General features: G+C 38.5%; 52 protein-coding genes, 1 tRNA gene, 1 other RNA gene and 2 pseudogenes (2 of these 56 cut by a window edge). 49 read left to right on the top strand and 7 right to left on the bottom strand.

Features of this window, described 5'->3' with window-relative positions; genetic code table 11:
* The 17 genes from glgD to HMPREF2963_RS01150 form a co-directional block, all read left to right on the top strand.
* Positions 1 to 169, top strand: the end of a protein-coding gene (glgD, locus tag HMPREF2963_RS01225; protein WP_003069762.1) for a glucose-1-phosphate adenylyltransferase subunit GlgD. Its footprint begins 971 nt before the window's first position; the window shows 169 of its 1,140 coding nt (coding positions 972-1,140); the start codon falls outside the window, past its left edge; the stop codon is at positions 167 to 169.
* Positions 166 to 1,596 (top strand): glycogen synthase GlgA, encoded by a 1,431-nt coding sequence (glgA, locus tag HMPREF2963_RS01220; RefSeq protein ID WP_070668109.1) that lies wholly within the window; start codon positions 166 to 168, stop codon positions 1,594 to 1,596. Before glgD ends, glgA begins: the two co-directional genes overlap by 4 nt.
* Positions 1,597 to 1,620: 24 nt before the next feature.
* On the top strand, positions 1,621 to 4,020 hold the full coding sequence (locus HMPREF2963_RS01215) for a glycogen/starch/alpha-glucan phosphorylase (protein ID WP_039676884.1): 2,400 nt from the start codon (positions 1,621 to 1,623) through the stop codon (positions 4,018 to 4,020).
* Between the two features lie 313 nt (positions 4,021 to 4,333).
* The gene (locus HMPREF2963_RS01210) at positions 4,334 to 4,534 is read left to right on the top strand and encodes a F0F1 ATP synthase subunit C (protein ID WP_003025282.1); all 201 of its coding nucleotides are present in this window, start codon (positions 4,334 to 4,336) and stop codon (positions 4,532 to 4,534) included.
* Positions 4,535 to 4,573: 39 nt separating this feature from the next.
* Positions 4,574 to 5,287, top strand: a complete 714-nt coding sequence (gene atpB, locus HMPREF2963_RS01205; RefSeq protein ID WP_003025280.1) for a F0F1 ATP synthase subunit A — start codon at positions 4,574 to 4,576, stop codon at positions 5,285 to 5,287.
* 14 nt (positions 5,288 to 5,301) lie between these two features.
* On the top strand, positions 5,302 to 5,796 hold the full coding sequence (atpF, locus tag HMPREF2963_RS01200) for a F0F1 ATP synthase subunit B (protein ID WP_003037243.1): 495 nt from the start codon (positions 5,302 to 5,304) through the stop codon (positions 5,794 to 5,796).
* A complete protein-coding gene (locus tag HMPREF2963_RS01195) occupies positions 5,796 to 6,332 on the top strand; it encodes a F0F1 ATP synthase subunit delta (RefSeq protein WP_003069754.1) in 537 nt (178 codons plus the stop codon). Before atpF ends, HMPREF2963_RS01195 begins: the two co-directional genes overlap by 1 nt.
* 15 nt (positions 6,333 to 6,347) lie before the next feature.
* Complete coding sequence (gene atpA / locus HMPREF2963_RS01190) at positions 6,348 to 7,853, top strand: F0F1 ATP synthase subunit alpha (RefSeq protein ID WP_003069752.1); 1,506 nt, start codon at positions 6,348 to 6,350, stop codon at positions 7,851 to 7,853.
* A 15-nt stretch (positions 7,854 to 7,868) separates the two neighbouring features.
* The gene (locus HMPREF2963_RS01185; RefSeq protein WP_003069751.1) at positions 7,869 to 8,747 is read left to right on the top strand and encodes a F0F1 ATP synthase subunit gamma; all 879 of its coding nucleotides are present in this window, start codon (positions 7,869 to 7,871) and stop codon (positions 8,745 to 8,747) included.
* A 34-nt stretch (positions 8,748 to 8,781) separates the two neighbouring features.
* Positions 8,782 to 10,188, top strand: a complete 1,407-nt coding sequence (gene atpD / locus HMPREF2963_RS01180) for a F0F1 ATP synthase subunit beta (protein WP_037597319.1) — start codon at positions 8,782 to 8,784, stop codon at positions 10,186 to 10,188.
* A gap of 10 nt (positions 10,189 to 10,198) precedes the next feature.
* A complete protein-coding gene (locus HMPREF2963_RS01175) occupies positions 10,199 to 10,618 on the top strand; it encodes a F0F1 ATP synthase subunit epsilon (RefSeq protein WP_003069748.1) in 420 nt (139 codons plus the stop codon).
* A gap of 103 nt (positions 10,619 to 10,721) precedes the next feature.
* Positions 10,722 to 10,952, top strand: coding sequence for a DUF1146 family protein (locus tag HMPREF2963_RS08940; protein WP_080983109.1), 231 nt, complete (start codon positions 10,722 to 10,724; stop codon positions 10,950 to 10,952).
* A 37-nt stretch (positions 10,953 to 10,989) separates the two neighbouring features.
* Positions 10,990 to 12,270: a UDP-N-acetylglucosamine 1-carboxyvinyltransferase gene (gene murA / locus HMPREF2963_RS01170; RefSeq protein ID WP_070668107.1), complete on the top strand. Its 1,281-nt coding sequence runs from the start codon at positions 10,990 to 10,992 to the stop codon at positions 12,268 to 12,270.
* On the top strand, positions 12,263 to 12,439 hold the full coding sequence (locus tag HMPREF2963_RS01165; protein ID WP_049481332.1) for a DNA-directed RNA polymerase subunit beta: 177 nt from the start codon (positions 12,263 to 12,265) through the stop codon (positions 12,437 to 12,439). Before murA ends, HMPREF2963_RS01165 begins: the two co-directional genes overlap by 8 nt.
* A 207-nt stretch (positions 12,440 to 12,646) precedes the next feature.
* Positions 12,647 to 13,498: a DNA/RNA non-specific endonuclease gene (locus HMPREF2963_RS01160; protein WP_070668105.1), complete on the top strand. Its 852-nt coding sequence runs from the start codon at positions 12,647 to 12,649 to the stop codon at positions 13,496 to 13,498.
* A gap of 153 nt (positions 13,499 to 13,651) precedes the next feature.
* Positions 13,652 to 15,388 (top strand): ABC transporter ATP-binding protein, encoded by a 1,737-nt coding sequence (locus HMPREF2963_RS01155; RefSeq protein WP_070668103.1) that lies wholly within the window; start codon positions 13,652 to 13,654, stop codon positions 15,386 to 15,388.
* Between the two features lie 9 nt (positions 15,389 to 15,397).
* The gene (locus HMPREF2963_RS01150; protein WP_037597314.1) at positions 15,398 to 17,167 is read left to right on the top strand and encodes an ABC transporter ATP-binding protein; all 1,770 of its coding nucleotides are present in this window, start codon (positions 15,398 to 15,400) and stop codon (positions 17,165 to 17,167) included.
* A 373-nt stretch (positions 17,168 to 17,540) separates the two neighbouring features.
* Here the strand turns inward: HMPREF2963_RS01150 and HMPREF2963_RS01145 are convergent, their stop codons facing one another.
* Positions 17,541 to 18,542 carry a YdcF family protein gene (locus HMPREF2963_RS01145; protein WP_070668101.1) on the bottom strand — a complete coding sequence of 334 codons (1,002 nt, stop codon included), beginning with the start codon at positions 18,540 to 18,542 and terminating at the stop codon, positions 17,541 to 17,543.
* A gap of 136 nt (positions 18,543 to 18,678) precedes the next feature.
* On the opposite strand from HMPREF2963_RS01145, the gene ssrA reads away from it, so the two are divergent.
* The 8 genes and pseudogenes from ssrA (at position 18,679) to HMPREF2963_RS01110 (ending at position 24,066) form a co-directional block, all read left to right on the top strand.
* Positions 18,679 to 19,028, top strand: a transfer-messenger RNA (tmRNA) gene (gene ssrA, locus HMPREF2963_RS01140).
* An 8-nt stretch (positions 19,029 to 19,036) separates the two neighbouring features.
* Positions 19,037 to 19,124: transfer RNA gene (locus HMPREF2963_RS01135), tRNA-Ser, on the top strand.
* A gap of 144 nt (positions 19,125 to 19,268) precedes the next feature.
* Positions 19,269 to 19,649: a CidA/LrgA family protein gene (locus HMPREF2963_RS01130; protein WP_003069732.1), complete on the top strand. Its 381-nt coding sequence runs from the start codon at positions 19,269 to 19,271 to the stop codon at positions 19,647 to 19,649.
* The gene (locus tag HMPREF2963_RS01125) at positions 19,642 to 20,337 is read left to right on the top strand and encodes an LrgB family protein (RefSeq protein WP_037597311.1); all 696 of its coding nucleotides are present in this window, start codon (positions 19,642 to 19,644) and stop codon (positions 20,335 to 20,337) included. The genes HMPREF2963_RS01130 and HMPREF2963_RS01125 overlap by 8 nt, the downstream gene beginning before the upstream one ends.
* A gap of 125 nt (positions 20,338 to 20,462) precedes the next feature.
* Entirely contained in the window at positions 20,463 to 20,975 is a 513-nt protein-coding gene (locus HMPREF2963_RS01120; protein ID WP_006267445.1) for an adenine phosphoribosyltransferase, read from the top strand.
* A 35-nt stretch (positions 20,976 to 21,010) separates the two neighbouring features.
* Positions 21,011 to 21,121: pseudogene (locus HMPREF2963_RS09695) on the top strand (homoserine O-succinyltransferase); the annotation flags it as partial.
* A 169-nt stretch (positions 21,122 to 21,290) separates the two neighbouring features.
* Positions 21,291 to 21,965 (top strand): DnaD domain-containing protein, encoded by a 675-nt coding sequence (locus HMPREF2963_RS01115; protein WP_070668099.1) that lies wholly within the window; start codon positions 21,291 to 21,293, stop codon positions 21,963 to 21,965.
* A 409-nt stretch (positions 21,966 to 22,374) separates the two neighbouring features.
* The gene (locus HMPREF2963_RS01110; protein ID WP_070668097.1) at positions 22,375 to 24,066 is read left to right on the top strand and encodes a phospho-sugar mutase; all 1,692 of its coding nucleotides are present in this window, start codon (positions 22,375 to 22,377) and stop codon (positions 24,064 to 24,066) included.
* A 53-nt stretch (positions 24,067 to 24,119) separates the two neighbouring features.
* Here the strand turns inward: HMPREF2963_RS01110 and HMPREF2963_RS01105 are convergent, their stop codons facing one another.
* Entirely contained in the window at positions 24,120 to 25,088 is a 969-nt protein-coding gene (locus tag HMPREF2963_RS01105) for an NAD(P)/FAD-dependent oxidoreductase (RefSeq protein ID WP_070668095.1), read from the bottom strand.
* Positions 25,089 to 25,219: 131 nt separating this feature from the next.
* Here HMPREF2963_RS01105 and HMPREF2963_RS01100 point away from each other — a divergent pair, with 131 nt between their 5' ends.
* From HMPREF2963_RS01100 to HMPREF2963_RS01045, 12 genes are all read left to right on the top strand, one after another.
* Positions 25,220 to 27,763, top strand: a complete 2,544-nt coding sequence (locus tag HMPREF2963_RS01100) for a M1 family metallopeptidase (protein WP_070668093.1) — start codon at positions 25,220 to 25,222, stop codon at positions 27,761 to 27,763.
* A 151-nt stretch (positions 27,764 to 27,914) separates the two neighbouring features.
* Positions 27,915 to 28,658 carry a DeoR/GlpR family DNA-binding transcription regulator gene (locus tag HMPREF2963_RS01095; RefSeq protein ID WP_037566155.1) on the top strand — a complete coding sequence of 248 codons (744 nt, stop codon included), beginning with the start codon at positions 27,915 to 27,917 and terminating at the stop codon, positions 28,656 to 28,658.
* Positions 28,655 to 29,566 carry a 1-phosphofructokinase gene (gene pfkB / locus HMPREF2963_RS01090; RefSeq protein WP_070668091.1) on the top strand — a complete coding sequence of 304 codons (912 nt, stop codon included), beginning with the start codon at positions 28,655 to 28,657 and terminating at the stop codon, positions 29,564 to 29,566. The genes HMPREF2963_RS01095 and pfkB overlap by 4 nt, the downstream gene beginning before the upstream one ends.
* Entirely contained in the window at positions 29,563 to 31,512 is a 1,950-nt protein-coding gene (locus HMPREF2963_RS01085; RefSeq protein WP_070668089.1) for a PTS fructose transporter subunit IIABC, read from the top strand. Before pfkB ends, HMPREF2963_RS01085 begins: the two co-directional genes overlap by 4 nt.
* 160 nt (positions 31,513 to 31,672) lie before the next feature.
* Positions 31,673 to 32,047, top strand: a complete 375-nt coding sequence (locus HMPREF2963_RS01080) for a DUF1149 family protein (RefSeq protein WP_003069715.1) — start codon at positions 31,673 to 31,675, stop codon at positions 32,045 to 32,047.
* A 3-nt stretch (positions 32,048 to 32,050) separates the two neighbouring features.
* Complete coding sequence (locus tag HMPREF2963_RS01075) at positions 32,051 to 32,899, top strand: DegV family protein (protein ID WP_070668087.1); 849 nt, start codon at positions 32,051 to 32,053, stop codon at positions 32,897 to 32,899.
* 280 nt (positions 32,900 to 33,179) lie between these two features.
* Positions 33,180 to 34,379, top strand: coding sequence for a CCA tRNA nucleotidyltransferase (locus HMPREF2963_RS01070; RefSeq protein ID WP_048800073.1), 1,200 nt, complete (start codon positions 33,180 to 33,182; stop codon positions 34,377 to 34,379).
* Positions 34,376 to 36,241 (top strand): ABC-F family ATP-binding cassette domain-containing protein, encoded by a 1,866-nt coding sequence (locus tag HMPREF2963_RS01065; protein WP_070668085.1) that lies wholly within the window; start codon positions 34,376 to 34,378, stop codon positions 36,239 to 36,241. Before HMPREF2963_RS01070 ends, HMPREF2963_RS01065 begins: the two co-directional genes overlap by 4 nt.
* Positions 36,242 to 36,546: 305 nt before the next feature.
* Positions 36,547 to 37,593 carry a phenylalanine--tRNA ligase subunit alpha gene (gene pheS, locus HMPREF2963_RS01060; RefSeq protein WP_003069711.1) on the top strand — a complete coding sequence of 349 codons (1,047 nt, stop codon included), beginning with the start codon at positions 36,547 to 36,549 and terminating at the stop codon, positions 37,591 to 37,593.
* 4 nt (positions 37,594 to 37,597) lie between these two features.
* On the top strand, positions 37,598 to 38,125 hold the full coding sequence (locus HMPREF2963_RS01055; RefSeq protein WP_048800071.1) for a GNAT family N-acetyltransferase: 528 nt from the start codon (positions 37,598 to 37,600) through the stop codon (positions 38,123 to 38,125).
* 136 nt (positions 38,126 to 38,261) lie between these two features.
* Entirely contained in the window at positions 38,262 to 40,667 is a 2,406-nt protein-coding gene (gene pheT / locus HMPREF2963_RS01050; protein ID WP_070668083.1) for a phenylalanine--tRNA ligase subunit beta, read from the top strand.
* 145 nt (positions 40,668 to 40,812) lie between these two features.
* Positions 40,813 to 41,595: a nucleotidyltransferase domain-containing protein gene (locus HMPREF2963_RS01045; protein ID WP_070668082.1), complete on the top strand. Its 783-nt coding sequence runs from the start codon at positions 40,813 to 40,815 to the stop codon at positions 41,593 to 41,595.
* Between the two features lie 205 nt (positions 41,596 to 41,800).
* On the opposite strand, the gene HMPREF2963_RS01035 is transcribed toward HMPREF2963_RS01045, so the two are convergent.
* The 3 genes from HMPREF2963_RS01035 to gorA form a co-directional block, all read right to left on the bottom strand.
* Complete coding sequence (locus tag HMPREF2963_RS01035) at positions 41,801 to 42,274, bottom strand: GNAT family N-acetyltransferase (RefSeq protein ID WP_003069702.1); 474 nt, start codon at positions 42,272 to 42,274, stop codon at positions 41,801 to 41,803.
* A gap of 95 nt (positions 42,275 to 42,369) precedes the next feature.
* The gene (locus HMPREF2963_RS01030; protein ID WP_070668078.1) at positions 42,370 to 42,912 is read right to left on the bottom strand and encodes a biotin transporter BioY; all 543 of its coding nucleotides are present in this window, start codon (positions 42,910 to 42,912) and stop codon (positions 42,370 to 42,372) included.
* Positions 42,913 to 43,555: 643 nt separating this feature from the next.
* Positions 43,556 to 44,905 carry a glutathione-disulfide reductase gene (gene gorA, locus HMPREF2963_RS01025; protein ID WP_070668076.1) on the bottom strand — a complete coding sequence of 450 codons (1,350 nt, stop codon included), beginning with the start codon at positions 44,903 to 44,905 and terminating at the stop codon, positions 43,556 to 43,558.
* Between the two features lie 262 nt (positions 44,906 to 45,167).
* On the opposite strand from gorA, the gene HMPREF2963_RS01020 reads away from it, so the two are divergent.
* From HMPREF2963_RS01020 to HMPREF2963_RS01010, 3 genes are read left to right on the top strand one after another with little or no spacing between them, the layout of a single operon-like run.
* Positions 45,168 to 46,316, top strand: a complete 1,149-nt coding sequence (locus HMPREF2963_RS01020) for an efflux RND transporter periplasmic adaptor subunit (RefSeq protein ID WP_070668073.1) — start codon at positions 45,168 to 45,170, stop codon at positions 46,314 to 46,316.
* Positions 46,300 to 46,992, top strand: coding sequence for an ABC transporter ATP-binding protein (locus HMPREF2963_RS01015; protein ID WP_070668071.1), 693 nt, complete (start codon positions 46,300 to 46,302; stop codon positions 46,990 to 46,992). Before HMPREF2963_RS01020 ends, HMPREF2963_RS01015 begins: the two co-directional genes overlap by 17 nt.
* The gene (locus HMPREF2963_RS01010; protein WP_003069692.1) at positions 46,992 to 48,269 is read left to right on the top strand and encodes an ABC transporter permease; all 1,278 of its coding nucleotides are present in this window, start codon (positions 46,992 to 46,994) and stop codon (positions 48,267 to 48,269) included. Before HMPREF2963_RS01015 ends, HMPREF2963_RS01010 begins: the two co-directional genes overlap by 1 nt.
* 106 nt (positions 48,270 to 48,375) lie before the next feature.
* On the opposite strand, the gene HMPREF2963_RS01005 is transcribed toward HMPREF2963_RS01010, so the two are convergent.
* Positions 48,376 to 48,546: a DUF3042 family protein gene (locus tag HMPREF2963_RS01005; RefSeq protein ID WP_003024081.1), complete on the bottom strand. Its 171-nt coding sequence runs from the start codon at positions 48,544 to 48,546 to the stop codon at positions 48,376 to 48,378.
* A 77-nt stretch (positions 48,547 to 48,623) separates the two neighbouring features.
* Here HMPREF2963_RS01005 and miaA point away from each other — a divergent pair, with 77 nt between their 5' ends.
* The 9 genes and pseudogenes from miaA (at position 48,624) to recJ (ending at position 57,172) form a co-directional block, all read left to right on the top strand.
* Positions 48,624 to 49,508 (top strand): tRNA (adenosine(37)-N6)-dimethylallyltransferase MiaA, encoded by an 885-nt coding sequence (gene miaA / locus HMPREF2963_RS01000; protein WP_070668068.1) that lies wholly within the window; start codon positions 48,624 to 48,626, stop codon positions 49,506 to 49,508.
* A complete protein-coding gene (gene hflX / locus HMPREF2963_RS00995) occupies positions 49,501 to 50,739 on the top strand; it encodes a GTPase HflX (protein WP_037597225.1) in 1,239 nt (412 codons plus the stop codon). The genes miaA and hflX overlap by 8 nt, the downstream gene beginning before the upstream one ends.
* The gene (locus tag HMPREF2963_RS00990; protein WP_037597223.1) at positions 50,732 to 51,361 is read left to right on the top strand and encodes a cystathionine beta-lyase; all 630 of its coding nucleotides are present in this window, start codon (positions 50,732 to 50,734) and stop codon (positions 51,359 to 51,361) included. Before hflX ends, HMPREF2963_RS00990 begins: the two co-directional genes overlap by 8 nt.
* Positions 51,362 to 51,371: 10 nt before the next feature.
* Complete coding sequence (gene rnz, locus HMPREF2963_RS00985; RefSeq protein WP_070668066.1) at positions 51,372 to 52,301, top strand: ribonuclease Z; 930 nt, start codon at positions 51,372 to 51,374, stop codon at positions 52,299 to 52,301.
* 32 nt (positions 52,302 to 52,333) lie between these two features.
* Positions 52,334 to 52,942: pseudogene (locus HMPREF2963_RS00980) on the top strand (histidine phosphatase family protein).
* A gap of 9 nt (positions 52,943 to 52,951) precedes the next feature.
* Entirely contained in the window at positions 52,952 to 53,707 is a 756-nt protein-coding gene (locus HMPREF2963_RS00975) for an SDR family NAD(P)-dependent oxidoreductase (protein WP_070668064.1), read from the top strand.
* 9 nt (positions 53,708 to 53,716) lie between these two features.
* Positions 53,717 to 54,448: a class I SAM-dependent methyltransferase gene (locus HMPREF2963_RS00970; RefSeq protein WP_070668062.1), complete on the top strand. Its 732-nt coding sequence runs from the start codon at positions 53,717 to 53,719 to the stop codon at positions 54,446 to 54,448.
* Positions 54,432 to 54,779 carry a GNAT family N-acetyltransferase gene (locus tag HMPREF2963_RS00965; protein WP_070668212.1) on the top strand — a complete coding sequence of 116 codons (348 nt, stop codon included), beginning with the start codon at positions 54,432 to 54,434 and terminating at the stop codon, positions 54,777 to 54,779. Before HMPREF2963_RS00970 ends, HMPREF2963_RS00965 begins: the two co-directional genes overlap by 17 nt.
* 158 nt (positions 54,780 to 54,937) lie before the next feature.
* On the top strand, positions 54,938 to 57,172 hold the full coding sequence (gene recJ, locus HMPREF2963_RS00960) for a single-stranded-DNA-specific exonuclease RecJ (protein ID WP_070668060.1): 2,235 nt from the start codon (positions 54,938 to 54,940) through the stop codon (positions 57,170 to 57,172).
* A gap of 146 nt (positions 57,173 to 57,318) precedes the next feature.
* On the opposite strand, the gene HMPREF2963_RS00955 is transcribed toward recJ, so the two are convergent.
* Positions 57,319 to 57,671, bottom strand: the 3' end of a protein-coding gene (locus HMPREF2963_RS00955) for an ABC transporter ATP-binding protein (protein ID WP_070668058.1). The gene runs 442 nt beyond the window's last position; only the last 353 of its 795 coding nucleotides appear in the window; its start codon lies beyond the right edge, outside the window; it ends in the stop codon at positions 57,319 to 57,321.

Below are 57,671 nucleotides of genomic sequence, written 5' to 3'. Positions count from 1 at the left end.
AAACAGTATTCTTTTCCCACGTGTCCTTATTGGCGAAAATGCTGTTGTAGAATATGCAATCTTAGATAAGGGTGTTGAGGTTGCTGAGAATGTGACCGTTCGAGGAACAGTTGATAACCCAGTTGTTCTTAAAAAAGGCGAAAAAGTGACAGAGGATAGAATTCAATGAAAATTTTATTTGTAGCAGCAGAAGGTGCACCTTTTTCTAAAACAGGAGGATTGGGAGACGTCATTGGCGCTCTCCCTAAATCTCTTGTGAAAGCTGGTCATGAAGTGGGAGTGGTGTTGCCTTATTACGATATGGTAGAGACTAAATTCGGCGACCAAATGGAAGACTTGTTCCATTTTGAAGTAAAGGTCGGCTGGCGCGGTCAATATGTCGGTGTGAAACGTACAGTTTTAAATGGTGTAACCTTCTATTTTATAGACAATCAATACTATTTCTTTCGTGGTCATGTTTATGGTGATTTTGATGATGGTGAGCGTTTTGCTTATTTCCAAATGGCTGCTGTTGAGTTGATGGAAAGAGTAGATTTCATTCCAGATGTATTGCATGTGCATGATTATCATACCGCGATGATTCCATTTTTAGTGAAAGAAAAATACCATTGGATTCAAGCTTATCATGGAATTCGGACTGTTTTAACCATTCATAATTTAGAATTTCAAGGGCAATTTTCCGATGGCATGCTCTGGGATTTATTCGGAGTGGGTTATGAGCGCTATGCAGATGGAACATTGCGTTGGAATGACTGCCTCAACTGGATGAAAGCAGGGATTTTATATGCAGATCGTGTAACAACTGTATCACCAAGTTATGCACATGAAATTATGACACCAGAGTTCGGTTGCGGTTTGGATCAAATTTTGCGGATGGAGTCGGGTAAAGTCTCAGGTATTGTCAATGGAATCGATACAGATATTTATAATCCAGAAACAGATGCGTTACTGGATCATCATTTTAATAAAGATGATTTATCTGGCAAACTTGCTAATAAGCGTGCGTTGCAGGAAAAAGTTGGTCTACCTGTTCGAGATGATGTACCTCTAGTAGGGATTGTATCACGTTTGACTCGGCAAAAAGGTTTTGATTTAGTTGTGGATCAATTACACAATTTACTACAAGATGATGTACAAATTATCCTTTTAGGAACAGGAGATCCATCTTTTGAGCAATCATTTGCTTGGTTTGGTCAAGCTTATCCAGAAAAATTATCTGCCAATATCACTTTTGATGTGAAATTAGCCCAAGAAATTTATGCAGCTTGTGATATGTTCTTGATGCCGAGTCGCTTTGAGCCGTGTGGATTGTCCCAAATGATGGCAATGCGTTATGGAACATTGCCACTTGTACATGAAGTTGGTGGTCTTCGTGACACCGTTCAACCCTACAATGCTTACGAAGGAACAGGAACTGGATTTAGCTTTAATAATTTCTCAGGTTACTGGCTGAAATGGACATTTGACATGGCTATCGACTTATATTGCAATGATAAAGAAGCATGGTATAACCTTCAAATACAAGCTATGGAACGTGATTTTTCATGGGATACAGCTAGCCAAGCTTACAGTCATTTGTACCAATCTCTTTATTGATAGAAAGGAGTTTGCCGTTAAGAAATGGAACTAACAAAAGAGCAGTTTCTTCATGATTTTAAGGACATTTTGCATGAAGAACAATTGATTAAAGTAGAAGATGCCACTTCGGCAGAACTGTTTCAAACCTTAGCACGTACAATTCGTAAATACATCACTCCTATGTGGTTGGAGCGACGAAACAAATTAGTAGAAGACAAGCAAAAAATTGCTTATTACTTTTCTATTGAATTTTTGCCTGGGCGAATGCTGGAAACCAATTTACTAAATCTTGGAATCCTCGATGTTGTCAAAGAAGGATTTGATGAATTAGGTGTTGATTTTACAGCTGTCAAACAGGCTGAGTACGATATGGCGCTAGGGAATGGCGGTTTGGGTCGCTTAGCAGCAGCTTTTATGGATTCATTGGCAACCACAGGTTATCCTGGATTTGGTAATGGAATTCGCTATCGCTATGGATTATTCAAACAAAAAATTGTAGATGGCTATCAAGTCGAGTTGCCTGATGATTGGTTTGGTAGTCTCGGAAATGTTTGGGAAACACGTAAGGATCACGATGTTGTAGATGTTAAAATCTTTGGAAATGTCTATCTGCAAGCCAACAAAGAAGGGCGAATGCTTCCCATTTATGAAAATTCGCAAACTCTCCGTGCAGTACCTTACGATGTACCACAAATTGGTTTTGGAAATGACGTTGTTAACAATCTTCGTCTTTGGGATGTCGAAATTCCTGAAGAATATGAATTAGACTATCCAACGATTGAAGCGCGTCGCAAGGTACAGGATATTACGGCCATTCTTTACCCAGATGATTCAAGTTATGAAGGAAAAGAGCTACGCTTGATTCAAGAATATTTCATGACCAGTGCCGGTTTGCAGACCATTATCAAATCCTATCGGAAACAAGGTCTGCCTTTAGAGCAAATTCATGAAAAGGTATCGGTTCATATTAACGATACACACCCAGCAGTTGCACCAGCAGAATTTATGCGACTTCTGTTAGATGATTGCGGTCTTGAATGGGCAGACGCTTGGAATGCGACAGTTCAGACGATGAGCTATACCAATCATACCATCCTTTCAGAAGCCCTAGAAAGATGGGATGCGGAACTCTTTAAAAATGTTCTTCCTCGTGTTTATCAAATTATTCTTGAAATTGACAATCGTTATATTGCTGATATGGCTGCGCGTGGCATTGACCCACAAGTGATTGAACATACTCGGATTGTCAAAGATAATCAAATCCACATGGCACATTTGGCGATTATTGGCGGTCATTCGGTCAATGGAGTGGCCAAACTTCACACAGAACTTCTCAAAGAAGATACGTTGCGTGATTTTTATGCTATTTATCCTGAAAAATTCAATAATAAAACGAATGGCATCATTCAACGTCGTTGGTTGCAAATTGCAGATGAACCATTGTCAAATGAAATTGATCGTTTGATTGGTAAGGGCTGGCGGACGGATATTCATGAACTTCGTAGACTCTTAGACTACAAAGATGATCAGCATGTTTTGAGCGAATTTTATAATGTTAAGCAGGAAGCTAAAGCACGTTTAGCAGCTTTCATCAAAGAATCTACAGGAGTGGAAGTGTCAACGGAAGCTATCTTTGATGTGCAAGTGAAACGGCTTCACGCCTATAAGCGTCAATTGCTCAATTTGCTCCATATTCTTAAGCTATATTGGGATTTGAAAGATAATCCTGATAAAGATATGGTGCCGCGAGTTTTCATTTTTGGTGCTAAAGCAGCACCAGGTTATCATTTTGCAAAATCTGTTATTAAATTAATCAACGAAGTAGCAAATCTTGTGAATAATGATGAAAGTTTACAAGGCAAATTAAAAGTTGTTTTCCTTGAAAATTATCGTGTCAGTTTAGCTGAACTCATCATTCCTGCGGCAGATGTGTCTGAACAAATCTCTCTTGCTTCCAAAGAGGCTTCAGGAACATCCAATATGAAATTCATGATGACAGGAGCTATTACCTTGGCAACTCTTGACGGAGCTAATATTGAAATCAAAGATGAAGTTGGAGATGACAATATTGTGATTTTCGGTATGAACAAAAACGAAGTCTACGACCATTACGCACGTCATGATTATGATTCACGCGGTGTCTACGAAGACAATCCAGTCATTCGGCGTGTAGTTGATAGTTTCGTAAACGGAACCATTCCAAATGTCCGGAATGAAGGCGCTGAGATTTATGAAGCTTTGATTACACACAATGATGAATACTTCCTTCTAGAAGACTTTGCTTCGTACGTAGCTGCACAAGAAAAGATTGATCAACTCTATCGCGACAAAGAAAAATGGGCGCGTATGAGTCTTGTTAATATTGCAACGTCTGATAAATTCACATCAGATGATACGATTGAACAATACGCCAAAGAAATTTGGAACCTGAAAAAGGATTAAGCTAGGGGCTGGGACCTATCCAGCCTCTTTGTTGAAAAGTTAGTTTATTTCATTTGATAGAGGAAGATTTTGTGAAGTATCAGATTTCAATAAATAAGAACAAGATTACTATTTTTTTATAAAGGTAGATTTATAGTGAAACAAACTTCGTATTTTCGCTATCTAGGTTTATCATTATTGCAGAAATACCTTGCTTTTTTGGAAAATGAAGTAAATCCTTATAAAACGTTTCCAAAAGACAAAAACATTTGACAAAAAGAATTTTTAGGACTAAACTAAGTAAGTAAATTTTAAACATAAAGGAGAATTCATCATGAATTTAACATTTTTTGGATTATGTCTTGCCTGTATGGGTGTTTCGCTCGCTGAAGGTTTTTTAATGGCAAATCTATTTAAATCAGCATCACGTCAACCAGAAATCATTGGTCAGTTGAGAACGCTCATGATCATGGGGATTGCCTTTATCGAAGGTACTTTCTTCGTAACACTTGCGATGTCATTCATCATTAAATAAGAAAAGAAAGTTATCCTTTAGAAAAGGGGGTGGAGTTCGTTGGAAGAAAGTATAAATCCAACTATCACTTTAGGTCCTGTGACTTTTGATTTGACTCTACTTGCTATGTCTCTTCTAACTGTATTTATCGTATTTGCCTTTGTTTATTGGGCTAGTCGGAAAATGACGCTGAAGCCTTCTGGCAAACAAAATGTCTTAGAATACCTCTATGATTTTGTTATTGGCTTTACAAAGGGAAATATTGGCGATAAATATATAAAGAATTATTCTCTATTTATCTTTTCCTTATTCCTTTTTGTTGCAGTAGCTAACAATCTTGGTTTGATGGCAAAAGTGCAGACAACCAATGGTTATAATTTGTGGACATCTCCAACGGCCAATCTTGCCTTTGACTTAGGATTTTCATTTTTGATTACCTTAATTTGTCATGTTGAAGGAATTCGCCGACGGGGAGTGAAAGCTTATCTCAAGGCATTTGCGACACCTGCTGGAATGACTCCAATGAATATTTTGGAAGAATTCACTAATTTTGCCTCTCTGGCTCTGCGTATCTATGGTAATATTTATGCGGGTGAAGTTCTGTCTGGTTTGTTGTTAACTTTATCACAACAAGCTGCTGGTTGGTATCCAATTGCTTTTGTCTTGAATCTTGTTTGGACTGCTTTTTCAGTCTTTATTTCATGTATTCAAGCATATGTATTTACCATGTTGACATCTATGTATCTAGGTAAGAAAATTAACAGTGAGGAATAGAAGGGAGATAAGAGATGAATATTACTTTAGGTAGTCTTATTGGGGATTTTATCCTTGTAGCAGGCTCATTTCTTCTGTTAATCATTTTAATCAAGAAATTTGCCTGGGAGAATATCACAAGTACTTTTGAGCAACGTGCTAAAAAGATTTCAGACGATATTGATGGTGCAGAATCAGCTCGTCAAAAAGCAGAAGATTTAGCGCAAAAAAGAGAAACAGAATTAGCAGGTAGTCGTCAGGAAGCGACAACCATTATTGAGAATGCTAAAGAAACTGCTGAGAAAAATAAGGCAGGAATCTTGGCAGATGCAGCTGATGAAGCTGGACGTTTAAAAGAGAAAGCAAATCAAGAAATTGCTCAAACCAAAGCAGAAGCCTTGAACAGTATTAAAGGTGATGTAGCTGATTTGACTGTAAATCTTGCTAGTAAAATTTTAGGCCAACAGTTGGATCAAGAAGCTCACAAAGAGTTGATTGACCGCTACATTGACAAGCTAGGAGATGCTTAATGGACAAAAAAAGATTTGCGGTAATTGAAAAATATACCACACCTTTTGTCCAGCTTGTGATTGAAAAAGGGCAACAAAAAGATGTCTTTGAACAGCTTCATCAAATGAAAGACATTTTGGATGATACAAACTTAGTTGCCTTTCTATCGCACATTGGTGTTGATGATACAGAAAAAGAAAAAAGCCTTCGCTATTTTCAAGGATCTGATTCGCTTTTGATTGACAACTTCATTGAAGTTATTATTCACAATCATCGTGAAGATCTTTTTTATGATATTTTAGTAGAAAGTCTTCATCAGCTTGAAATGATTAGTAATGAATTTGAAGTGACGATTAAATCCGTTCAGACTTTATCTGAGACTCAAAAATCCAAAATTATTCCAATTGTTGAGCGAAAATTTGGATTGCAAGTTCGTTCCTTAAAAGAAGAACTTGATGCGAGCCTTATTGGTGGCTTTATCATCACTGCTAATAATAAGACAATTGATGCAAGTATTAAACGTCAATTACAAACAGTAAAAGAAAAATTGAAATAGAAAGTGGTGTGAATTTTGGCGATTAACGCACAAGAAATCAGCGCTTTGATTAAGCAACAAATTGAAAATTTCCAGCCAAATTTTGACGTCACGGAAACAGGGGTCGTCACTTATATTGGTGATGGAATTGCGCGTGCCCATGGTCTTGATAATGCAATGAGCGGTGAGTTGTTGATTTTTGAAAATGGCTCATATGGTATGGCACAAAACTTAGAATCAACAGATGTTGGGATTATCATTCTAGGTGATTTTACTGATATTCGCGAAGGTGATACAATCCGTCGCACTGGTAAAATCATGGAAGTACCTGTTGGAGATGCTTTGATTGGGCGGGTTGTTGATCCACTTGGTCGTCCGGTTGATGGACTTGGTGAAGTTAAGACAGACAAGACACGCCCAGTTGAAACGCCTGCTCCAGGAGTTATGCAACGGAAATCTGTATCAGAACCTCTTCAAACGGGGTTGAAAGCGATTGATGCTTTGGTACCAATTGGTCGTGGTCAACGGGAATTGATTATCGGAGATCGCCAAACTGGTAAAACAAGTATTGCAATTGATGCGATTTTGAACCAAAAGGGACAAGATATGATTTGTATCTACGTTGCTATTGGACAGAAAGAGTCAACGGTTCGTACGCAAGTAGAAACGCTTCGTCAGTATGGAGCGCTTGATTATACAATCGTTGTGACGGCGTCAGCCTCTCAACCGTCACCATTGCTGTTTTTGGCTCCTTATGCTGGTGTGGCAATGGCAGAAGAATTTATGTATAATGGTAAGCACGTTTTGATTGTTTATGATGATTTATCCAAACAAGCGGTTGCCTATCGTGAACTGTCACTTTTACTTCGTCGTCCACCAGGTCGTGAAGCTTTCCCTGGAGATGTGTTCTATCTTCACAGCCGTCTTTTGGAACGGTCTGCAAAAGTTTCAGATGAACTAGGCGGTGGCTCTATCACAGCGTTGCCGTTTATTGAAACACAAGCAGGAGACATTTCAGCTTATATTGCAACTAATGTGATTTCCATTACAGACGGTCAAATCTTCTTGAGCGATAGCCTCTTTAATGGGGGGGTTCGACCAGCTATTGATGCCGGCTCATCTGTATCGCGTGTAGGTGGTTCTGCTCAGATAAAAGCTATGAAGAAGGTAGCTGGTACACTCCGTATTGACCTTGCTTCTTATCGTGAACTAGAAGCCTTTACCAAGTTTGGTAGTGATTTGGATGCTGCGACACAAGCAAAGTTAAACCGTGGTCGTCGAACAGTAGAAGTATTGAAACAGCCTGTTCATGAACCACTACCAGTTGAAAAACAAGTGGTTATCTTGTATGCATTGACACATGGCTTCTTGGATAGTGTACCTGTTGATGATATTCTTCGTTTTGAAGCAGAATTGTTTGATTACTTTGATGCTCATCATGAAGGCATCTATGAAACTATTCGTCGGACAAAAGATCTTCCAGAAGAAGCTGCTTTAGATGCTGCAATTACTGAATTTATCAATCAGTCGAGCTTCAAGTAAGAAGAGAGGTGTCAGATGGCAGTTTCATTAAATGATATAAAAAATAAAATTGCATCCACAAAAAACACCAGTCAAATCACAAATGCTATGCAGATGGTGTCTGCTGCAAAGTTGGGAAAATCTGAAGAAGCAGCCAAAAATTTTCAAATCTATGCTTCTAAAGTCAGAAAATTATTGACGGATTTACTTCACGGACATGAAGCTCAAAATTCCAAATACCATCCTATGCTTGTTAGTCGTCCGGTTAAGAAAACGGCTTATATTGTTATCACATCGGATCGTGGCTTGGTAGGTGGTTATAATGCGACCATTCTCAAATCCATGATGGAACTTTTTGCGGAATACCATGATAAAGATGATTTTGTCATTATTTCAATCGGAAGTATGGGTTCGGATTTCTTTCGTGCTCGTGGTCTTCAACCAATTTATGAACTGCGTGGTTTAGCAGATCAACCAAGCTTTGATGAAGTCCGTAAAATCATTAACAAAACGGTTGAAATGTATCAAAACGAATTATTTGATGAATTGTATGTTTGTTATAATCATCACGTCAATAGTTTAACAAGCCAAATGCGTGTTGAACAAATGCTTCCAATTGTGGATTTGGATCCAAATGAAGCAGATGAAGACTACGTTTTGAATTTGGAATTGGAATCAAGTCGAGATGTCATTTTGGATCAATTGTTGCCTCAATTTGCTGAGAGTATGATTTATGGGGCAATTATTGATGCGAAAACTGCTGAAAATGCAGCAGGAATGACCGCCATGCAGACAGCAACAGATAACGCAAAGAAAGTTATCAGTGATTTAACGATTCAGTATAACCGTGCTAGACAAGCTGCTATCACGCAAGAAATTACTGAAATTGTGGCGGGTGCAAGTGCACTAGAATAGTGTCACATAAAATAAATAGATAGAGGAGAAAAGAATGAGCTCAGGCAAAATTGCTCAGGTTATCGGACCAGTCGTTGACGTTTCGTTTGCAGCTGGTGATAAATTACCTGAGATAAATAATGCACTTGTAGTCTATAAAAATGACGAAAATAAATCAAAAATCGTCCTTGAAGTAGCTCTTGAGCTTGGTGATGGAGTGGTTCGAACTATTGCCATGGAATCCACTGATGGGTTGACTCGTGGTATGGAAGTTCTAGATACTGGTCGACCAATTTCTGTTCCAGTTGGGAAAGAAACACTTGGTCGTGTCTTTAACGTTTTAGGCGATACCATTGATTTGGATACTCCATTTGGCGAAGATGCAGAACGTCAACCAATCCATAAAAAAGCTCCAACTTTTGATGAGTTATCTACTTCATCAGAAATCTTAGAAACAGGAATAAAGGTTATTGACCTTTTAGCCCCCTACCTCAAAGGTGGGAAAGTCGGCCTCTTCGGTGGTGCTGGCGTTGGGAAAACTGTCTTGATTCAAGAATTGATTCATAATATCGCCCAAGAACACGGTGGGATTTCAGTCTTTACTGGTGTTGGGGAACGAACTCGTGAAGGGAATGACCTGTACTGGGAAATGAAAGAATCTGGTGTTATCGAAAAGACAGCTATGGTCTTTGGGCAAATGAATGAACCGCCTGGAGCACGTATGCGTGTAGCTTTGACTGGGTTAACGATTGCAGAGTATTTCCGTGATGTGGAAGGTCAAGATGTTCTCTTATTCATTGACAATATCTTCCGTTTCACTCAAGCAGGTTCTGAAGTGTCAGCCCTTCTTGGTCGTATGCCATCAGCTGTGGGTTACCAACCAACCTTGGCTACTGAAATGGGGCAATTACAAGAACGTATTACATCAACGAAAAAAGGTTCTGTTACCTCAATTCAGGCTATCTATGTGCCAGCTGATGACTATACTGACCCTGCGCCAGCTACAGCTTTTGCTCACTTAGATTCAACAACTAACCTTGAACGAAAATTGGTACAATTAGGTATTTATCCAGCAGTAGATCCGCTTGCTTCTAGCTCACGTGCGCTTGCTCCTGAAATTGTTGGTGAAGAGCATTATGCTGTTGCAGCAGAAGTAAAACGCGTCCTTCAACGTTACCATGAATTGCAAGATATTATTGCTATTTTGGGTATGGATGAATTGTCAGACGAAGAAAAGACCTTGGTTGCTCGTGCACGTCGGATTCAGTTCTTCTTATCACAAAACTTTAATGTGGCGGAACAATTCACCGGTCAACCAGGCTCTTATGTGCCAGTTGCTGATACGGTTCGTGGCTTTAAAGAAATTCTTGAAGGTAAATATGATCATCTTCCTGAAGATGCCTTTCGCGGCGTTGGTTCTATTGAAGATGTGGTTGCTAAAGCTGAAAAAATGGGATTCTAAGAGGTGACTTATGGCTCAAATGACAGTACAAATCGTTACACCTGATGGTCTTGTTTTTGATCATCATGCAACGTTTGTTTCCGTTAAAACTCTTGATGGAGAAATGGGGATTTTGCCGCATCATGAAAACATGATTGCTGTTTTGGCTGTCGATGAGGTCAAAGTGAAGCGGATTGATGAAGAAGATCATGTCAATTGGATTGCGGTGAATGGTGGAATTGTCGAAGTTGCTGATAATTTGATTACCATCGTTGCAGACTCTGCTGAACGCGCTCGTGATATTGACATCAGTCGTGCTGAAAGAGCAAAATTGCGTGCCGAGCGTGCCATTGAAGAAGCACAGGAAAAGCATTTAATTGACCAAGAACGTCGTGCCAGAATTGCCCTTCAACGTGCCATTAATCGAATTAACGTTGGAACAAGATTATAATACGAAAAGGCCAATTGGCCTTTTTATAATGGCTTTTTTGCTATCAGTACCTGATTTGTGTCCGATAGTTTGCTCTCATCTATTTTTTTGGTATAATGGGGATATGATTCAGTTAATTTTTACGCTTAGTAGCCACATGATTTTTATTTTTCTTTCATTTCACTTGCTTTCTACTGTTGTGAATTGGGAAAAACTATTAAAGGTGAATGCTGACAATGCTCTTAAGATTCGATTTCTAATTTTATTGTTTAGTATTGCGTTAGGGTTTTTGCTCAGTTCTTTCTTCCTCAGTCTCTATACATTGGGACGAGATGTGTTTAATAGTAATTTATAGGATAAGAAAAGAAATATAATAGGTGTTTTGGAGAAATATGGATAAAATTATTATACAAGGCAGTTCGAATCCATTAGTCGGTTCGGTTAAAATTGAAGGTGCCAAAAATGCTGTTTTGCCTTTGCTTGCAGCAACTATTCTAGCGACGACAGAGAAAACAACTCTAACCAATGTTCCGGTTCTATCTGATGTATTTACGATGAACAATGTGGTTCGTGGATTGAATACAAAAGTGACTTTTGAACAAGAAGAGAACAGGATTACGGTAGATGCTACACAGCCGTTGAGTGAAGAAGCGCCTTATAAATATGTGAGTAAAATGCGTGCTTCTATCGTGGTATTAGGTCCGATTTTGGCAAGAAATGGTTATGCCAAAGTTTCTATGCCTGGTGGCTGTACGATTGGAAGTCGTCCTATTGACCTTCATTTGAAAGGATTGGAGGCAATGGGGGCTGAAATTAAGCAGACGGCTGGATTTATTGAGGCCAAAGCTAACCGATTGCATGGTGCTCATATTTACATGGATTTTCCAAGCGTGGGTGCAACGCAAAATATCATGATGGCAGCAACTTTAGCGGATGGTGTAACTGTGATTGAAAATGCAGCGCGCGAACCGGAGATTGTTGATTTAGCTGTTTTATTGAACAAAATGGGGGCGAAAGTTCGTGGTGCTGGTACAGAAACATTAACCATTACTGGAGTTGAGGAGCTGATGGGGACAAGCCACAGTGTAGTACAAGACCGCATTGAAGCCGGGACTTTTATGGTAGCCGCTGCTATGACTGGCGGTAATGTCCTTGTGCAAGATGCTATTTGGGAGCATAATCGTCCACTTATTGCGAAATTGCTAGAAATGGGTGTGTCTGTTACGGAGGAAGATGAGGGTATCCGTATTCAATCTGACATTTCTAAACTAAGAGCAGTCAATGTCAAAACTCTTCCTCATCCTGGTTTCCCAACAGATATGCAGGCACAATTTACAGCTTTGATGACGGTTGCTAAGGGTGAATCCACTATGATTGAGACTGTTTTTGAGAATCGTTTCCAACATCTGGAAGAAATGCGTCGAATGGGTCTACACTCGGAAATTATGCGAGATACAGCTCGTATCGTTGGTGGTCAAGCTTTGCAAGGAGCTGAAGTGATGTCAACAGACTTGCGTGCGAGTGCCGCGCTAATTTTGACAGGTTTGGTTGCAGACGGTGAAACAAAAGTAGGTCAACTAACTCATTTGGATAGAGGTTATTATCAATTTCATAAAAAACTAGCTAATTTGGGTGCAAATATTAAGCGAGTGAAGGAAGAAGACGATGAATAATAATTTGAAATACGTTAAAAAACAAGTCGGAATTGTTTTGACAGTCTTATTGTTTGGTTTAATTTTGTTTGCAGTTGGATTAGTGGTAGGATATGGTGGTAAGGATCCGTGGTCAATTTTATCACTAGATAAATGGCATACCATTATCAGCAAATTTACAGGACGATAATCTTAATAGCAAAAAGAGGCAAAATAAAAACTAACTTCTTATTCAAAAATGTTCGATTACAAGACGCAGTAATTGCGTGACTTCTAGTTGTTGAGTGTATCAGTTTTTAGAGGGCAATAACTTTGAGGGAGTGAGACAAAAGTCGTGATTTCGTAGAAATTGACTTTGTAGTCCCACCCCCTCCTATTTATTTAAAGGGGAGTGGAAATGGCGAGAAAGAAATCCAACCAGAAAGTAGCGCAAAGTGTAGCAGGCGTATTTCTTGCACTTGTTCTTGCGCTGGGAGGTTATTCTTTTAGCAATTATCATAATCATAGCAGTACGAAGCATTCTGACAGCACTGCTATTAACAGGAGTATTCGTAAGAATCATGCAGCACCCAGTCAAGAATTAGCACAGAGCGTTTTAACAGAATCTGTCAAACGACAGCTCAAAGGGAAAATCGAGTGGAATGGCGCAGGAGCTTTTATTATTAATGAGAATAAAAATGATTTAGATGCTAAAGTGGGAAGTATTCCTTATGCGGATAATAAGACAAAATTGGTTAGAGGTCGAACTGTTCCGACGGTAGCAAATGCTCTTTTGTCTAAAGCTACTCGTCAGTATAGGAATCGTGAAGAAACAGGTAATGGTTCAACAACTTGGACACCTGCTGGCTGGCATCAGGTGAAGCATTTATCGGGTGAATATCATCATGCAGTTGACCGTGGACATCTGCTAGGTTATGCCTTGATTGGTAACTTGAAAGGCTTTGATGCTTCGACTAGCAATCCTAAAAATATTGCGGTGCAAACGGCATGGGCGAATCAAGCAAATGCTAGCCATTCTACAGGTCAAAATTTTTATGAAACGAAAGTACGTAAAGCTCTTGATAAAAATAAACGAGTTCGGTATCGAGTGACCTTGATTTACGCAAGTGAGCAGGATTTAGTACCGGTTGGTTCACATATTGAAGCCAAGTCTAGCGACGGTAGTTTGGAAATAAATGTCTTTGTGCCAAACGTACAGACAGGAATTCGATTAAATTATCAGACAGGAGAAGTGACGGTCACCAACTAAATTTGGAGTTAATAGCCCATATGCTTTTGCATTTTTATCATCTTTTTGTTATACTGTTTTTGCATAGGCGTGCTTTGGCACGCTCTATTTTGTCTAAAAAGTGTATAAGTGCTTTTTTATTGCGGATTATTTTATGATGTAGGGAGGAGAAACATGAAGTATATTTGGTCTTATTTGAAAAAATATCCAAAATGGTTGCTATTGGATTTCTTTGGTGCTGTCTTATTTGTTGTGGTGAATCTCGGTTTACCGACTGTTTTAGCACGGATGATTGATGAAGGGATTAACCAAGAAGACAGCAACCGCTTGTATTATTGGGCGCTTGTGATGCTTATTGTGATTTTGTTGGGAATTTTGGGGCGCATCGTGCTTTCTTATGCAGCTGGTAAGTTGACAACGAGTATGGTGCGTGATATGCGTAATGACATCTACGACAAATTGCAAGAGTATTCCCATCATGAATACGAGCAGATTGGTGTTTCATCCTTAGTGACACGGATTACCAGTGATGCTTTTGTTTTGATGCAGTTCGCAGAACAATCCCTAAAAATGGGTGTCATCACACCAATGATGATGATGTCTAGTGTGATGATGATTTTTTTCACTAGTCCTTCCTTGGCTTGGATTGTTGCAATTTCTGTTCCTTTCCTCGGCATTGTCGTTTGGTATATAGCAGTCAAGACTCGTCCTTTATCAGAAAAACAACAAAAAACTTTAGATAAAATCAATCAATACGCACGTGAGAATTTAATGGGGTTGCGCGTTATTCGTGCTTTTGCTCGAGAAGAATTTCAAGAAGAGCGTTTTGCTTCACAAAATGACATTTATGCGAATAATTCGAATCGTCTGTTCAAGTTAACTGGTTTGACAGAACCTCTTTTTGTTCAAATTATCATCGCGATGATTGTTGCCATTGTCTGCTTTGCTTTAAAACCACTAGGTACAGGAGATTTGCAAATTGGCGATTTAGTTGCTTTTATCGAATACAGTTTTCATGCATTGCTGTCATTTCTGTTGCTGTCTAGCTTGTTTACTATGTATCCTAGAACTGCTGTTTCGAGTGAACGGTTGAAAGAAGTAATGGAAATGCCCATTTCAATCAATCCAAACGAAGATGGTGTGACTGAGACAGACAGTCATGGTTATTTAGAGTTTGACAATGTTACCTTTGCATATCCTGGTGAAACAGAGAGTCCAGTCTTGCATAATATTTCCTTCAAAGCAAAACCTGGTGAAACAATTGCCTTTATTGGTTCAACAGGTTCAGGGAAATCATCTCTGGTGCAGTTAATTCCACGCTTCTATGATGTAACTTTAGGAAAAATTTTAGTGGATGGGGTAGATGTGCGCTCCTATAATCTAAAAGCATTGCGGCAGAAGATAGGCTTCATTCCACAAAAGGCTTTGCTGTTTACGGGAACAATCGCAGAAAATCTGCGGTATGGGAAAGAACATGCCAGTTATGAAGAATTGACACAAGCGGCAGATGTAGCACAAGCTAGAGATTTTATCGAAAGTAAGGAAGAACGCTTTGAAACCCATTTAGCTGAAGGGGGAAGCAATCTCTCAGGTGGGCAAAAGCAACGCCTTTCTATCGCACGTGCTGTCGTGAAAGAACCAGATATTTATATCTTTGATGATTCATTTTCTGCGTTGGACTATAAGACCGATGCCATTCTTCGAAGTCGACTCAAAGAAGTTACGCAAAATGCTACTGTATTGATTGTAGCACAACGTGTGGGAACCATAATGGATGCAGATCAGATTATTGTTCTGGATAAGGGAGAAATCGTCGGGCGCGGAACACATGAAGAATTGTTGCGACAAAACGATATCTATCGCGAAATTGCTAATTCTCAGCTTAATAGTCAATCACTAACAGAAGAATAGGAGGGAAAGATGAAACAACATAGTTTTATGCGCTTGTGGAGTTACTTAAAAGTTTATAAACTCTCAGTAATCTTTGCTATCTTTTTGAAGGTGGTGAGTATTGTGATGAGCGTGCTAGAGCCTTTTGTACTTGGTCTTGCTATTACAGAATTGACACGAAATGTGCTGGACATAGCAAAAGGAGTCGAAGGCGCCAGCATAAACACAACATATGTCTTTGGGGTAATGGCACTTTACCTTTTGCGTGGTTTATTCTATGAAATTGGGGCTTACTATTCTAATTATTTTATGACCAATGCAGTGCAAAATACAGTACGTGACATGCGCAATGAGTTGAGTTCTAAAATTAATCAAATTCCAGTTTCTTACTTTGATAAGCATCAATTTGGAGATTTGCTAGGGCGCTTTACCAGTGATGTAGAGACTGTCTCAAATGCGCTTCAACAATCATTCTTACAAGTTGTAAATGCGGTTTTGACCATTACCTTAGTTATCGGAATGGTCTTGTATCTTAATTTTCAACTGGCTTTGATAGTGATTGCTAGCATTCCGTTGACCTATTTTGGGGCGAACTTTATTTTGAAAAAATCACAACCGTATTTTAAAAAGCAAGCAGATACGCTAGGTGTCATGAATGGATTTGTTCAAGAAAATCTAACTGGTTTTAATGTGCTGAAACTCTATGGTCGTGAAGAAACATCTTCAGACGATTTTCGAGAAATCACGGAAAACCTCCAAGAAGTCGGGTTCAAAGCTAGTTTTATTTCTGGCTTGATGATGCCAATTTTGAACGCAATTTCAGATTTGACTTATCTGCTTGTAGCGGTCGTTGGTGGTTTGCAAGTCATTTCTGGACAATTAACAATTGGGAACATGCAAGCTTTTGTACAATATGTATGGCAAGTAAACCAACCAATTCAAAATTTAACGCAGTTAGCTGGGCAATTACAAAGTGCTAAGTCTTCGCTGGATCGTGTTTTCCAAGTATTAGATGAACCAGACGAAGTAACGGATATAAAAGAGCAATTAGAACATGATTTGACAGGACAGGTTAGTTTTCAACATGTTGATTTTCAATATGTAGAAAGCAAACCGCTCATTCGCGACTTCAATTTGGAGGTAAAGCCGGGTGAAATGGTAGCAATTGTCGGTCCGACCGGTGCTGGAAAGACCACCCTCATCAATCTACTTATGCGCTTTTACGATGTAACAGCAGGTTCAATTTCTGTTGATGGTCACGATATTCGTAACTTATCGCGCCAAGATTACCGCAAGCAATTTGGCATGGTCTTGCAAGACGCTTGGCTCTATGAAGGGACAGTCAAGGATAACTTGCGTTTTGGAAATCTGAGTGCAACAGATGAAGAAATTGTGGACGCTGCCAAAGCTGCTAATGTAGATCATTTCATTCGGACACTTCCAGGTGGTTATAATATGGAAATGAATCAGGAGTCTAGCAATATCTCGCTGGGGCAAAAACAATTATTGACCATTGCGCGCGCACTATTGGCAAATCCCAAAATCTTAATTTTGGATGAAGCAACCTCGTCGGTTGATACGCGCTTAGAGCTCTTGATTCAAAAAGCGATGAAGAACCTCATGCAAGGACGGACAAGCTTTGTCATTGCTCACCGCTTATCGACAATTCAAGAAGCTGATAAAATTTTAGTGCTTAAAGACGGACAAATTATTGAACAAGGAACTCATGAATCACTTCTAGCTGATAGAGGCTTCTATTATGATTTATATACGAGCCAATTTGCTAAGAAAGAAGCTTAATAAGTAAGAGAATAGACAAAACCTCTCAAAGTAATGAAAACACGACCTCAGTCTGGACTAGCAGTTAGCTAATTTGGACGAGTTCGTGTTTTTTATTTTTGATCGTACTAAGATTGAACGGCAATAATTCTGTATCGCGACTATTTTTCACAACATCTTTGAGGAGAAAGTCCATTTCTTCGATCAGTTTGGGAGATGTAGGGAATAGGTTTCGTTTTGCATGTCAGCTAGGCTGATAGCAAGAACGGGTTTTATACATAATTGTCCTAGTCGATAGCAAGCATTCATTTTAGTTTGCCCGTTATCCTAGTTGATAGTTTTTAATCATGGCTTGTGAATGGTTCCATTAAGGCAAATAGCTGCAAAGATTACATTATCGAAAGAGATTAATCAGCCAAATAATGAAATAAAATCCAAGAAAAATAGCGTGCCATTTCCAATAGAGTACAATCAGTCCGATTGTTTCGCGAATCCAAGCTGATGGGAGAAAATAAAGAGCAGTCCTAGATCCGATGCTTCGCCCTTTTAAGCCAAGTTTTCGCATGTAAATACCAGCTCGCAAAGAGTGGAAAGAATTGGTGATGACCAAGCAATAGTAATTTTCCTTACTTTTTTCGTCTAAAATAGTTTTGCTAAACTGCAAATTTTCTAAGGTATTGGTTGACTGCCGTTCAATTATAATATCCTCTTGTGGAATACCTACTTGCCTTAAATATTGCGCCATTGCTTCTGCTTCTGCTATTGGTTCATCGACACCTTGTCCTCCAGAAACGACAATTTTGGGATGGTTATGAAATTTTTCATACATCGTCTTCCCCTTTTCGAGTCGTTGAGCGAGAAGAGGCGGTATTCGGTCACCAATCAATCCTGAACCTAAGATGATAAGATAGTCCGGACGTTTTATGACGGGGAATATATTATAAACAAAACCGTAAAGGATATAGGACGCATAAAGATAGCTACCATAAATTAGAAGTCCATTTGTAAGAGATAGAATCTTATGAAGAAAGATAAAATGAGGGAAGAAAAAAGTAAGCACTAGGGAAAGAGCAATGGTGATACCATAAAAGAGGGAGAGGAGATTAGCTATATGCCTACCTTCATAAATCATCATCTGCCGACCATTAAAAATGAGATAACTAGATGAAGCTATGACACTCAATGGAATGAAAAAGGCTAGGATGAGTAAAATAAGCATTGTTAGATTTCTATTGGCAAGTTGCTCAATATGGACTACAAAACGACCAGAAATAATTAGGGCGAATAAAATAAGAATGATACTAAGGAAATATGCATGGAAGAGTCGCCTTGGCTCTATATAAAATAAAATGAAAAAAAGCAGAGCAGGAAGAAACCAAACAAGATGCAATACCATATCTAGATAACAAACCTTTCAAACAAATTCCATTTTAGTATAGCATAAAAGTTCTTATAAAAAGTAGATTTCAAAAACAATGGACGCAAAAAATTGAAATTTTTAGTAAAAGTGTGGTATAATATTTTCATGTCTTGGGGTCGTTACGGATTCGACAGGCATTATGAGGCACATTTTGCGACTCATCAAGCGGATGTAAAGCGCCAGTTAAATATAACTGCAAAAAATAATAATTCTTACGCTTTAGCTGCCTAAAAAACAGCCAGCGTGACCAGATTTGGATCGCTCGTGTTCGATGACAGGTCTTAATAATAGCGAGATACGATTAAGTCTTGTCTAGGGACTTGATAAGAGATTAATAGACTCGCTTGGCTTTGGCTTGAGTTATGTGTCAAAGCGAAGTTAAATCCAATACATAACCTATGGTTGTAGACAAATGTGTTGGCAGGTGTTTGGACGTGGGTTCGATTCCCACCGGCTCCATTTATAAACGTGGAAGATTACTCAAGAGGTTTAAGAGGCTGTGTTGGAAACGCAGTAGGCGTGTAAAAGCGTGCGTGGGTTCGAATCCCATGTCTTCCGTTTTGGTACAAAACGCTCATTGGTGGCGTTTTTTTACTAAAAGATAAAATGAGTGAGAAACGAATTCACTCATTTATTTTTTGAAAAATATTGAAATTTTTCTGAAAAGTAGTAGACTGTTACTAGAAAGTTTGGAGGTTTCTTGTGAAATTATATGTACAATTGATGATTATTTTTTCGATTTCTTTGATAGGAGAAGGGATTTCCTATCTTTTTCATTTGCCGATTCCAGGAAGTATTATCGGTTTAATTTTTCTTTTTTTGGCTTTGCAATTTAAGATTTTACGATTGCGGCATGTGAGCATGGTGGGAAACTTTTTATTAGCCAATATGACGATTCTATTTTTGCCGCCGGCTGTAGGAATTATGGATAAATTTCATGTCATTGCTCCTTATTTATTGCCGATTGTTTTGATTATTGTCGGAGCGATTGTCATTAATGTGATTGTCATTGCTGTGGTTGTTCATTTGATTAAAAATCGCTTTGAAGGCGACTACGGAGAAGGAGAAACAAGAAATGTCTAATTTGTGGGGCAATCCCTTATTTGGTTTGGCTTTATCGATCTTTGCTTATTTAGTAGGAATGCTGATATTTCGCAGATTTCCTCATCCATTGACAACTCCTTTGTTGCTCGCCACCATATTTGTTATTGTATTTTTAAAATTGACAGGAATTTCCTACAAGAATTACTATGTTGGTGGGACCTATTTAAATAATCTCATTGTGCCATCAACGGTTGCGTTAGGAATTCCTTTGTATAAAACATTTCATCTCATGAAACACCACGCCAGAAGCATTTTGCTTGGTACTTTTGTAGCAGTAGTGGTTAATACCAGTTTTACAGCTTTGGTCGCAAAGGCTTTTGGAATGGATTTTTTCTTAGCCATTTCACTCTTTCCAAAATCAGTCACAACAGCTATGGCGGTTGGAATTACGGATAAAATGCAAGGGCTAACGACAGTGACTTTGGTGGTCGTAGTAGCAACAGGAATCTTGACAAGTGTGATAGGCCCGACTGTTTTAAGAATTTTAAAAATCAAAGATCCAGTTGCAGTGGGTTTAGCTCTTGGAGGAACGGGTCACGCTGTTGGCACTGGAACAGCCTTTAAATACGGACAAGTTGCAGGAGCTATGGCTGGTCTGGCTATTGGAGTGACAGGGATTATGTATGTCATTGTCAGTCCGATTGTCGCAAGTATTATTTTGAAATAGAAAGAGTTAGAACGACTTGTCATTTTTAATAGAATAAAAAATCTTGTACTAAGAAACTTTTCTGCCCTATTTCCTAAAAAACATGGTATAATAGGGAGTAAAAACTTTTTGATAGAAAGACAGTTATGGATTTAAAAGATTATATTGCAACCATTGAAAATTATCCACAAGAAGGAATTTTATTTCGTGATATTAGCCCATTGATGGCAGATGGAAATGCATACAGCTATGCCATTCGAGAAATTGTTCAATATGCTACAGACAAGAAAATTGACATGATTGTTGGTCCAGAAGCGCGTGGTTTTATTGTTGGATGTCCAGTAGCTTATGAGCTTGGTGTTGGTTTTGCTCCAGTACGTAAGCCTGGGAAGTTACCCCGTGAGGTTATCTCAGCTAGTTATGAAAAAGAGTACGGTATAGATACCTTAACAATGCATGCAGACTCCATCAAATCTGGACAACGTGTACTGATTGTTGACGACCTCCTTGCAACGGGCGGAACGGTTAAGGCAACGATTGAGATGGTTGAACGACTAGGTGGTATCGTTGCAGGCTGTGCTTTCCTTATTGAATTAGATGAGCTTAAAGGTCGCGAAGCAATTGGCGACTACGATTATAAGGTTCTCATGCACTATTAAGATATAAGTGAAAGCCAGATCCTCTTTAAGCGAAAATGTCATTTAAAATTAAGAAATTATTAGCTGTCGACATTTTAAGATCTGAGAATATCTTGATTTTGAATTTAATGCCGCAAAAAATAGTGACAGAAACGCAGTTGTTGCGCTAGATCCCCATATCCCAGAAAATTATTTCAACTCTATGTTTGCGGTGGAATCTAGCTGAGGCACTGTTCTTCAACAATTGTATCAACTATGCCGTTTACCAAGAAACGCCATTGACTGGAAAAATGCAGCTAATGTCGCTTTCTTGTTTGCTTATTTATAAGAGGTGTTATGACTTATTTATCAGCGTATAAGACGGGCAATTTAGTATTGCCAACAGAGCTTCTTTTTCATTTTCATGAGATATTTGATAATAGTGACGACTTTTTGGTTTGGCAATTTTTCTATTTGCAAAATACAACGTCATTAGAAGAGATTTCCCCTAATCGGATTGCGGAAAGTATTGGGAAGTCAGTCACAGAGGTCAATCGTTCTATGTCAAATTTGACAGAAAAAGGGTTGTTGCAGTACAAAACGATTGTACTTAATGGTGAGATTGAGGCTGTTTTTGATGCACTGCCAGCACTTGAACGATTGGATGAAATTGTAGAAAGTCACTCAACGGTCGCACAGCCTATTTCTCAAAATAGTTTAAAAGACTTGGTTGAGACTTTCCAAAGAGAATTAGGTCGTCTCTTGACACCATTTGAAATAGAAGATTTAACAAAAACAATTCAAGATGATAAGACCAGCCCAGAACTCGTCACAGCTGCTCTTCGAGAAGCTGTTTTTAACGGCAAAGCAAATTGGAAGTATATCCAAGCCATCTTACGAAATTGGCGTCGTGAAGGTATTACAACAGTAAGCCAAGTCGAAGCGAAGCGAGAGGAACGTGAAACGACCAATCCGCAAAATATCACCGTTTCAGATGATTTTTTGAATGCTATGGATTTGTGGCGTGATTAAGATGTCGAAGTTTATTTTTCATGAAAAATTGAGCATGAAATAAGTAATAGTAAAAAAATGATAATGAAGGCTCTATAATTTCTGTAGTGATAAAATCCACTTCAGAGATGATAGGGCTCATTTTTGATGCTGATTTACCCAAAGTTGAGTCTCTAGCCAATGATTGAAATAGTAGGAGAATATAGAAAACTGAGTATAAAAATGCCAATGCCTAATCATTTGGATAAGAGAAATTTTTTAATTTTTCAGAAAAATATTTAGTTATTCCTTCTAAAAGCATTTTAGATTTTTCCATTAAAACTAAAAAATGCAAGCGTTTTAAATAAAAATCAGAAAAAGGATTGCTAAAAATGAAAAGGTAGTATAGAATGGAATTAGTGAGAAATAATATAATAAAAGGAGTCGTTATATGAACTATAAAGAAGTTTATGAACAATGGCTAAATAATGAATTTTTCGATGAAGAAACAAAAGTTGATTTGTTATCTATTAAAGATGATGAAGCTGAAATTGAAGATCGATTTTATAAGGGGCTTGAATTTGGGACAGCTGGTCTTCGTGGGAAATTGGGTGCTGGTACCAACCGCATGAATAAATATATGGTAGGAAAAGCAGCACAAGCATTGGCTGAAACACTAAAAGATCATGGTGAAGAGGCTGTTAAAAGAGGTGTTGCAATCAGCTATGATGTTAGATACAAATCAAAAGAATTTGCTGAACTAACATGCTCTATTATGGCTGCACACGGAATCAAAACATATATTTACAATGGAATTCATCCCACACCAATGTGCTCATATGCGATTAGAAAATTGCACTGTAAGGCTGGCGTGATGGTGACAGCTAGTCATAATCCACAAGAATACAATGGCTATAAAGCATATTGGGAAGAAGGGTCACAAATTTTGGATGACATTGCAGGCCAAATTGCAGGTCACATGGATGAAATTGTCAACTTTGAAGACATCAAATCTATTCCTTTTGAAGAAGCTTTGGAAAGTGGTCTTGCAAATTATATTGATGCATCTGTCGAAGAAGATTACTACAAAGAAGTTCTTAACTTGACCATCAATGAAGATGTTGATAAATCTATCAAAGTTGGCTATACGCCTTTGAATGGTACAGGAAACATTCCGGTTAGAGAAATTTTAAAAAGAAGAGGTTTTGAAAATATCTATGTCGTGAAGGAACAAGAATTTCCTGATCCAGATTTTACAACAGTTGGTTATCCCAATCCAGAATTTCCAAAAGCATTTGCCTATTCTGAAAAACTTGGAAAAGAAAATGATTGTGATATTTTGATTGCCAATGATCCAGACTGCGATCGTGTTGCGCTGGAAGTAAGAAATGCAAACGGTGATTATGTCTTTTTAAATGGAAATAAGATTGGTGCTTTGCTTTCTTATTATATTTTCTCACAACGTTCTGCTCTCAATAATTTACCTGAAAATCCTGTCATGGTGAAATCTATTGTTACAGGTGATTTATCTAGAGCGATTGCGAAGAAATATGGTATTGAAACAGTAGAAACCCTGACTGGATTTAAAAATATTTGTGGCAAAGCCAACGAGTATGATCGTACTAAAGAAAAAACGTATGTTTTCGGTTACGAAGAAAGTATCGGTTTCTGTTATGGAACATTTGTTAGAGATAAAGATGCTGTCAGTGCTTCTATGATGATCGTGGAGATGGCTGCTTACTTTAAGAAACAGGGTAAGACTCTGTTAGATATTTTAAATGATATCTATGCAGAATTTGGTTTCTATAATGAAAGACAAGTTTCTCTTGAGTTAGAAGGTGTAGAAGGTCAAGAGAGAATCGCTCGCATGATGGAAGAATTTAGAGAACATCCTTTGACAACAGTTGGAGCAATGGAACTTGAAAAAGTGATTGACTTTAAAGATGGCTATCTTGATTTTCCAAAACAAAACTGCTTGAAATATTACTTTAAAGATGGTTCATGGTATGCACTCAGACCGTCAGGGACCGAACCTAAAATCAAACTATACATCTATTCAATTGGTAAAGACGAAAAGGAAAGTGTTAAAAAACTCGATCTCATCGAAAAGGCTTGCCGAGAAAAAATGGATAGCGTGAAATAAGTGCATAAAAAAACTTGAAGTTCTCTTTTGAGAACTTCAAGTTTTTTTGCGTTTTAAAGACTAGTCGAATGTTTTGGTTGTACTTTTTGTTCTGGATAGATATAGTTCATAGCATTGTTGATGGCTGTAGGAGCTTCCCCAAGACCAGTTGCAATCAAATCAATTTTACCATCATAGCTACAGCAATCTCCAGCAGCATAGATACCTGCGACAGAAGTTTCTTGTTTGCTATTCACAATAATCTTGTGACGATTGAGCTCTAGTCCCCATTTTTTTAAGTTTCCAACAGATGATTTGAAGCCATAATTGACAAAAAGTTGGTCAAGTGGCAATATTTCTGTCTTATCGCTTTTTACTTTAGTGATTTCAAGATGAGTAAGTTTGTTTCCTTCACCGATAAGCTTGCTTGGAATAAATGGTGTTTTAATCGTGACAGTAGAAGCTTTTAGTTCATTGACACTGTGCTCTAAAGCACGGAAATTATCCCTGCGGTGAATGATGCTGGTCGGTGCAATCTTATCAAAAGCCATTGCCCAATCAACAGCAGAATCACCACCTCCTAGAACCACAATGTTTTGTCCAGCGTATTGATTGATATTGGAAACGTGATAATGAATGTTTTCAAATTGTTCTACATTGTCCAAATCAAGTGAGCGAGGTTTAAAAGCTCCACCTCCCATGGCAATTAAAATTGCTCTTGAAATGTGTTTTCCTTTACTTGTCGTCAAGGAAAACAATCCATCATTTTTTTCAATATCTAATACTGTCTCATCAAGGTGAATGCTTGTTTCAAACGTTTTCAGTTGCTCAATTAAACGTTCAGTCAGTTCTTCACCAGTTAAATCAGTAAAACCAGGAACATCCAGAATTTTCTTTTCAGGATAGAGAATGGCGGGCTGTCCACCGAGCTGAGGAAGTGAATCAATCACATTCACCTTTGCTTGACGCATGTGTGCATAAAAAGCAGCAAAAAGTCCCACGGGACCTCCACCAATGATCGTAATATCAAAAATTTCAGACATGATTTCTCCTTAAAATGATAACGTATTTCTATTTTATCACAAAATGTAGGAAAACTATAAAGAATACGTGTTAGCAGGCATGAATTATGATACAATAGTTACAGATTATATTATTAATTAAGGAGAAATACATGCAAGCAGTTGCACATTTTATTGAAACATTTGTTCCAAATCACTATACGATTTTTTTAGATTTGAATCGGGAGCAAAAAACATTTACAGGTAAGGTAACTATTAGCGGAGAAGCAAAAGGTGAAAAAATCTCACTTCATCAGAAAGATTTAGTGATTCAATCTGTCGAAGTAGCTGGTCAATCACGCCCATTCTCTGTAGATAATGAAAATGAAGCAGTTTATATTGAGCTTGGTCATTCAGGAACTGTTGAAGTAACTCTCTCTTATACAGGTAAAATTACAGATAATATGACAGGAATTTATCCTTCTTACTATACTGTTGATGGAGTTAAAAAAGAAGTGCTTTCTACTCAGTTTGAAAGTCATTTTGCGCGTGAAGCTTTTCCAAGCGTAGATGAGCCAGAAGCAAAAGCAACTTTTGATCTTTCTTTGAAATTCGACCAAGTAGCAGGAGAAATAGCGCTTTCAAATATGCCGGAAATTGATGTAGAAAATCGGAAAGCAACGGGTATCTGGACATTTGCAACAACGCCTCGTATGTCTTCTTACCTCTTAGCATTTGCAGCTGGCGATTTGCAAGGTGTTACAGCTAAGACAAAGAATGGCACTTTGGTGGGTGTATACTCTACTAAAGCCCACCCTGCTTCAAACTTAGAGTTTGCCCTAGATATTGCAGTTCGCTCTATTGACTTTTATGAAGAATATTATGGGGTGAAGTATCCAATTCCTCAATCCTTACATGTAGCTTTACCAGATTTCTCTGCAGGTGCTATGGAAAATTGGGGCTTGGTCACTTATCGTGAGGTTTACCTCTTAGTAGACGAAAATTCAACTGTTACTAGTCGTCAGCAAGTAGCTCTTGTGATTGCTCACGAATTGGCGCACCAATGGTTTGGTAACTTGGTCACAATGAAATGGTGGGATGATCTTTGGCTCAATGAAAGCTTTGCTAACATGATGGAATATGTCTGTGTGAATGCCATTGAACCAACTTGGAACATCTTTGAGGATTTCCAAACAAGTGGCGTTCCTCTGGCTCTAAAACGGGATGCGACTGACGGTGTTCAATCTGTCCATGTGGAAGTAAAACATCCAGACGAAATCAATACCTTATTTGATCCTGCGATTGTTTACGCTAAAGGAAGTCGTCTCATGCACATGCTTCGTCGTTGGCTAGGAGATGAAGCTTTTGCAAAAGGCTTGAATGCTTATTTTGCAAAACATCAATATGGTAATACAATTGGTCGTGACTTATGGAATGCTCTTGGTGCAGCTTCAGGGCGTGACGTAGCAGCCTTTATGGATTCGTGGCTAGAACAACCAGGCTATCCTGTTTTGACAGCGATTGTGGAAAACGACACTCTCAAAATTTCTCAAAAACAATTCTTTATTGGTGAAAAAGAAGAAAAAGGTCGTCTATGGGTTGTACCATTGAATAGTAATTGGACAGGTATTCCAGATACTTTAGAAACCGAAATGCTTGAAATTCCAAATTATGCAGCTCTGGCAGCGCAAAATGAAGGAGCACTTCGCTTCAATACAGAAAATACGGCGCATTACATCACTGATTATCAAGGTGAATTATTGGATAATATTTTAGCAACTATTACGGACTTGGATAATACAAGTAAGTTGCAAGTGGTGCAAGAACGTCGCCTGTTGGCGGAAGCTGGTTCTGTTTCATTTGCAGACTTAATCCCAGTTATCGAAAAATTGACCAATGAAAGATCTTATCTTGTAGTATCTGCTGTAAAAGCTGTGCTAAATAGTTTGAAGATTTTTGTGGATGAAGGGACAGAAACAGAGGTAGCCTTTAAGAAGTTACTTATCAAACTGAATCAAGCTAACTTTGACCGACTTGGTTTTGAAGCTAAAGCAGGTGAAACAGATGAAGATGAATTGGTTCGTCAAATTGTTGTAGCGAATATGATTGCGGCTGATGATGAAAAAGCGAGTCAAAAAGCTAGCCAAATTTTTGAAGCTTATCACGATACTTTGGAAAAACTTCCTGCAGCCACTCGCTTGCAAATTTTGATTAACCAAATCAAACGCCATGAGACAAAAGAATTGACCGATAAATATTTAGCAAAATACATTACAACGGTTGACGGCAACTTCCAACGTCAATTGGCCTCGGCTCTTTCTTATACGAAGAACGAAACAACACTCACTCATCTTTTAGAAGAATGGAAAAATAAAGATATTGTAAAACCGCAGGATTTAGCAATGAGCTGGTATTTTACTTTCTTACAACATGATTTCACACAAGGAACTGTCTGGACTTGGGCGCGTGACAATTGGGATTGGATTAAGGCAGCTCTTGGTGGAGATATGAGTTTTGACAAATTTGTCATTTATCCAGCAAGTACCTTTAAGACGCATGAACGTTTAGCAGAATACAAAGCCTTCTTTGAACCACAATTATCTGATTTGGCAATTAGCCGTAATATTAGTATGGGAATCAAAGAAATTTCCGCTCGTATTGATTTGATTGACAAAGAAAAAGCAGCTGTTGAAGCAGCAATCAAAGCGACAGTATAATAGTATAAAAAAGGTTGAATGCGAATTTCAGCCTTTTCTTATTGTATTTCGATATTTTATTAAAAATGATAGTTTTTGAAAGAAAATGCTTGACTTTGAAATAAATTGGTGTATAATAAATCTGTAAACGATTGCAGGAAGGGGTGGAATTATCTTAAAATCAGAGCGAAAACAGGTAATTTTAGAGGAAATTAATCGTCATCAAGTTGTTTCACTAGATACTTTAGTTCGTCTATTAGATACGTCTGAATCGACAGTTCGTAGAGATTTAGATGAATTGGAGAGTGAAAGAAAACTGCGCCGAATTCACGGTGGTGCAGAAAATATTCATTTCCTTCAAGAGGAAGAAAGCAATCAAGAAAAATCTATCAAAAACGTTCAAGATAAATTACGAATTGCTCAAAAAGCAGCGGAATTGATTCAAGAACAAGATGTTATTTTTATTGATGCTGGAACGACAAATGAATTGTTAGTGAATGAACTTTCAAATAAACATATGACAGTTGTGACCAATTCTATTCACCATGCGACAAAATTAGTTGAGAAAAACATTCCAACAGTTATTATCGGAGGGGTGGTTAAAAGCTCAACAGACGCTAGTATCGGGGGGGTTGCTTTGAATCAAATTGGTCAGTTGAATTTCAACAAAGCCTTTATTGGTATGAATGGAATTGATGAAAATTTCTATACAACACCTGATATGGAAGAAGGAGCAGTCAAACGAGCGATTCTTGAAAACGCCAAGCAGACCTACATCTTAGCTGATGCTTCAAAAATCGGTCATTCCTCTTTCGTGAAAGTCGCCCCTATCAAACGTGCTAGCATTATTACGAGTGCATGTGCCAATGAGCAATTGGAAAAGATAAAAGAAAAAACGGAGGTTATTGAAGTATGATTTATACTGTTACGCTTAACCCTTCTATTGACTATATTGTCCGTTTGGATAAGGTCAATGTTGGAAGCGTGAATCGTATGGAAAGCGATGATAAATTTGCTGGTGGCAAAGGCATCAATGTCAGTCGTGTGCTCAAACGTTTGGGAATTGATAACACAGCGACTGGCTTTATAGGTGGTTTTACTGGAAAATTTATTACTGATACCTTGGAAAATGAAGCGATTGCGACTAATTTTGTTCAAGTGTTAGAGGATACGCGCATTAATGTGAAAATTAAAGCAGATGCTGAAACAGAAATCAATGGAACGGGTCCGACCGTCTTACCAGAGCAATTAGCAGAATTGAAAGAGATCCTTTCAGGACTGTCAGAACAAGATACAGTGGTGTTTGCAGGATCAAGTAACAAAAATCTGGGGAATGTCGTCTACAAAGAGTTAATTAGCTTAACGAGACAAACTGGCGCACAGGTCGTTTGCGATTTTGAAGGACAAACACTTATTGATTCACTGGCATTTCAGCCATTATTGGTCAAACCAAACAATCATGAACTGGGTGATATTTTCGGAGTGAAGCTGGAAAAGCTGGATGAGATTGAGAAATATGCTCGTGAAATTCTAGTCAAGGGAGCCCAACATGTCATTATTTCTATGGCAGGTGATGGAGCGCTTTTGGTAACAAAGGACGGAGCATATTTTGCAAAGCCAATCAAGGGAATCGTAAAAAATTCTGTCGGAGCTGGTGACTCCATGGTTGCAGGCTTTACTGGCGAATTTGTTCGTTCAGGAAATGCTGTTGAAGCCTTCAAATGGGGAGTAGCTTGCGGGACGGCAACGACTTTCTCTGATGACTTGGCAACAGCCGCTTTTATTAACGAAACATATGAAAAAGTAGAGGTAGAAAAAATATGAAAATTCAGGATTTACTGAGAAAAGATGTGATGTTGCTTGATTTACAAGCAACTGAAAAAACAGCTGCTATTGATGAAATGATTCGCAGTTTAGTTGACCACGGTTATGTGACAGATTTTGAAACATTCAAAGAAGGAATCTTGGCTCGTGAAGCTTTAACGTCAACAGGCTTGGGCGACGGGATTGCCATGCCACACAGTAAAAATGCGGCAGTCAAAGAAGCAACCGTTCTTTTTGCAAAATCAAACAAAGGTGTGGATTATGAAAGTTTAGACGGGCAACCGACAGATTTGTTCTTCATGATTGCTGCACCAGAAGGAGCGAACGATACTCACTTGGCTGCACTTGCAGAATTGTCCCAATACCTGATGAAAGATGGATTTGCAGACAAACTTCGTCAAGTAACTTCACCAGATGAAGTGATTGCATTATTTGACCAAACATCTGAAAAAGCAGCAGAACCTACAACGGTAGCACCGGCAAGCAAAGATGGTGATTTTCTTGTTGCAGTTACAGCATGTACAACAGGTATTGCACATACTTATATGGCTCAAGAAGCGCTTCAAAAGGTAGCCGCCGAAATGGGAGTTGGTATCAAAGTCGAAACCAATGGTGCCAGTGGTATCGGAAACAAACTGACAGCAGAAGATATTCAAAAAGCAAAAGCAGTTATTATTGCAGCTGATAAAGCTGTAGAAATGGATCGATTTGATGGGAAACCACTGATTAATCGTCCGGTTGCTGATGGTATTCGTAAAACAGAAGAATTGATTAACTTGGCATTGTCAGGAAAAGCAGAAGTATATCATGCAGCCAATAAAGCAGCTGCGTCCTCTTCAACAAATGCAGCAGGTGGATTCTACAAACACTTGATGAGTGGTGTTAGCCAAATGCTTCCATTCGTTATCGGCGGTGGTATCATGATTGCAGTGGCATTCTTGATTGACCAAGCAATGGGAGTGCCAAAAGATCAATTGGCAAATCTCGGTACTTATCATGAGTTGGCAGCTATGTTTAAGAATATTGGTGGCTTGGCCTTTGGCTTTATGCTTCCTGTTCTTGCTGGTTATATCGCTTATTCTATTGCGGAAAAGCCAGGTTTGGCACCAGGGTTTGTAGCAGGTAGCATGGCTTCGGCAGGTCTTGCTTTTGGAAAAATTCCATTTGCAGCAGGCGGGAAAGCAACCCTTGCTCTTGCTGGCGTCCCTTCTGGTTTCCTTGGAGCCCTAGTGGGTGGTTTCCTTGCAGGTTACGTTGTAAACTTTCTTAAAAAAGCCTTGAGTGGTCTTCCAAAATCACTAGAGGGCATCAAGTCCATTCTACTTTACCCGCTGTTGGGAATCTTGCTAACTGGCTTCTTGATGCTATTGGTGAATATTCCAATGGCAGCTATCAATACTGGATTGAATAGTTTCCTAGAAGGTTTATCTGGTAGTTCAGCTGTCCTTCTTGGACTCGTTGTAGGTGGTATGATGGCTATTGATATGGGTGGTCCTTTCAATAAGGCGGCCTATATCTTTGGTACAGGAACTCTTGCAGCAACTGTTTCAACAGGTGGTTCAGTTGTGATGGCAGCAGTTATGGCTGGTGGTATGGTTCCTCCTCTAGCAGTCTTTGTTGCAACGCTTTTATTCAAAGACAAATTCACCGAAGAAGAACGTAATTCAGGTTTGACAAACATTGTTATGGGGCTATCATTCATCACTGAAGGTGCCATTCCATTTGGTGCTGCTGACCCTGCTCGCGCTATTCCAAGCTTTATGGTTGGCTCTGCTTTAGCAGGTGCTCTTGTCGGCATGGCTGGTATTAAATTAATAGCACCACACGGAGGAATCTTCGTTATTGCACTTACTTCAAATGCTCTTCTCTATATCATCTTTATCTTGATTGGTGCAATTGTAAGTGGTGTATTATTCGGAGCACTTCGCAAACCATTGAATAAATAATGATGAGTTTCATCATTCTAGGAGTTGGAGAAAAATTCTCTGACTCTTTTTTAATTCTAAAAGAAACATTGGCAGAAGATGATTTTCACATTGATTAAAATAGTCAGGTGTTTGAAAATATGATATAATTTTACTAACGCATATTTTGAGGAGAAACGAAATGGAATTACAACGTGAAAAAGAATTTGTTAGTCAATATCATTATGATGCTCGTAATTTAGAATGGGAAAAAGAAAATGGAACTCCAGAAACAAAAGTGGACGTCAATTTTCAATTGTTAAATCAGGATCAGGAGGGGCAAGTGACCTCTATCGTTGTAATTGTGAGTTTTATGATTGTCTTTGATGCTTTTGTCATTAGTGGAACAATCTCGCAAGTCAATCATATTCTTGGGCGAATTGTGAACGAACCGAGTGAATTTGAGCAGGATGAGGTGGAGCAATTAGCTCAGCCAAGTTTGGCTGTATTAAATCGTTTGACCTATGAAGTAACAGAAATCGCCTTAGATTTACCAGGCATCAATTTGGAGTTTTAATGCATGAAATTAGCTGTAATTACTGATTCGTCAGCATATTTAAATAATAAAGTAGCCGAAAATGAGCATTTATTTGTCCTAGATATTCCCGTTAGTATAGACGGGGTTGAGTATATTGAAGGAAAAAATCTTTCTGCTAGTGAATTTTATCAAAAAATGGCAGCTTCTAGTGAATTGCCAAAGACGAGCCAACCGAGTATTGCTAGCTTAGTAAATATCCTTTCTTTAGTAGAAGGACAAGGTTATACTCATGTCATTGGTTTGTTTTTATCGAGTGGAATTTCTGGTTTTTATCAAAATATCCAGTATTTGAAAGATGAATTTCCAAGTTTAGAAATTGCTTTTCCGGATTCAAAAATCACAAGTGCGCCACTTGGAATGATGGTGGAGCATATTTTGAACTGGACTAAACAGGGATTATTGTTTGAACAAATTTTAAACAATCTTGAAGTTCAAATTAAGGGAATTGGTGCTTTCATCATGGTAGATGACTTAAATCACTTGGTGAAGGGTGGTCGTTTGTCTAACGGTGCTGCAATTCTTGGAAACTTGCTCAGTATCAAACCAATTCTTTACTTTAATGACGAGGGAGTCATTGAGGTTTATGAAAAAATTCGTACCGAGAAAAAAGCTACGAAACGTCTGGTTGAGATTGTCAGAGAACAGACTGCACAAGGAAATTACCAGGTGATGATTATTCATGGAAATGCACGGGAAAAAGCAGAACTTCTACATAAATTATTAGTAGAAGAGCGAATTACTGGAGAAATTCCCATTGCAACATTTGGCAGTGTGATTGGAACTCATTTGGGAGCAGGAAGTATTGCTCTTGCTTATATCCCGATTGTCTAAGGTGCAATTCGCCTATCCTAAAAGGCTTTATGGGAAATGCCTATAAGTTGGTGATAGAGCGTATTAAGAGCATGGCTTTGCTTCTGTGGTTAGAGTGATTGGGATGAAATTACAAAGTTCATCGAACCTTCACAGGCAAGATGGCTAGGAGATATGCTTGCTCCTAATTTTGCTAAGGGATAGATTTTCCTGATAGTGTGTTCAATTAAGTTTAAGTAGTAAATAATTTTCAAATGAGCCACATCATGATTAGAAAAATATGACGATTGGAATATTTATTATGAGATTAGAAAATCTGCCTTCTGAATTTCAGGAGGCTTTACCAGTATTAAAGAAGATCAAGAATGCCGGTTTTGAGGCGTATTTTGTCGGTGGGTCAGTCCGCGATGCTTTATTGAATCGACCGATTCATGATGTGGATATTGCGAGTTCCAGTTATCCAGAAGAAACCAAACGTATTTTTGAACGAACGATTGATGTTGGGATTGAGCACGGGACAGTTTTAGTATTAGAGGACAATCATGAATACGAAGTGACGACTTTTCGGACCGAGGATATTTATGTAGATTATCGTAGACCTAGTCATGTTACCTTTGTTCGTTCTCTAAAAGAAGATTTAAAGCGGCGCGATTTTACGATCAATGCGTTGGCTTTAGATGAAACAGGGAATGTGATTGATTTATTTGAAGGATTGAATGATCTAAAACATCAGATTTTACGTGCTGTAGGAACACCTTCGGAGCGTTTCACCGAAGATGCCTTGCGTATCATGCGAGGATTTCGTTTTCAGGCTACTCTGGGTTTTGCGTTAGACAAAGACACATTCAATGCCATGAAAATGTGTGCTCCGCTATTAGAAAAAATTTCTGTAGAGCGGACTTTTATTGAATTTGATAAATTACTGACAGCGTTTTATTGGCGTAAAGGTTTGAAAAGTCTGATTGCCAGTGGTGCAACGGATTATTTACCTGACATGCGTAGCAGCCAATCACAATTGGAAACGATGTTTGATGTTGAAGCAGATTTTAAATTTACGAGTTCAGAGCAAGCCTGGGCTGCTCTTCTAATGGTTCTTCAAGTAAAAAATGTTAAAAAATTCCTAAAGCATTGGAAAACTTCAAATGAATTTCAAAAACGCGTAGAGCAAATTGTTACGATTTATACCATTCGCCAAACGCATTTTCTGAATAAGGAAGAATGCTATCGTTTTGAACTGGACCTGATGATACAAGCAGAAGAAATTCGTCAAGCACAGGGATTAGCTGTTGATTTTGAAAAGATTTATCTTACTTATAATTCACTAACGATTCATGATAAACATGAGATTGTCGTCAATGGTGGCCTGTTAATCAAAAAGTTTGGTTTTAAGCCTGGACCTGCTTTAGGACAGCTCTTGACTGAGATTGAGATGGCTATTGTGAATGGCGTCTTGGACAACTGCCTTGAAGCTATTTTAGCTTTTGTAGAGGAGAGAAGATGAGTGACTTTATTGTTGAAAAGTTGACTAAAACGGTAGGAGATAAGACTGTTTTTAAAAATATTTCCTTTATTATTCATGGTTTGGATCGCATTGGCTTGATTGGGGTTAATGGAACTGGAAAAACAACTCTTTTGAACGTTCTGTCTGGAAAATCTGGATTTGACGGGGATGTCAATCCCTTTTCTGCTCATTCAGACTATAAAATCGGTTACTTAACACAAGATCCGCACTTTGATGGCGATAGGACAGTGCTTGATACGGCCTTGTCTAGTACTCTGCGAGAAATGCAGCTTATTCGTGAATATGAGCTACTACTATCTAACTATGATGAAAATAATCAGTCTCGTTTAGAGAAAGTAATGGCTGAAATGGATGCTCTTCAGGCCTGGGAAATCGAAAGTCAAGTTAAGACAGTTTTGTCTAAGCTGGGGTTGAACGATTTATCTGCTAAGGTTGGCGATTTGTCAGGAGGTTTGCGACGTCGAGTTCAATTAGCACAAGTTCTGTTAGGAGATGATGACTTATTGCTCCTTGATGAACCAACCAACCATTTGGATATTGCTAGTATCGAATGGCTGACGAATTTTTTGAAGAATTCCAAAAAGACAGTTCTTTTTATTACCCATGATCGTTATTTTTTAGATTCTGTTTCAACTCGAATTTTTGAGTTAGACAGTGGTAGTTTAGTTGAATATCAAGGAAATTATCAGGATTATGTCCGTTTGAAAGCGGAACAGGATGAGCGAGATGCTGCCCTTCTCCATAAAAAGCAGCAACTGTATAAGCAAGAGTTGTCCTGGATGCGCCGTCAGCCACAGGCCAGAGCAACCAAGCAGCAAGCACGAATCAATCGTTTCCATGACCTTAAGCAAGATTTAGCGGGTCAGGCAACTGACAGTAGTTTGGAAATGAATTTCGAAACCAGTCGTATTGGTAAGAAAGTGATTGAATTTAAAGATGTTGACTTTGCTTATGGTGACAAGAAGATTCTTTCTCGTTTTAACTTATTGATTCAAAATAAGGATCGGCTTGGAATTGTGGGTGATAACGGTGTTGGAAAATCGACCTTGCTCAATTTGATTGCTAGAAAATTAGTACCTCAGTCTGGTGAACTTGTCATTGGCGAGACAGTTCGTGTGGCTTATTTTTCACAGCAAATTGAAGGATTAGATGGGTCTAAACGCGTCATCAATTTCTTGCAAGAAGTGGCTGAAGAGGTTAAAATAGGCAATGGAACAACATCAATTGCGGAACTATTGGAGCAATTCCTCTTCCCGCGCTCTACTCATGGTACTTTGATTGAACAGCTTTCTGGTGGAGAGAAAAAGCGTCTTTATCTACTGAAACTTCTCTTGGAAAAACCTAATGTCTTGCTTCTTGATGAGCCAACCAATGATTTGGACATTGCAACTCTAACAGTACTGGAAAACTTTTTGCAGAGTTTTGCTGGACCAGTTATTACTGTTAGTCACGATCGGTATTTCCTTGATAAAGTAGCAGATAAGATTTTAGCTTTTGAAGAGGGAACTATCAGAGAGTACTTCGGTAATTATACGGATTATTTAGATGAAAAAGCTTTTCTGGCTGAGAGTTCTGCCATTTCCCAAAAGACTGGAAAGGAAAAGCCAGTGAAGGTGCGTGAGGAGAAGAAGCGCATGAGCTATTTTGAAAAGCAGGAGTGGGAGTCTATTGAGGGTGATATAGAGAAACTTGAAGAGGAAATTGCAATTATTGAGCGGAAAATGCTGGAATATGCTTCAGACTTCGGTCGACTCGCTGAACTCCAAAAAGAACTGGATGCCAAAAATGATTTCCTTTTGGAAAAATATGAACGCTATGAATACTTGAGTACATTAGTATAGAGTTAACAACTACATATATGTATTACGAGCATCTTTACATTTTTAAACAAGGTCTATTTACAAATCCTATAAAATTTGGTATAATACCAATTAATTAAATAAGAATCCGCAAGACTAGTAGCTTAGGGGAAGTTTGACAGGGAGAAGAACCAGAGACTGAGAGTTCTTTAGATGAAAACTAGGTAAATTCACTTGCAAAGGGATTTAGAATTAAGGTCTGGAAAACCAGATGAAAACGGATGGTACCGCGTGTCAACGCTCCGCTTATGGAGTCTGACAAGCGGTTTTTTATATTTGGAGGAATTATGTCAACCATTGAGGAACAATTAAATAAGCTTAGAGAAGAAACTCTGGCGTCGCTGAAAAAAATTTCAACTGAAAATGAAAAAGAAATGCAGAATCTGCGTGTTTCTGTCCTTGGAAAGAAAGGCTCTTTAACAGAAATTTTAAAAGGTATGAAAGATGTCTCTGCTGATATGCGTCCGATTATCGGGAAACATGTCAATGAAGCACGGGATGTATTGACTGCTGCTTTTGAAGAATCTGCAAAACTATTGGAAGAGCAAAAAGTTGCTAATCAGCTGGCTAGGGAGTCAGTAGATGTAACTCTTCCGGGTCGGAAAATTCTTGCTGGGAATCGTCATGTTCTTAGCCAGACAAGTGAAGAAATTGAAGATATTTTTATTGGGATGGGTTATCAAGTTGTAGATGGTTTTGAAGTCGAAACAGACTATTACAACTTTGAGCGGATGAATTTACCAAAAGACCACCCAGCGCGTGATATGCAGGATACTTTCTATATTACAGAAGAAATTTTACTGCGGACTCACACTAGTCCGGTTCAAGCTCGAGCGATGGATGCACATGATTTTTCTAAAGGACCTTTGAAGATGATTTCGCCAGGGCGTGTGTTCCGACGGGATACGGATGATGCAACGCATTCTCATCAATTTCATCAAATTGAAGGTTTAGTTGTCGGAAAAAATATTTCTATGGCAGATCTTCAAGGAACATTGGAGCTCATTGTGCAAAAAATGTTTGGTGAAGAGCGTCAGATCCGTCTGCGTCCATCTTACTTCCCATTCACAGAGCCTTCTGTTGAGGTGGATGTTTCCTGCTTCAAATGCGGTGGTCAAGGGTGCAATGTTTGCAAAAAGACTGGCTGGATTGAAATTATGGGAGCCGGAATGGTGCACCCTCGTGTTCTTGAAATGAGTGGCATTGATCCGGATGTTTATTCTGGTTTTGCCTTTGGCCTTGGGCAAGAACGTGTGGCTATGTTGCGCTACGGAATCAATGACATTCGCGGATTTTATCAAGGAGATGTTCGGTTCTCAGAACAATTTAAATAAATGTATGTTAATAAAAGTAAAAGAAGAACAGGTTGAAGTTCTAAGAGCACTAGAAGTGCAGACTTATCTAGAAACTTTTGGCCCTTACATCAAGGCAGAAGACATGCAAGATTATTTTGCGCATGAGCTCTCACTTGAGCGGATTCAGAAGGATTTGGCACTGGTAGAGTCAGAGACCTATTTTGCGTTAGATGAAACAGAGAAGATTGTTGGTTTTCTCAAATTTAACTGGGGGCAGGAACAGACTGAACCAGTAGAGTCAGACTATTCAATGAGGAATGCTTTTGAGGTGCATCGTATCTATGTTTTGAAACCGTATCAAGGACAAGGTTTTGGCAAGGAAATGTTTGAATTTGCCCTGCAGGAAGCTATGAAACGAAAATGTTCATGGGTGTGGCTAGGCGTTTGGGAAAAGAATTTTAAGGCCCAAAACTTTTACTTTAAATATGGTTTTGAGCGTTTTAGTGAGCATGAATATGTGACAGGTGAAACGGTTGACATTGATTGGCTCATACGGAAAAAATTAAAATAATTGAGAAAGCGTTGAGCACTGCTTTCGTGTTCTCAATAGCTCTGCGAATTAAAAGAAAGGAAATAAATATGAGGTGAAATTTTTGAGAAAAAGCAAAAAATTCTCAAAGATTTTGCTATACTCATATAGATGAATTATGCTAGTAAGTTATAAATGGTTAAAAGAACTAGTTGATGTAGATGTGCTAAGTGAAGAATTAGCTGAAAAAATGTCAACAACAGGAATAGAAGTAGAAGGGGTTAGTTCACCTGCTGAGGGATTGTCAAACATTGTCGTTGGTGAAGTGGTCAGCTGTGAAGATGTGCCTGAGACGCACTTGCATGTATGTCAAGTGAACGTGGGAGAAGAAGCACTTCGACAAATCGTTTGTGGCGCTCCAAATGTACGAGCAGGAATCAAGGTTATGGTAGCTCTTCCCGGAGCTCGTATTGCGGATAATTACAAGATTAAAAAAGGAAAAATCCGCGGTTTAGAATCTCTTGGAATGATTTGTTCTCTTGGAGAATTAGGTATTTCTGACTCGATTGTTCCAAAAGAATTTTCCGAAGGGATTCAAATTTTGCCAGAAGAAGCTGTCCCAGGGGATTCCGTGTTTCCTTATCTTGACTTGGATGATGAAATTATTGAGCTTTCTATTACGCCGAACCGTGCGGATGCTCTTTCAATGCGTGGGGTAGCATATGAGGTGGCAGCGATTTATGACAAATCAGTTCATTTTCAAGATTTTCCGTTACTAGAGACAGATAGGCAAGCAGCAGAACAACTATCTGTTGCTATTGAAACAGAAAAGGCGCCTTTTTATGCAGTGCGTATTTTAGAGAATGTTACCATTACTCCAAGTCCGCAGTGGCTTCAAAATCTACTTATGAATGAGGGAATTCGCCCAATCAATAATGTAGTAGATGTGACAAATTATATGTTGCTATATTTTGGTCAACCAATGCACGCCTTTGATTTAGATACTTTCGAAGATAATCAAATTGTCGTACGTGAAGCGCATGCAGGTGAAAAGTTAGTAACTCTTGATGATGAAGAGCGTGATTTAGAAACGAGTGATCTTGTTATTACTGTAGCAGATAAGCCTGTAGCATTGGCTGGTATTATGGGTGGAAGTGAAACGGAAATCTCCCCTAAATCAAGGCGTGTAGTGCTTGAGGCAGCAGTTTTTGATGGAACTTCCATTCGTCATACGAGTGGGCGTCTCAATCTTCGCTCAGAATCATCCTCTCGTTTTGAGAAAGGAATTAACCTAGCAACAGTAACAGAAGCCCTCAATGCAGCAGCTAGCATGATTGCAGATCTTACAGGAGCAAACGTACAAGCTGGCATCGTTTCAGCAGGTCAAGTAGACACATCGGATGTTGAAGTTGCTTCAACATTGGCAGATGTCAATCGTGTGCTTGGAACAGAATTGACTTATACTGATGTTGAAGATGTTTTTCGCCGTCTTGGTTTTGGTCTTACTGGTAATGCAGAGAAATTCACAGTGAGTGTACCACCTCGTCGTTGGGATATTCATATTGAAGCTGACCTTTATGAAGAAATTGCACGTATTTATGGTTATGACAGATTGCCGGCAACATTGCCTAAAGATGACGGAACTGCTGGCGAATTAACAGAAACCCAAAAACTTCGTCGCAAAGTTCGTACTGTTGCAGAAGGTGCTGGTCTGACGGAAGTCATCAGCTACGCCCTAACCACTCCTGAAAAAGCTATGCAATTTAGTATGAAGCCAAGTAACTTAACAGAATTGATGTGGCCGATGACAGTAGAACGCAGTGTTCTTCGGCAAAATATGGTAGCTGGTATTTTGGATACTGTTGCTTATAATATTGCACGAAAAAATAAAGATTTAGCGCTGTACGAAATCGGAAAAGTCTTCGAGCAAGCTGGAAATCCAACAGCAGAATTGCCAACTGAAATCAATAGCTTTGCCTTTGCTTTGACAGGTTTGGTAGCTGAAAAAGATTTTCAAACTTCTGCTGTACCAGTTGATTTCTTTTATGCAAAAGGAGTTCTGGAAGCACTGTTTGACCGCCTTGGACTGAAAGTAGAATACACAGTGACGCGAGCATTAGCCAGCATGCATCCGGGACGTACAGCAGCCATTTTGCTGGACGGACAAGTCATTGGCTTTGTTGGTCAAGTTCATCCAGTAACTGCTAAGGATTATAATATCCCAGAAACGTATGTAGCAGAAATCAACTTAACAGCTATTGAAAAAGCGATTCAACCAGCAAAACCATTTGTAGAAATTACTAAATTCCCAGCTGTAACACGTGATATTGCTTTGCTTCTTAAAGCAGAAATCAGCCACAAAGAGGTGGTTGCAGCTATTGAAGCTGCTCGTGTGAAGCGCTTGACAGATATTAAATTGTTTGATGTTTTCTCAGGCGAAAAACTTGGGCTTGGTATGAAGTCCATGGCCTACACTTTGACTTTCCAAAATCCAGAGGATACTTTGGAAGATGAAGAAGTGGCTCGCTATATGGAAAAAATCCAAAAATCCCTTGAAGAAACGATTGGTGCAGAAGTGCGGTAATACTAGAACTAGGAGTGAGACAGAACTAAAAATTTTAGTTCTTAGTCTCACTTCTATTTTTATCTTGTAAATCTTTCTTCTTCAAAAAATATGGTGTATAATAAGGGCAAAGTTTTTTATAAATAACTTGACATAGGAGAAAATAATGACAGTTTTTGCGAAACTTTGGAAAGCATTTTCCAATTTACCAGAAGTGACAGCGATTGCCTTAGGCGGATCTCGTAGCGGAGAAACTTATGATGAGACCTCGGACTATGATTTATATATTTACTGCACGAGCATTCCAGATGAAGACAGTCGGAAGTTGATTTTGACCCAATATTGTTCTTATATGGAAATAAGCAATCAATTTTGGGAATTGGAAGACGACTGTACCTTAAATAATGGCATTGATATTGATATTCTTTATCGGGACATTCGTGATTTTGCGCAAGATATTGAAAATGTTGTCGAAAAACATCAAGCAGGAAATGGCTACACTACCTGCTTTTGGCACAATTTAAAAACCTGCAAGATTCTGTATGATGCGGATGGAGAATTAGGTAAATTGCAAGAACGGTTTAACGTTCCTTTTCCTCCGAAATTAAAAGACAATATCATTTCACGAAATTTTAGTTTGTTAACTGGACATTTGCCGTCCTACGATACGCAGATTCTAAAAGCAGCAAAACGAAAAGACTTTGTTAGCGTTAATCATCGTGTTACAGCTTTTTTAGAATCCTATTTTGACATTATTTTTGCAGTTAATGAATTGACCCACCCCGGCGAAAAGAGAATGATGTCGTATGCAAAAGCTCATGCAAGCCTTCTTCCCAATCAATTTGAGAAATCTTTAAATGCCTTATTAATGAGCATCACTGCTAGTCCTGAAATTCTTGAAAAACAATTAAGAGAAATAATTGTAAATTTAGAGGGAATTTTATCATAAAATCGGCTGGAATTGAGTATAAAAAAAAACGGTTTAAGCCGTTTTTTGTATTTAGTAGATTTTTCTTGAAATCATTATAAAAAGCTCCTTTAGTAGTTTCTTCTGCAGAGAGAGTCAAAAATATTTTGGGCAGTCTTATTGTTTGGTTGTGGCTAGTCATGTTTTTCGGATTGCAGTTTTTTTCTCTCTGACTCATGAATTTTTCCTATTTCTTTAAAATTTTTTCCATGATTGTTTGTTGGGGCTTTAGATCTAAACGTTCATAAAAGCGCAAGGCAGCGACATTATCATTCCATACATCAAGGGTTAAGTTGTAACAGCCAATTTCTTGGGCAAATTCTTCTGCAAAATGGCAGAGCTGCTCACCAATTTTTTGACCACGAGCATTTTCATCAACGCAAAGGTCTTCAATAAAAAGCGTTTTGATAGGTGTTTGTGCGAGACTTTGTGGTTCTTTAATGATGCAAAAGAGATGACCTAAGATTTTTCCTTCTTCATTTTCAAAGACAAAGATTGGTGTATTTTCCTGAGACATCAGTGTTTTCAACTGTTCATCGTTGAATTTGCGGCCACTCTCTTTGAAAATATCTGGTCGGACTTTATGATGAACAAGCAAGACTTGCTCTAAAAGATGATTGAGTACTGGAATATCGCTTGGGATTGCTTTTCTAATAGGCATAGTGAACTCCTTTTGTGACCACCGGTCATTTTTATATAAAATATTGTATAAAAATGACCTGCTATGAGCGAGTTTTAAGACTGTTTGTACAATATTTATTTTATTAGCTTAAAGTAAGGATGGTTTTTTAAATTTTTAAAAATAGGAATAGTAACAAGACTAATTACGATAAGTTTTATGAGATCTGGTAGGATAAAAGGAATAATCCCAACAGTGATAGCTTTATCTAAGCTAAATCTTGCTAATAACATTAAACCAAGTACTCCGCCGATAAAAACCAAAGCATCTCCAAGTAGATTGGCTAAGAATATCGTCAAAAAGCTGCTATTTTTTGATGTTAGACTGGCAGTTACCAGAGCATAAAACAAATAAAACCAGAGATAACCTGCATTTGGGCCGACAAGTGCTTGTAATCCGCCGCTTCCGCCTGCAAAAACAGGGAGTCCAATAGCACCTAAAAGAAGATAAAGTGTAACTGCTAATAGGGCTTCTTTTCGATGAAAAATAGTGGCTATTAAGCCAACTGCCATATTTTGCAGAGCAAAAGGAACTGGACCGATAGGAATGGTAATCTGAGCAAGGACAGTTATCAAAGCTGCACCAATGGCTGGCAGGACAAGTGTAAATGATTTCCTCATTATTGTAACCCTTTGTTTTATAATATGGTAACCATTATAAAGTAAATACGAAAAATGTCAAGTAATAAATAAAAAGGTGAAAGCATAAACTGAATTCACCTTTTGTTAAAGTAGTTATTTTTTGCGGTATATTACTTTTCCTTTATTTTTGTTGCGAAAGTATAATATCAAAAATGCAATTAGTCCAAAGATATTTAAAAAGATAAGTAAGATAGTTACAAGAATTATTTTTACTTTTTTCATAGGAAAACCTCCTAAAATAGGTTTGATATGATCAGAACAAAGATTTACATCTTTATCGACTAAAAAATCAAAGAAAAAAGGGAGGCTGGGACAAAAGTTTTCAACTTCTGAAAGAGTTTCGTGATAAACAAATGACGCAGTAGCTGATTGGACTCTTTTTTCGCTGTTCAAGCTCGCAAGAGTTCCTAATCATCTTTGCGGGGGTGGGACTACGAACTTAAAATTTTTAATTTTGAGTTCTGTCCCACTCCCAGCGGGTAAAATGAAGGAATAAGTTATGGAATGAGAAGAAGTTATCGTGTAAACTAAAAGAGTCAGAAATGCAGCCAGCATTTCTGACTCTTGAGATAAGGTTGGAAAAATTCTAAGAGTAAGACATTTATGGGAATTGTTTCCACTCTCAGCGCATGGTAACAAATTCTTCTGATCCAGTAGGATGGATGGCAACGGTCGCATCAAAATCTGCTTTGGTCGCTCCCATTTTAATAGCAACTGCAAAGCCTTGAATCATTTCATCAACTCCGTAACCGATTCCGTGGAGACCAATGACTTTCTCATCTGTTCCTGTTGTAATCAGTTTGAACTTAGCTTGTTGTCTGTGTTGGGTGACAGCTGAATACATGGAAGTGAAACCAGAGGTATAAATGTGAAGGTTTTCTGCTCCATATTGTTGAATGGCTTGTTCTTCAGTCAAGCCAACTGTCCCAATTGCTGGGTGAGAGAAGACAACAGTTGGAATGTTAGAATAATCCATTTTAGCTTCAGATTTTCCATTAAATAAGCGCTCTGCTAAGGTACGTCCTGCCTTGATAGCAACAGGGGTTAATTCTTTTTCTCCTGTAACATCTCCTAGGGCATAAATACCTGATGTTGCTGTATTTTGAAATTCATCAACTGAGATAAAGCCACGAGTATCAAGGGTAACACCAGCAGCTTCTAAATTTAATCCTTCGGTGTTGGCAGTCCGCCCTGTTGCCCAGATGACGTGTTGGGCGACGTGGCTCGTTCCGTCCTCAAAAGTGATGCGAAGCAAATCGTTTTCAACTTTTTCAAGCTTTTTTGGTATTTTGTGGGTGTGTAGAGTAGGACCTGATTTCTTCATTTCTTCTACAAGGCCTTCTATGATATAAGCATCAAAATTACGGAGAGGACGTTCTCGACGGACAAAGAGATCTGTTTTTACGCCTAAAGCATGCAGAAGTCCGGCTAATTCGACTGCAATATAGCCTGCACCAAGAATGGCAACAGACTGCGGGAGTTCTTCCCACGCGAAAACATCGTCAGAAGTTTCACCTAATTCTGCTCCGGGGATTGCTGGAATATGAGGATGAGCACCAGTTGCGATAACAATATGTTTAGCTTGAATGATCTCGCCATTTACTTCAACTGTATGGCGGTCTATGAATTTGGCACGACCTTCAATCACCTCAACTCCATTCCGAGTGAAACTATTATGGTAAGAATGGCGTGCACGGTCAATATATGCTTCGCGATTCTTTCGAAGTGTCCTAAAATCAAATTGCTGATTATCTGAAGTAAATCCATAATCTGGTCCATAGTCTTGAATAGCTTCGGCAATTTGTGCACCATACCACATGATTTTTTTGGGAACGCAACCGACGTTGACACAGGTGCCTCCTAATTTCTTTTCTTCAATAACGGCAGCTTTTGCACCATGTTCTCCAGCACGGTTCATGGTTGCTATTCCTCCGCTACCGCCACCAATGGCGATGATGTCAAATGTTCTCATACGAGTCTCCTTTTTATCTGTAGTATGAAATTATTGTAACGTTTTTAGAAAATGATTGCAAAAATCTGCTACAAAAATTGATAGAAGATTTGACTATTTAATTGTATTATTGTATTATATATTTAATACAAAAAGAATAAAGAATAGAAGATAGATGAATGATAAAAGAGTAAAGAAATTGTTTGTAAATGTTTTCTTATTTCTAATTGTGTATGTTATAATATAAAAAATAATGGACGATTTTCATCAGGAGGAGAAAGAGATGAAAAAATTGAAAAAATGGCAGTTGTTTAGCCTAATTGGTGTAACTACGGTTGTTATTTTAGGAGCGATAGGTACGATTCTCTTGTTCAATGGTAATAATGTCGCTGATAAAGAGAAAACGATCCAAGTGCAAAAAGTGAGGGAAGGATCAGTTGCTTCGTCTGTCTTATTGTCAGGAAATATTGCAGCTACTAATGAGCAGTACGTCTATTATGATAGTACCAAAGGTGATTTGGATAGTGTTCTTGTAAATGTTGGAGATAAAGTAACAGCTGGTCAAGCTTTGGTACAATACAAGAGTGTGGAAGCACAAGCTGCTTACGATACTGCTGTTCGTGCGTTAAATAAAATAGATCGCCAAATTTATGATTTAAAAACGTATGGAACAACTATTGAAACGACAGGTGATGCAGCTACAGATGATAAAACAACTGCGTCTGCACAACGGTCTGTTGATTCCCAACTAAAGGATTTGCAAGACAATCGTGCAGATGCAGAAGCTAATGTCAATAAAGCACAAGCCCAGCTAAATGCGACGACTGTAACGAGTGCAAATGATGGAACCGTAGTAGAAGTAAATCGCGATGTTTCTAAGTCTACAACAGGAGCAAATCAAACACTTGTTCATATTGTTAATAACGGCAACCTTCAAGTAAAAGGGGAGCTATCAGAGTACAATTTAGCAAATCTTTCCGTTGGACAGGAAGTGACGATTACGTCCAAGATTTATCCAGACAAGAAATGGACTGGAAAAATCAGCTATATCTCCAATTATCCGAAAGACAACCAAAATACAGCAGCAGCTAACGCAGGGAATGCGAGCTCAGGAGCAAAATATCCATATACAGTTGATATTACAAGTGAAATTGGTGATTTGAAGCAAGGTTTCTCCATTAATATTGAAGTAAAAAATAAGACAAGAGGTATTCTTGTGCCAGTCAGCAGTATCGTTTCTGAAAGCAATAAGAGCTATATTTGGACAATAGAAAAAGGAACTGCGAAAAAAGTTCAAGTGACACTTGGAAATGCAGATGCTAAACATCAAGAAATCTCATCTGGTTTGACAAAAGATAGTAAAGTTATCACCAATCCGACAGATAGCTTGAAAGATGGTCAAGAGGTGAAATCATATGAAGAAACTCATTGATTTAAAAAATGTGAATAAAAGTTATCGCAATGGAGATCAAGAACTTCAGGTCTTGAAAGATATTCATTTGGCTGTTGAAGAAGGTGAGTTTGTTGCAATTATGGGGCCTTCTGGTTCAGGTAAGTCAACGCTAATGAATATCATTGGTATGCTCGATAGACCAACGAGTGGAGAGTATTATTTAGAAGGAGAAGAAGTCGCCAAACTAGGTGAAAAGAAGTTAGCAAAAGTCCGCAATCAGCAGATTGGCTTTGTGTTTCAACAATTCTTCTTGTTGTCAAAATTAAATGCTCTTCAAAATGTAGAACTTCCTTTGATTTATGCCGGAATTTCTCAATCCAAACGAAAAGCTTTAGCGGAGCAATATCTTAAAAAAGTTGAGCTAGAAGCGCGTATGCACCATTTACCGTCAGAACTTTCTGGCGGTCAAAAACAGCGGGTAGCCATTGCGCGTGCCCTAGTTAATCATCCTTCTATTATCTTAGCAGATGAACCAACTGGTGCTTTGGATACTAAGACAGGTGAGCAAATTATGGAATTGCTGACGGAGCTAAACCGTGAAGGGAAAACGATTATCATGGTCACTCATGAACCAGAAATTGCAGCCTTTGCAAAGCGCCAAATTGTCATTCGTGATGGTGTCATTTCGTCGGATACTAAGAAAGGAGAAGCATGATGCAGAATTGGAAATTTGCAATTAACTCCATTATGGGGCATAAAATGCGTTCTTTCTTAACGATGTTGGGCATTATTATTGGTGTTATGTCTGTCATGGTGATTGTGGCTCTAGGAAGTGGTATGTCAAAAGCTTTCACAGATGTCTTAGGTGGCGCTCAGCAAGATGTCTCCATATTTTATTCACATAAAAGAAGTAAAAATGGAGATGGGGTTATAAGTTATCAAGAAATGCGTGAAGATGCTGACAGTGGAAATAGCGATGAGACGGTTTCGACTGAAGTAGAGCCCGAAATCAAAGAAGCTTGGGTCAAACAAGCAGTGAATGAGATTAGCGGGATTGATAACTATTATGTCACAAATAACACAACTGCTACGGTAAATTATGGTAAGAAAAAAGCGGATAAGATTCCTATAATAGGTATTAATTCAACTTATTTTACAGTAAAGAAATTTCAAATCGTTGCAGGTCGGATTCTGACAGCAAATGATTATCAAACATTTGCAAGAGTTGTTTTGATAGATACAAAATTGGCTGATATTCTTTTTGGAGGTGCAGACAAAGCACTCAATCAGATTGTTCAGCTAGAAAATAATAACTACCGTGTAATTGGTGTTTATAAAGATCCAAATGAAACACGAAATCGTTTAGCCAATATGAACAACGGAAATTTGCTAATGGCTAACACCCAGTTGGCGGTGGAATACAATGCTGCCGAGATTATGAATGTCGTGGTGCACGTCAAAAAATTAGATAATGTATTGAAAGATGGAAGTGCAGCAGCGCGTTTGATGACAAAGTTGTCTGGCGTGAAAGAAGGCGAGTACCAAATGTTGGACCAAGCTGGTCAATTGGCTTCTATTCAAAGCCAGATTGCTATCGTACAAATAGTTTTTGGTGCAATTGCAGGAATCGCCCTCCTGGTTGGCGGTATCGGTGTGATGAATATCATGCTTGTATCGGTGACAGAACGCACCCGCGAAATCGGTCTTCGAAAAGCGCTTGGAGCAACTCGTGGAAATATCTTGATGCAATTTGTCATTGAGTCAATGGTGTTGACCGCAATCGGTGGTCTGATTGGGCTTGCTTTAGCAGCTCTTATCGTAGCCTCTATTGGTCATAACTTAGATTCATTTTTCGGAGCTCCTCCTACTATTACAACAGTATCTGCTGTTGGAAGTGTCTTTTTTTCAGCGACTATCGGGATTATTTTCGGGATTTTGCCAGCTAATAAGGCGTCCAAATTGGATCCGATTGAATCCTTACGTTATGAATAAACGGATAATCTTCACAGTGTAAGAAAGAATGTTTTATAAAAAACTCCAACAACTACTCATCTTTTAGTGAGTTACTTGTTGGAGTTTTTATGGTATATAAGCTAGTTTAGTGTGATACACGTTTACGAGCTGCTTTTTTGCGATTTTCTTCGATAAAAGCTGCCTTCTTTTCTTCAGGTTCAATCACTTTTTTCTTAAATGTATAAACTGCACCTGCAACAGCAGCAACAGTACCAGCAACCCCAGTAACAACCCCTTTAACAAATCCTTTAGCCATTAGATTTCTCCTTTTTTGAACTTTATTTATGTTATAATATATAGTAACGAAAAATTAAATTTTTTTCAAGGGAAAAGATGAAAACAAAGGTAATTGTGATTATAGGCCCTACAGCAGTAGGAAAGACAGCTCTTAGTGTAGAAATTGCAAAACGTTTTAATGGTGAGATTATTAGCGGTGATAGTCAGCAAGTCTATAAAAAACTGGATATAGGAACGGCTAAAATCACTCCAGAAGAGCAAGAGGGGATTCCTCATTATTTGATAGATGTGCGAGAAGTGAGTGAAGCTTATTCAGCTTTTGATTTTGTAAAGGAGGCAGAAACTGCTATTAAAACGATTGTAGCAAAAGGGAAAATACCTATCATTGTGGGAGGAACAGGACTTTATATTCAAAGTCTACTGGAAGGTTATCATTTGGGTGGTTCAGCTTCTCGTGAGGATATTTTAGCCTATCGATCAGAGTTAGATACTTTAACAGATGAGGAATTGTTTAGCACAATAGCAAAGCTAGGATTGACTATTCCCCAGATTAACCGTAGGAGAGCTATGCGAACATTAGAAATTGCTCATTTGGGGAAGGACCTTGAAAACAAACAGTCTGATTATGATGCCCTGCTAATTTGTCTAGATGATGGCCGAGAAGTTCTCTATGAGCGTATCAATCAGCGAGTGGATCGAATGCTGAAGGCTGGGCTTTTAGAAGAGGCAAAGTGGCTTTATGATTATTATCCGCATGTTCAAGCTAGTAAGGGAATTGGCTACAAGGAACTTTTCCCTTACTTTGCTGGGGAGATGACCTTGGAGGAAGCTACAGATAAAATAAAGCAACATACTCGTCGCTTTGCTAAACGCCAGCTAACTTGGTTTCGCAACCGTATGAATACAGCCTTTTATCAGGTTTCAAAACCGAAGGACAAAGAGCGGATGATGCAGGATATAAAGGAATTTATGAATGATTGAAACAGAAAAACAGCAGGAACGAGTCATCCTTATCGGAGTAGAATTGCAGGGAATAGATAATTTCTCCCTGTCTATGGAAGAATTAGCCAGTCTAGCCAGAACTGCTGGTGCTCAAGTGGTGTCCTCTTACATTCAGAAACGAGAAAAGTATGATAGCAAGACTTTTATTGGTGCTGGAAAATTAGAAGAAATAAAACACATGGTAGAGGCAGATGAGATCTCCACCGTAATTGTCAACAATCGTTTGACACCTCGTCAGAATATCAATTTGGAAGAGATTCTAGGGGTCAAGGTTATTGATCGTATGCAGTTAATTTTGGATATTTTTGCTATGCGGGCTAGGAGTCATGAAGGGAAGCTTCAAGTGCATTTGGCTCAGCTCAAGTACTTATTGCCGCGACTGGTTGGACAGGGTATTATGCTTAGCCGTCAGGCTGGGGGAATTGGTTCTCGTGGTCCCGGTGAAAGTCAGTTAGAACTCAATCGTCGTAGTGTTCGTAATCAGATTCATGATATTGAGCGACAACTCAAAATTGTAGAAAAAAATCGGGCAACTGTGCGGGAAAAACGTTTGGATTCTAGTGTTTTTAAAATCGGTCTGATTGGTTATACTAATGCTGGGAAGTCCACTATTATGAATGCCTTGACGAACAAGAATCAATATGAGGCAGACGAGCTTTTTGCCACTTTAGATGCGACAACTAAAGGTGCTAATCTGACGGGGAGGCTGAATGTAACATTAACGGATACGGTTGGTTTTATTCAGGATTTGCCGACTGAGTTAATATCTAGCTTCAAATCAACCTTAGAAGAGAGCAAAAATGTGGATCTTTTGGTTCATGTGATTGATGCCAGTGATCCGAATCATGAGGAACATGAAAAAACGGTCTTGGCAATTATGAAAGACTTGGATATGCTAGATATTCCTCGCTTGACTCTTTATAATAAAGCTGACAAAGCAGGAAATTTTCTTCCAACTTTAACTCCCTGTGTCTTGATTTCGGCAAAGATGGAAAATAGCAGAGCAGTCTTACAAGAAGCTCTGTTGGATAAGATGCGAGAATTATTTGTTCCTTTTTGTATCAAGGTTGGCTCTAGCAAGGCCTATAAGTTGTATGAATTAGAAAGTCTAGCAATTATCGATAAGAGAGAGTATGTGGAAGAAAGTGAAATGATTTCTGGCTATATAGCAGAAAAAAATAAATGGAGACTAGAAGAATTTTATGACTGATTATATCAATTTAGCGCTTAAATACGGTGGCTTTACGAGTTTAGATCGTATTTATCTAGAAAAAGTTTTGGATAAGCTGTCCAATTCGCAAAAGTTGACTTTTATCACACCGCCACCTAGTGTAATCAATGCGTATTTTTCTGAACTCTACCAAAAAAAGAGTCCAGAGGCAGCAACGGATTATTTTTTAGAATTGAGTAAGGAATTATCACTTTTTAACAGCTCTCCTAATTTTGAGGAGGAAAAGCCTTTTATCCGACTGAATCTTTCAGGTAAATCTTATGGTTTTTGTTTTGAAAACGAAGATGGAATTGGATTAATTTTTCCAGAAATTCCAGAGGTGATTGAACCGGATCTACTCTTTGAAATTGCTCAGCTTTTCCCTCATTATCTAGTTTATGAAGATGGAAAAGTTATTCGAATGATACCGGCTGCTCCTGAAAAAATTGTGCAAAAGCAGGCGCTTTCGGCTCTAACTGACTGCTATGAATTGGCGGATGGAAGGATAAAACTGGAAGGCTATAATCAGGAAGAGTTAAGTCAGCTGGCTCAAACCTATTCCGGTCAGCTTTATTATCGTTCTCAGAATCGCTCTGCGATGATTTATATTAATAAAAAATAGAAAGAAAAAGATGCAACTACAATTTTTAGGTACAGGAGCTGGTCAGCCTTCTAAGGCTCGTAATGTTTCTAGTCTGGTTTTGAAACTATTGGATGAAATCAATGAAATTTGGATGTTTGATTGTGGTGAAGGAACCCAGAATCGCATTTTAGAGACGACGATTCGTCCCAGAAAGATTAGAAAGATTTTTATCACTCATTTGCATGGGGATCATATTTTTGGTCTACCGGGTTTTTTGTCCACTCGATCATTTCAAGCTAATGAAGAGCAAACAGATATTGAAATATATGGACCGGTCGGTATTAAAAGTTTTGTCATGACGAGTCTTCGTGTGTCAGGGTCGCGCCTGCCTTATCGGATTCATTTTCATGAATTTGACGAAAAACACTTAGGGAAAATTTTAGAAACTGATAAATTTACAGTTTATGCAGAGAAACTAGATCATAGCATTTTTTGTGTGGGTTACCGCATTATGCAGAAAGATTTGGAAGGTACATTGGATGCTGAGAAGCTGAAAGCTGCTGGTCTTCCTTTTGGGCCTCTCTTTGGTAAGGTAAAAAATGGGGAAGACGTAGTGTTAGCAGACGGAACGAAAATTATAGCAGCAGATTATATTTCAGCTCCGCGACCTGGCAAGATCATTACTATTCTGGGAGATACACGTAAAACGCATGCCAGTGTGCGGCTTGCTGTCAATGCAGACGTCTTGGTACATGAGTCCACTTATGGCAAAGGAGATGAGAAAATCGCTCGCAATCACGGCCACTCTACCAATCTACAAGCAGCAGAAGTCGCTAAAGAGGCTGGTGTTAAGCGTCTCCTACTCAACCATATCAGCGCGCGTTTTCTATCAAAGGATATTGGTCAAATGCGTAGAGATGCCAGTTCTGTTTTTGAAAATGTTCACTTGGTCAAGGATTTAGAGGAAGTAGAGATATAAATCTAAATAGAAGAGCAAAATGAAAGGAACGCATGAAAATACTATTTGTAAGACATGGGAAAGATTCTGCTCAACATAGAGGTGGCTGGAGTCAGCTTGATCTTCTTCCTGAGGGAAAAAGGGAAGCAGAAGAGTTGGCGGATTACTTAGTCTGATACAAAGAAGCCTATCACCTTACGAAAATTATTACGAGTGATTTAAAAAGAGCCGAGACTACAGCGGAGATTTTGGCAAGAAAACTTCAGTTGCCAGTAGAAAAAGAAAGTACCTTACGAGAAACGAATAATGGTGATTTAGCAGGAATGTTAAATAGTGATGCTGATCAAAAATTTCCTCATCTCTATTTTAGAAGTCTTGCAATGGACGAGCATTATCCAAATGGAGAAAGCCCGATAGAATTTTATCAACGGATAAAGACATGGTTTCAATTGTTTTTGCAAGAGAATAACGACTCAGCTGAGACACAAATTGTGGTTACACATGGTGGAGTGATAAACATTATCTATCATTTGGTGAACAAGAGAGAGTGGACAAACAAGAGTCGGCTTTTTCTTGTGAAACATTGCAGCATTAGTTTATTGAATACAGAAACGCTTGTTTTTGAGATTGAAAACCAAACGGATTTTTTGAAAGAAAAGTAAGGAGAACACATGCGAACAATCGTTATCACAGGAGCCAGTGGCGGTGTGGCTCAGGAAATGGTGAAGCTGTTGCCAAATGATCAGTTGATTTTAGTAGGACGCAGTCGGGAAAAATTAGTAAAGCTTTATTCAAATCATGCACATTGCGAATTCGTTGAGTTAGATATTACGAATGACCAATCTTTAGAAACCTTTACTAAAGAACTATACAGTAAGTATGCACAGGTAGATGTTCTCGTTAACAATGCTGGTTATGGGATTTTTGAAGAATTTGACAAGATTAGCAACGAGGACATTCATGCCATGTTTGAAGTTAATACCTTTGCTCTTATGAATCTATCTCGTATCTTTGGGGAGAGAATGAAGCAAGTGGGACGTGGGCATATTGTCAATATTGTTAGTACAGCTGGGTTGATTGCTAGTGCTAAATCTAGTCTATACTCTGCTACTAAGTTTGCTGGAATTGGTTTTTCCAATGCTTTGCGTTTAGAGTTGATGCCTTACAATGTTTATGTGACGACGGTTAATCCAGGACCGATTAAGACGGCTTTCTTTGACAAAGCTGACCCCGATGGTAGTTATGTTAAGGCGGTTGATAAATACATTTTGGAAGCAGATACTGTTGCTAAGCAGATTGTGAACAATTTTGGGAAAAAGAAGCGAGAGTTGATCATGCCTTTCACACTGAAGGCGGCTCACAAGCTCTATACGCTTTTTCCTAACTTTGGTGACAGACTAGCTAGTAAAATGTTCAATTATAAGTAGGAGACGTTTATGGACGTGGCAGCTTACAAGGAATTTTTAAATCAACCATGGGGGAAGCTTTATTATGAGATTCTATTTGCTCAGTTGGCACATATAAAAAATAAAAAGGTATTAGATTTTGGGAGTGGTTTTGGTTTGGTGGCGGATTTTTTGGCACAAAACAATCAGGTAATAGCTATAGAACCAAATGACGAGATGATTGCAGAACGTCAGCAGAATTTCCGTTATCAGCAACTACAAGGCAGTCTAGAAATGTTGAAAGATATTCCAAATGCTCATTTTGATCTCATTGTCTGCCATAATGTTCTGGAGTATGTGGATACTCCAGCTCTTTATCTAGCTGAATTTAGCAGATTGTTGAAAAAAGGTGGACAAATTTCGCTCGTTAAGCACAATGAAGTGGGGCGAATTATGCAGACAGTAGTGTTTGCAAATGATACGAATTTAGCGTTAGATTTATTATCAGGGCAGTCTTATCAATCGCATACAATGGGACAAGCAACCTATTATGATTTAGCAGACTTATTACAAAAGGTCACGTCTGAATTGACTGTTCAGAATTATCAAGGAATTCGAATTTTTTATGGCTTGCAAGACAATGCAGTTAAAACAGCAGTTGCTTGGCGGGAAAAGATGTTGAAGATAGAGCTTGCAGTTTGCCAACAGTCTCCTTATCGTGATATTGCTGCTTTTCAACATATTTGGCTGCAAAAAGGATTCAAGACTGATTCATTATGTTGAAAATAAACAAATAACTGTTGAGGAATTGCTTCTGCTTTATCAATCTGTTGGTTGGAGTAACTATACGGATTATCCAGAGCGACTAGAGCAGGCCTTTCAAAATTCTCTTTACACTGTGGCAGCGTATGACAATGACTGTCTTGTCGGTCTTCTTAGAGTAGTAGGAGATGGAGCTTCTGTTCTTTTTATCCAAGACCTACTGGTTCTACAAAATTATCAGAGGCAAGGCATCGGACGTAAACTCTTACAGACTACTTTGGAAGAATGCTCAGATGTTTATCAGATTGAGTTAGTGACAGATCGATCTGATAAGACGCTATCTTTTTATTAAGGCCTCAGATTTCGAAAACTGTCTGATTCAAATTGTACAGGTTTGATTTATGTAGGATAGCCTAAAATGCTATATGTATAAAATTAGAAGTTCAGGCTAGTGAAAGCTAGTCTTTTCGTGTTATAATAAAAGTTATATTGTAAAAGAAAGATGATTTCATGATTACATCAAAATATGATTGGCAGATTGCCACAAATTTTTCAGATGAGGACTTTATTAAAAAAGCTAAAAAACTGGGCTTGGAGACTTCGGTAGCTAATCTAGTCTACCAGAGAGGTATCCAGACAGAAGAAGCATTGCGAGACTTTCTAGAGCCTAGTTTGGACCAGCTGTATGATCCTTATGAATTGCATGATATGGATAAGGCAGTGACGCGCATTCGTCAAGCGATTGAAAATGATGAACAAATCTTGATTTATGGAGATTACGATGCGGATGGAATGACTTCAGCTTCCATTGTTAAAGAAGCGTTAGAGCAACTTGGAGCAGAGTGTCAGGTCTATTTGCCCAATCGATTTACAGATGGTTATGGTCCTAACGCGAGCGTTTATAAGTATTTTATTGATAATCAGGGTATTTCCCTCTTCATTACAGTGGATAATGGAGTTGCAGGATTGGAAGCTATTGAACTAGCTCAGTCCATGGGAGTGGATGTCATCGTAACAGATCACCATTCTATGCCGGAAATACTTCCTGATGCTTATGCAATTGTTCACCCGGAACATCCAGAAGCTGATTATCCTTTTAAGCACTTAGCTGGCTGCGGCGTGGCTTTTAAGCTAGCAACTGCCCTTTTAGAGGAAGTTCAAGTAGAGTTGCTGGATTTAGTCGCTATTGGGACTATCGCAGATATGGTCAGCCTAACAGGTGAAAATCGCATTTTGGTCAAATATGGCTTGTCTGTTTTGAAAAACACCCAGCGCATCGGTTTGCAGGAACTTTTCAAAATAGCAGGTATACAGTCTGACGAGCTGAACGAAGAAACAGTCGGTTTTCAAATAGCCCCTAGACTCAATGCTCTAGGTCGATTGGATGATCCCAATCCTGCTATTGAACTTCTGACCGGCTTTGATGAAGAAGAAGCGCGTGACATTGCCCTGATGATTAATCAGAAAAATGACGAACGCAAGGAGATGGTGCAGCATATCTATGATGAAGCTAAGTTTATGATTGATCCTAAGAAGCCTGTTCAGGTTCTAGCTGGCAAGGGTTGGAATCCAGGTGTTTTGGGAATTGTAGCAGGGCGACTTTTAGAAGAGTTACATCAGCCGATCATTGTGCTGAATATTGAAAATGGTTTAGCCAAAGGTAGTGCTCGCAGCATTGAAGCAGTTGATATTTTTGAAGCTCTAGATCCTCACCGAGAGTTATTTGTAGCTTTTGGTGGGCATGCAGGGGCAGCTGGCATGACCCTTGACGTCAGTCGATTAGAAGAACTCAGTCAGGTTTTGGAGGCTTATATTGAAGATAATCAAGTTGATTTGTCAACTAAGAATGAACTCTTTTTGGATGAAGAATTAGCTTTGCCAGATCTGACATTAGAGACCCTCAAAAACTTTGAAAAGTTAGCTCCTTTCGGCATGGACAATAAAAAGCCTATTTTCTATTTGAAAGATTTTAAGGTTGAAAATGTCCGCACTATGGGGATGGGGAATGCGCACCTTAAGCTGAAAATTTCTCAGGCTAGCGCAGTTCTTGAAGTAGTGGCTTTTGGTCTAGGTGAGCTTGCGACAGAATTTTCCCAAACTAAAAACTTAGAGCTAGCAGTCACTCTGTCGGTCAACAAGTGGAATGGTCAGACTAGCCTCCAGCTTATGCTGATGGATGCAAGGGTCGATGGAATTCAGCTTTTTAATATTCGAGGTAAAAATGCTCGGTTGCCTGAAAATGTTCCTGTTTTACGTTTTTCAGGAGAAATTCCTGATTTGAAAAAGAGCAGAGCAGTTGTAGTGTATGACTTACCTGAGCACCTAAATCAGCTCAAAGCAATTATTCAACAGGGCAATTTTGAAGCAATTTACTTTAAAAATGAGATTGTTCATCCCTATTATTTGACAGGTTTCGGAACAAGAGAGCAGTTTGCTAAACTCTATAAAACGATTTATCAGTTTCCAGAGTTTGATATACGCTACAAATTGAAAGAACTAGCCGCTTATCTAAAAATTGATCCCATCCTACTCATTAAGATGATTCAAATTTTTGAAGAGTTAGGCTTTGTGACGATTCAAGATGGGGTTATGCAGGTAAATAAAAACGCAGAAAAAAAAGCTATTGAAAGTAGCCATATTTATCAGGAGCTTAAAATAACTGTCAAGGAGCAGGAACTCATGGCTCTAGGAACGGTACAGGAAATTTATGATTATCTGATAGAAAAAGATGAATGTTCAAACTAGAAGTTAGATGAACCATTTATTTTGAGGAGTTAGCCTTTGTAGTCAAGCTATGAAATGGGCTATGAAGCTTTGAGTAATGAAAAAGTCATGAGTAAGATGAACTCATGACTTTATTTTTTGTGAGTATTGCTATTAGATGGTATTATCTACTGTAAATTTACTTTATGTTTGAGGATATAATAAGTTCCAGCATAGTAGATCAGACCTAAAAGAAGAGATACGACTATCTCACCAAAACTACCTAAAGTATTAAGTGATGGGAAAGCCGAAACGCTCAAATTAGCGACGATAAGCAGAGAAAAATGAATTCCAAAATAAGTTAGAAAGGCTATTGCAGTGCGGTGATCTTGGAAGAGTTGACCGATAGAGATAGAAAGATAAATCAATAGGATATTTGGGATAAGGACTACAAGATAGTATACAAATGATTTCAGGGCTTCACTAGTCATTTCCCAAAAGTGTTTACCAAGTAATCGAACAACTGTTTCAATTTCAGATT

It is taken from the genome of Streptococcus sp. HMSC067A03, from assembly GCF_001814295.1.
GTDB lineage: Bacteria > Bacillota > Bacilli > Lactobacillales > Streptococcaceae > Streptococcus > Streptococcus constellatus.
This window is presented reverse-complemented; position numbering and strand designations above follow the sequence as displayed.

What these genes read in the sequence shown, in the direction of transcription:
- glgA (WP_070668109.1), top strand. Translation starts at nt 166, where the DNA reads ATGAAAATTTTATTTGTAGCAGCAGAAGGTGCACCTTTTTCTAAAACA.
- HMPREF2963_RS01215 (WP_039676884.1), top strand. Translation starts at nt 1,621, where the DNA reads ATGGAACTAACAAAAGAGCAGTTTCTTCATGATTTTAAGGACATTTTG.
- HMPREF2963_RS01210 (WP_003025282.1), top strand. Translation starts at nt 4,334, where the DNA reads ATGAATTTAACATTTTTTGGATTATGTCTTGCCTGTATGGGTGTTTCG.
- atpF (WP_003037243.1), top strand. Translation starts at nt 5,302, where the DNA reads ATGAATATTACTTTAGGTAGTCTTATTGGGGATTTTATCCTTGTAGCA.
- HMPREF2963_RS01195 (WP_003069754.1), top strand. Translation starts at nt 5,796, where the DNA reads ATGGACAAAAAAAGATTTGCGGTAATTGAAAAATATACCACACCTTTT.
- HMPREF2963_RS01185 (WP_003069751.1), top strand. Translation starts at nt 7,869, where the DNA reads ATGGCAGTTTCATTAAATGATATAAAAAATAAAATTGCATCCACAAAA.
- atpD (WP_037597319.1), top strand. Translation starts at nt 8,782, where the DNA reads ATGAGCTCAGGCAAAATTGCTCAGGTTATCGGACCAGTCGTTGACGTT.
- HMPREF2963_RS01175 (WP_003069748.1), top strand. Translation starts at nt 10,199, where the DNA reads ATGGCTCAAATGACAGTACAAATCGTTACACCTGATGGTCTTGTTTTT.
- HMPREF2963_RS08940 (WP_080983109.1), top strand. Translation starts at nt 10,722, where the DNA reads ATGATTCAGTTAATTTTTACGCTTAGTAGCCACATGATTTTTATTTTT.
- murA (WP_070668107.1), top strand. Translation starts at nt 10,990, where the DNA reads ATGGATAAAATTATTATACAAGGCAGTTCGAATCCATTAGTCGGTTCG.
- HMPREF2963_RS01165 (WP_049481332.1), top strand. Translation starts at nt 12,263, where the DNA reads ATGAATAATAATTTGAAATACGTTAAAAAACAAGTCGGAATTGTTTTG.
- HMPREF2963_RS01160 (WP_070668105.1), top strand. Translation starts at nt 12,647, where the DNA reads ATGGCGAGAAAGAAATCCAACCAGAAAGTAGCGCAAAGTGTAGCAGGC.
- HMPREF2963_RS01155 (WP_070668103.1), top strand. Translation starts at nt 13,652, where the DNA reads ATGAAGTATATTTGGTCTTATTTGAAAAAATATCCAAAATGGTTGCTA.
- HMPREF2963_RS01150 (WP_037597314.1), top strand. Translation starts at nt 15,398, where the DNA reads ATGAAACAACATAGTTTTATGCGCTTGTGGAGTTACTTAAAAGTTTAT.
- HMPREF2963_RS01145 (WP_070668101.1), bottom strand. Translation starts at nt 18,542, where the DNA reads ATGGTATTGCATCTTGTTTGGTTTCTTCCTGCTCTGCTTTTTTTCATT.
- HMPREF2963_RS01125 (WP_037597311.1), top strand. Translation starts at nt 19,642, where the DNA reads ATGTCTAATTTGTGGGGCAATCCCTTATTTGGTTTGGCTTTATCGATC.
- HMPREF2963_RS01120 (WP_006267445.1), top strand. Translation starts at nt 20,463, where the DNA reads ATGGATTTAAAAGATTATATTGCAACCATTGAAAATTATCCACAAGAA.
- HMPREF2963_RS01115 (WP_070668099.1), top strand. Translation starts at nt 21,291, where the DNA reads ATGACTTATTTATCAGCGTATAAGACGGGCAATTTAGTATTGCCAACA.
- HMPREF2963_RS01110 (WP_070668097.1), top strand. Translation starts at nt 22,375, where the DNA reads ATGAACTATAAAGAAGTTTATGAACAATGGCTAAATAATGAATTTTTC.
- HMPREF2963_RS01105 (WP_070668095.1), bottom strand. Translation starts at nt 25,088, where the DNA reads ATGTCTGAAATTTTTGATATTACGATCATTGGTGGAGGTCCCGTGGGA.
- HMPREF2963_RS01100 (WP_070668093.1), top strand. Translation starts at nt 25,220, where the DNA reads ATGCAAGCAGTTGCACATTTTATTGAAACATTTGTTCCAAATCACTAT.
- pfkB (WP_070668091.1), top strand. Translation starts at nt 28,655, where the DNA reads ATGATTTATACTGTTACGCTTAACCCTTCTATTGACTATATTGTCCGT.
- HMPREF2963_RS01085 (WP_070668089.1), top strand. Translation starts at nt 29,563, where the DNA reads ATGAAAATTCAGGATTTACTGAGAAAAGATGTGATGTTGCTTGATTTA.
- HMPREF2963_RS01080 (WP_003069715.1), top strand. Translation starts at nt 31,673, where the DNA reads ATGGAATTACAACGTGAAAAAGAATTTGTTAGTCAATATCATTATGAT.
- HMPREF2963_RS01075 (WP_070668087.1), top strand. Translation starts at nt 32,051, where the DNA reads ATGAAATTAGCTGTAATTACTGATTCGTCAGCATATTTAAATAATAAA.
- HMPREF2963_RS01070 (WP_048800073.1), top strand. Translation starts at nt 33,180, where the DNA reads ATGAGATTAGAAAATCTGCCTTCTGAATTTCAGGAGGCTTTACCAGTA.
- HMPREF2963_RS01065 (WP_070668085.1), top strand. Translation starts at nt 34,376, where the DNA reads ATGAGTGACTTTATTGTTGAAAAGTTGACTAAAACGGTAGGAGATAAG.
- pheS (WP_003069711.1), top strand. Translation starts at nt 36,547, where the DNA reads ATGTCAACCATTGAGGAACAATTAAATAAGCTTAGAGAAGAAACTCTG.
- HMPREF2963_RS01055 (WP_048800071.1), top strand. Translation starts at nt 37,598, where the DNA reads ATGTTAATAAAAGTAAAAGAAGAACAGGTTGAAGTTCTAAGAGCACTA.
- pheT (WP_070668083.1), top strand. Translation starts at nt 38,262, where the DNA reads ATGCTAGTAAGTTATAAATGGTTAAAAGAACTAGTTGATGTAGATGTG.
- HMPREF2963_RS01045 (WP_070668082.1), top strand. Translation starts at nt 40,813, where the DNA reads ATGACAGTTTTTGCGAAACTTTGGAAAGCATTTTCCAATTTACCAGAA.
- HMPREF2963_RS01035 (WP_003069702.1), bottom strand. Translation starts at nt 42,274, where the DNA reads ATGCCTATTAGAAAAGCAATCCCAAGCGATATTCCAGTACTCAATCAT.
- HMPREF2963_RS01030 (WP_070668078.1), bottom strand. Translation starts at nt 42,912, where the DNA reads ATGAGGAAATCATTTACACTTGTCCTGCCAGCCATTGGTGCAGCTTTG.
- gorA (WP_070668076.1), bottom strand. Translation starts at nt 44,905, where the DNA reads ATGAGAACATTTGACATCATCGCCATTGGTGGCGGTAGCGGAGGAATA.
- HMPREF2963_RS01020 (WP_070668073.1), top strand. Translation starts at nt 45,168, where the DNA reads ATGAAAAAATTGAAAAAATGGCAGTTGTTTAGCCTAATTGGTGTAACT.
- HMPREF2963_RS01015 (WP_070668071.1), top strand. Translation starts at nt 46,300, where the DNA reads ATGAAGAAACTCATTGATTTAAAAAATGTGAATAAAAGTTATCGCAAT.
- HMPREF2963_RS01010 (WP_003069692.1), top strand. Translation starts at nt 46,992, where the DNA reads ATGCAGAATTGGAAATTTGCAATTAACTCCATTATGGGGCATAAAATG.
- HMPREF2963_RS01005 (WP_003024081.1), bottom strand. Translation starts at nt 48,546, where the DNA reads ATGGCTAAAGGATTTGTTAAAGGGGTTGTTACTGGGGTTGCTGGTACT.
- miaA (WP_070668068.1), top strand. Translation starts at nt 48,624, where the DNA reads ATGAAAACAAAGGTAATTGTGATTATAGGCCCTACAGCAGTAGGAAAG.
- hflX (WP_037597225.1), top strand. Translation starts at nt 49,501, where the DNA reads ATGATTGAAACAGAAAAACAGCAGGAACGAGTCATCCTTATCGGAGTA.
- HMPREF2963_RS00990 (WP_037597223.1), top strand. Translation starts at nt 50,732, where the DNA reads ATGACTGATTATATCAATTTAGCGCTTAAATACGGTGGCTTTACGAGT.
- rnz (WP_070668066.1), top strand. Translation starts at nt 51,372, where the DNA reads ATGCAACTACAATTTTTAGGTACAGGAGCTGGTCAGCCTTCTAAGGCT.
- HMPREF2963_RS00975 (WP_070668064.1), top strand. Translation starts at nt 52,952, where the DNA reads ATGCGAACAATCGTTATCACAGGAGCCAGTGGCGGTGTGGCTCAGGAA.
- HMPREF2963_RS00970 (WP_070668062.1), top strand. Translation starts at nt 53,717, where the DNA reads ATGGACGTGGCAGCTTACAAGGAATTTTTAAATCAACCATGGGGGAAG.
- recJ (WP_070668060.1), top strand. Translation starts at nt 54,938, where the DNA reads ATGATTACATCAAAATATGATTGGCAGATTGCCACAAATTTTTCAGAT.